Annotated in this window: 30 protein-coding genes and 1 pseudogene; 9 read left to right on the top strand and 22 right to left on the bottom strand. The window is 60.4% G+C overall.

Annotated features, from left to right (window positions below; translation table 11 throughout):
* Both tssI and ABI171_RS02195 read right to left on the bottom strand, forming a co-directional pair.
* On the bottom strand, nt 1–2,213 hold a 2,213-nt coding region (tssI, locus tag ABI171_RS02200), incomplete at its 3' end, for a type VI secretion system tip protein TssI/VgrG (RefSeq protein ID WP_348090984.1).
* 85 nt (nt 2,214–2,298) lie between these two features.
* Nucleotides 2,299–2,790 carry a type VI secretion system tube protein Hcp gene (locus tag ABI171_RS02195; protein WP_348090983.1) on the bottom strand — a complete coding sequence of 164 codons (492 nt, stop codon included), beginning with the start codon at nt 2,788–2,790 and terminating at the stop codon, nt 2,299–2,301.
* 678 nt (nt 2,791–3,468) lie between these two features.
* Between ABI171_RS02195 and ABI171_RS02190 the strand changes: the two are divergent.
* Nucleotides 3,469–3,669 (top strand): annotated as a pseudogene (locus tag ABI171_RS02190) (hypothetical protein); the annotation flags it as partial.
* A 248-nt stretch (nt 3,670–3,917) separates the two neighbouring features.
* Here the strand turns inward: ABI171_RS02190 and ABI171_RS02185 are convergent.
* The 4 genes from ABI171_RS02185 to ABI171_RS02170 form a co-directional block, all read right to left on the bottom strand.
* Entirely contained in the window at nt 3,918–4,697 is a 780-nt protein-coding gene (locus tag ABI171_RS02185) for an isocitrate lyase/phosphoenolpyruvate mutase family protein (RefSeq protein ID WP_348090982.1), read from the bottom strand.
* A 50-nt stretch (nt 4,698–4,747) separates the two neighbouring features.
* Nucleotides 4,748–4,903, bottom strand: coding sequence for a hypothetical protein (locus ABI171_RS02180; protein WP_348090981.1), 156 nt, complete (start codon nt 4,901–4,903; stop codon nt 4,748–4,750).
* A 94-nt stretch (nt 4,904–4,997) separates the two neighbouring features.
* Entirely contained in the window at nt 4,998–5,828 is an 831-nt protein-coding gene (locus ABI171_RS02175; RefSeq protein WP_348090980.1) for an AraC family transcriptional regulator, read from the bottom strand.
* Between the two features lie 130 nt (nt 5,829–5,958).
* Entirely contained in the window at nt 5,959–7,128 is a 1,170-nt protein-coding gene (locus tag ABI171_RS02170; RefSeq protein WP_348090979.1) for a cupin domain-containing protein, read from the bottom strand.
* Nucleotides 7,129–7,453: 325 nt separating this feature from the next.
* On the opposite strand from ABI171_RS02170, the gene ABI171_RS02165 reads away from it, so the two are divergent.
* Nucleotides 7,454–11,002 carry a pyruvate formate lyase family protein gene (locus ABI171_RS02165; RefSeq protein ID WP_348090978.1) on the top strand — a complete coding sequence of 1,183 codons (3,549 nt, stop codon included), beginning with the start codon at nt 7,454–7,456 and terminating at the stop codon, nt 11,000–11,002.
* A 175-nt stretch (nt 11,003–11,177) separates the two neighbouring features.
* On the top strand, nt 11,178–12,590 hold the full coding sequence (locus tag ABI171_RS02160) for an MFS transporter (RefSeq protein WP_348090977.1): 1,413 nt from the start codon (nt 11,178–11,180) through the stop codon (nt 12,588–12,590).
* A 32-nt stretch (nt 12,591–12,622) separates the two neighbouring features.
* Here ABI171_RS02160 and ABI171_RS02155 read toward each other — a convergent pair whose 3' ends face one another.
* The 6 genes from ABI171_RS02155 to ABI171_RS02130 form a co-directional block, all read right to left on the bottom strand.
* Nucleotides 12,623–14,065, bottom strand: a complete 1,443-nt coding sequence (locus ABI171_RS02155; protein ID WP_348090976.1) for an efflux transporter outer membrane subunit — start codon at nt 14,063–14,065, stop codon at nt 12,623–12,625.
* Nucleotides 14,062–15,327, bottom strand: a complete 1,266-nt coding sequence (locus ABI171_RS02150) for an efflux RND transporter periplasmic adaptor subunit (RefSeq protein ID WP_348090975.1) — start codon at nt 15,325–15,327, stop codon at nt 14,062–14,064. The genes ABI171_RS02155 and ABI171_RS02150 overlap by 4 nt, the downstream gene beginning before the upstream one ends.
* A gap of 1 nt (nt 15,328) precedes the next feature.
* Nucleotides 15,329–18,547 (bottom strand): efflux RND transporter permease subunit, encoded by a 3,219-nt coding sequence (locus ABI171_RS02145; RefSeq protein ID WP_348090974.1) that lies wholly within the window; start codon nt 18,545–18,547, stop codon nt 15,329–15,331.
* Between the two features lie 184 nt (nt 18,548–18,731).
* Nucleotides 18,732–19,535 (bottom strand): methylmalonyl-CoA decarboxylase, encoded by an 804-nt coding sequence (scpB, locus tag ABI171_RS02140; protein ID WP_348090973.1) that lies wholly within the window; start codon nt 19,533–19,535, stop codon nt 18,732–18,734.
* Complete coding sequence (locus ABI171_RS02135) at nt 19,532–20,761, bottom strand: CaiB/BaiF CoA-transferase family protein (RefSeq protein WP_348090972.1); 1,230 nt, start codon at nt 20,759–20,761, stop codon at nt 19,532–19,534. Before ABI171_RS02135 ends, scpB begins: the two co-directional genes overlap by 4 nt.
* 31 nt (nt 20,762–20,792) lie before the next feature.
* On the bottom strand, nt 20,793–22,127 hold the full coding sequence (locus ABI171_RS02130; protein WP_348090971.1) for an MFS transporter: 1,335 nt from the start codon (nt 22,125–22,127) through the stop codon (nt 20,793–20,795).
* Between the two features lie 157 nt (nt 22,128–22,284).
* Between ABI171_RS02130 and ABI171_RS02125 the strand changes: the two genes are divergently transcribed.
* Nucleotides 22,285–23,211 (top strand): LysR substrate-binding domain-containing protein, encoded by a 927-nt coding sequence (locus ABI171_RS02125; RefSeq protein ID WP_348090970.1) that lies wholly within the window; start codon nt 22,285–22,287, stop codon nt 23,209–23,211.
* A gap of 19 nt (nt 23,212–23,230) precedes the next feature.
* Here ABI171_RS02125 and ABI171_RS02120 read toward each other — a convergent pair whose 3' ends face one another.
* Nucleotides 23,231–23,743: a GAF domain-containing protein gene (locus ABI171_RS02120; RefSeq protein ID WP_348090969.1), complete on the bottom strand. Its 513-nt coding sequence runs from the start codon at nt 23,741–23,743 to the stop codon at nt 23,231–23,233.
* Nucleotides 23,744–24,394: 651 nt separating this feature from the next.
* On the opposite strand from ABI171_RS02120, the gene ABI171_RS02115 reads away from it, so the two are divergent.
* The 3 genes from ABI171_RS02115 to ABI171_RS02105 all read left to right on the top strand — a co-directional run bounded on the left by ABI171_RS02115 (nt 24,395) and on the right by ABI171_RS02105 (nt 33,445).
* Nucleotides 24,395–31,114: an autotransporter-associated beta strand repeat-containing protein gene (locus tag ABI171_RS02115; RefSeq protein ID WP_348090968.1), complete on the top strand. Its 6,720-nt coding sequence runs from the start codon at nt 24,395–24,397 to the stop codon at nt 31,112–31,114.
* 276 nt (nt 31,115–31,390) lie between these two features.
* Entirely contained in the window at nt 31,391–32,434 is a 1,044-nt protein-coding gene (gene pstS, locus ABI171_RS02110) for a phosphate ABC transporter substrate-binding protein PstS (protein WP_348090967.1), read from the top strand.
* 84 nt (nt 32,435–32,518) lie between these two features.
* Nucleotides 32,519–33,445 carry a glyoxalase gene (locus tag ABI171_RS02105; RefSeq protein WP_348090966.1) on the top strand — a complete coding sequence of 309 codons (927 nt, stop codon included), beginning with the start codon at nt 32,519–32,521 and terminating at the stop codon, nt 33,443–33,445.
* 24 nt (nt 33,446–33,469) lie between these two features.
* Here the strand turns inward: ABI171_RS02105 and ABI171_RS02100 are convergent, their stop codons facing one another.
* From ABI171_RS02100 to ABI171_RS02060, 9 genes are all read right to left on the bottom strand, one after another.
* The gene (locus tag ABI171_RS02100; protein ID WP_348090965.1) at nt 33,470–34,093 is read right to left on the bottom strand and encodes a LysE family translocator; all 624 of its coding nucleotides are present in this window, start codon (nt 34,091–34,093) and stop codon (nt 33,470–33,472) included.
* 36 nt (nt 34,094–34,129) lie between these two features.
* Entirely contained in the window at nt 34,130–35,362 is a 1,233-nt protein-coding gene (locus tag ABI171_RS02095; RefSeq protein ID WP_348090964.1) for a PLP-dependent aminotransferase family protein, read from the bottom strand.
* Nucleotides 35,363–35,382: 20 nt separating this feature from the next.
* Complete coding sequence (locus tag ABI171_RS02090) at nt 35,383–36,966, bottom strand: class I tRNA ligase family protein (RefSeq protein WP_348090963.1); 1,584 nt, start codon at nt 36,964–36,966, stop codon at nt 35,383–35,385.
* A 3-nt stretch (nt 36,967–36,969) separates the two neighbouring features.
* On the bottom strand, nt 36,970–37,344 hold the full coding sequence (locus tag ABI171_RS02085; protein WP_348090962.1) for a cupin domain-containing protein: 375 nt from the start codon (nt 37,342–37,344) through the stop codon (nt 36,970–36,972).
* Nucleotides 37,322–38,101 (bottom strand): phytanoyl-CoA dioxygenase family protein, encoded by a 780-nt coding sequence (locus ABI171_RS02080; protein ID WP_348090961.1) that lies wholly within the window; start codon nt 38,099–38,101, stop codon nt 37,322–37,324. Before ABI171_RS02080 ends, ABI171_RS02085 begins: the two co-directional genes overlap by 23 nt.
* A 35-nt stretch (nt 38,102–38,136) precedes the next feature.
* Nucleotides 38,137–39,351, bottom strand: a complete 1,215-nt coding sequence (locus ABI171_RS02075; RefSeq protein ID WP_348090960.1) for an MFS transporter — start codon at nt 39,349–39,351, stop codon at nt 38,137–38,139.
* Between the two features lie 79 nt (nt 39,352–39,430).
* Nucleotides 39,431–40,756: a SidA/IucD/PvdA family monooxygenase gene (locus ABI171_RS02070; protein WP_348090959.1), complete on the bottom strand. Its 1,326-nt coding sequence runs from the start codon at nt 40,754–40,756 to the stop codon at nt 39,431–39,433.
* A gap of 655 nt (nt 40,757–41,411) precedes the next feature.
* Nucleotides 41,412–42,752: a cation:proton antiporter gene (locus ABI171_RS02065; RefSeq protein WP_348090958.1), complete on the bottom strand. Its 1,341-nt coding sequence runs from the start codon at nt 42,750–42,752 to the stop codon at nt 41,412–41,414.
* A 181-nt stretch (nt 42,753–42,933) separates the two neighbouring features.
* Nucleotides 42,934–43,347, bottom strand: coding sequence for a PRC-barrel domain-containing protein (locus ABI171_RS02060; RefSeq protein ID WP_348090985.1), 414 nt, complete (start codon nt 43,345–43,347; stop codon nt 42,934–42,936).
* A 220-nt stretch (nt 43,348–43,567) separates the two neighbouring features.
* On the opposite strand from ABI171_RS02060, the gene ABI171_RS02055 reads away from it, so the two are divergent.
* Both ABI171_RS02055 and ABI171_RS02050 read left to right on the top strand, forming a co-directional pair.
* Nucleotides 43,568–44,764: a DUF2252 family protein gene (locus ABI171_RS02055; protein WP_348090957.1), complete on the top strand. Its 1,197-nt coding sequence runs from the start codon at nt 43,568–43,570 to the stop codon at nt 44,762–44,764.
* Nucleotides 44,765–44,852: 88 nt separating this feature from the next.
* A partial coding sequence (locus tag ABI171_RS02050; protein WP_348090956.1) for an IS5 family transposase occupies nt 44,853–45,468 on the top strand: 616 nt, incomplete at its 3' end.

The raw sequence follows: 45,468 nt of genomic DNA, 5'->3' as shown, positions 1-45,468 counted from the left end.
GCGGTGATTTCCATCAGATTGTTTTGCGCCTGCTGGATGACTTTGCCCTTGTTGGCAATCGTGCGAATGTCACCGTCGACACTGAATTGCTCGATATCTTTGCCCGCCGTGTGCAAGATGGACTGTGCCGCGTAATGCTGCTGGTTGCGGCCTGCGACGGTATCGATATTTTCACCGGCATAGATCGTCTGGTCCTTTGGCGTGGCGCTGGCGATACCGGCGGGTGAGCTGATTGCGATCACAGGCTGTCCGCCCGGCGCAGGTCCTTTTGCGTCGGTTTCATTGCCGGTGCCATGGCCCAGTGCGTCCACTGCCTCGCTCAGGCTCTGCTGTGGCTTGGGATCGCGCTTGCCGCCTTGATGAGCGCTGGCAGCGTCGCCTAGCCCCTTGGCGATGTCGAGCGCCTTCTCCAGGCAACTGATCAATTCATCGCGACTGAGCGTGCCGCCTACCGCCTTGGCGCGGCCATCGGTAGTAAGAAGCAGTCCCCTCCCGCCACGGACTGCGCCTGCCGCCCCGGTTTCTAAAGCGAACCCTTCACCTCGTGCATCCTTTCGGCCTGTGTTATCCTCGATGCGAGTGATATGTCCAAGACTTAGCATGGAATCCTGGTGATCGCTTCTGAGCTGGACTTGTATCTTGTCCGCGGTATCGTCGAAAACGAGATTATTACTTCTTCCGCTAGGCTTGTTACCGCCATCTGGAACTAGTTCACGCGTACGTGTACCGCTTAATGCCTGTTGCGTAGGAAGTTTCCAAGGCGGCATTTTGCGCTCGTTATACACGCCCCCGATGATAAGCGGGTGGTCCGGATTGCCATCAAGAAACATGACGACAACTTCCGAACCGACCCTGTGAATTGCATTCGTGCCCTTTTGCCCTCCGGCCCAAGGAACGGCTGAGCGCACAAATGCGAAGCTCTTTTCATCGTTATTTCCGATCCGGTCCCAGTGGAATTGCAGACGTACACGGCCGTACTGGTCGGTATGTACGCTATCCGGCCCAGATGGACCGACGACCGTAGCAGTCTGCGGCGCAAGGATGAGCGTTGGTGTCGATTGAAAGCTGCGGCCTGGTCGCCACGGAATCATTTTACGGATGCAGGTCAGGCGATTGCTGTAGTTGGCCTGTTCATCGGCCTGCTGCAAATAATTATTCGATGCGATGTGATGGACATCGATAATCAGATATTCGTTTTTGCTGGCCTCTTCACGACCGCCGAAAACACTGTCGTTGAAATGACCTGTAAATTGAAACGTGCGCCCTGGCACCACTCTGCTGTTATTACCAGCAGCTTCGCGCTCCTTCGCATGCGCTTCAATTTCTTCCATACGCATTTTCGACAAACTGTCAGCGCCCTGAGCATTCTTGAAGCTATATGCTCCTGTATACTCGTATTGCTCCAAACTAAGCACGCCGCCCTGTTTATTCAGAGTGGGGACGCCAGCGGTGACCGGAACCGGGTTCTTGAAGTTAAATCCACCTACGGTGCTGCTGCTAGCAACAATGTGCCGAATCGGGGACCACTCGAAAATCCCATCTTCCTCTTGGGCGCCTACGTGACGCTGGAAACGAATCTCGGCATCGCCGTTAATTGGTGCGGCTTGTGTAGAATCATCGGACAAGATAAGCTTATGCCCCTTGGCCGTATGTTCATACCAATAATACCAACCGGCGTCCTCCCACCTACGATGCAGATAATTATGGTCAGACTCATTGAACTGCACTGCATCCGTCATCGTGGGGTCTTGACCCCGCACATGAACATCCCAATCGGGCAGCGTTGAATAGTCGGAAAAAATCAGTTCGGACTGCTCGCGCAATGTCTTGCTGTGAAAAATATAGCAGTCTTTACGAAGCCGTAAATATTTGATCCACGGACCCAGTTCGGCCTGATAAAAAGTAATACCGGCGTCAGAACGCAGCAGGCGGAATGAATAGCAAATCCCATTGAAGTAGCGCAGATTGCGGTCCTTCTGGACCAGCGATACGCACAGCATCTTGCCTTGTACGTCCTTCAATTCGAGGTTTGGATTGTCGGACAGTATTTCAAGCGTAAATGTAAAATCCCGCGACAGCCCTTCCTTTGCATCCAGCTTATTGACAAGTAGCTGGCTTTGCGGACCATCCTGATGTGGAAATTCCAAGCGCAGCATTCGGGCATGTTGACGGCCCTGGGTCAGGCTCTGTAAAGTTTGGATCGCGTTTGCCATGCACTTGTCTTCCGGCGATTATTTTCATCACTGTGAAAAGAGCCGTCGCACTGCTATGCCACGGCTCTGATTATCAATCGAAAAATTACACGACCTTGTTGGTCGAGAGGTCCCAGCCGCCGGAGGTGTTGCCGCCGGAGCCGCCGCCGATTTTTTGCCGCGTGTATTTCCATTTGACTTTGGAGTATTTCAGGCTGACGGACTCGCTCAGAACATCACCTTCGGTAACGGATGGTGTGACATCGGAAATCAGCAGATTTGAAAGTTCGATTTCGAAGTATTTGATACGGTCGCCCTTGCCGTCAGCGCGCAGAAATTCGAACTTTGCGGTATCGATGGTTTTACCTGATGAGCAGTTTTGCAAAAGCAGGGGTGTAGCCAAGTCCGCGATCTTGGTAATGACGATATCCTTATGCTCGCAGCGCTCAGCGGTGTGGCCGCCGCCTGTCGATGCCGTAGCCGACTTGGGTTGCAGCACTTCCCACTGTACCGACTTGCACTCGATCCAATCTTTGTGCGCGCTGTCAGTAGACTCGCCCTTGATGCCATTAATTTGCAGATATACGTCGATAGCCATGGTGATATTCTCTATTGGTGAATGGTTGTGGCTGCATCTCCTTCTGGTCGCAAGCCGACAATTACACATAAATGTTCATATAATTTTTGAACATGCCAGTGTAGTGCAAAACAAATATCTTCCGTACCTGTTAATTTTGTCAGGCGGCGGTATCGTTTAAATCGATCTGCTTGTATTTCTGGAGAATGTAAAGCGGGAGAAAATTGAACAGACTATTCTGTTTATCATGCTGAGCATGACACAGAATCGAAGCATGGAAACCGCTATGTTGCCATTGTTAATAATGTTATCAAAAACAATATTGGCGCTTACCCGAGGCGATACTCACACCAAAATCTCAAATCTGTGTATTTTCTATAGCTGAGATTATCATCTTAACAACAACATAATTCCCATGCAAGGCTTACTGCTACCATTTAAGATAGGACTTACGCAAAGCGCATGCGTACGTCTGGATTTTTCAGTTGTTGGCAAAGGGCGTTCTCAAAAACCAAGTGCAACACCAGCTGCGCCGCGCCGCGATTACATCCGATGTAATTGGCAGACAGCACAGCCGCTTCTACTCTTTGGCTGTCGCTACCAATCCGGTGGCGCTCACCGTCAAGGAGCTACCATGTTTACCTATCCGTCCAAACGATCGAGTCCGCCCCGGCGCAATCGAAGCCCGTGCTCAGGCAACTGCAGCAGGCGTTCGGCCTGATCCCGAACATCGCGGCCGCTATGGCCGCTTACCTGCTGATGACCAACGACGCAGCGCCGCGCTTTTTCAACCACTTCATCGATATGGATTCGCGCGAAGGACCGCGCAACATGCTGCATCTGATCTTCGATCCGCAGGGCATGCGTCCGTTCGTGGCCGATTGGGACAACGTCTCCCGCCGACGACGCTACGGAAGCACGCCACCAGCAACTGTTCGCAGCGCATTCAAAGGAACGCTGAGCTACAAGGGCATCCAGAATCTGTTCAACCAGAAACTGTCATGGGATCCAAGCAGCCCGTATTACGACATCACGCAAGGCGATCCGTGCGGCCGCTTGGAGCGAACTACAAATTCCTGTGACCGGCCTTGCACGTTTGCCAGCCACGGACACGACAAAGACCGGCATTCCCGGTCCCTGCCTGACAATCAGGAAGACACAGCTTCCATGGCGTCCCGCGCCGCCTGCTCCAGCAGCTTCATCAGCTTGATATAAGGACCCGGCCCATGGCTCACCCGGGCTACGCCCGCCTTCGCCAATTGCGGCAAGGAGGGCGTTTGTGCGCCCACCATGACATTCAGCGGCAACGGCGATGCGGCCGCCAGCCGGGCAATCAAGCGCTCATCGGTCAAGCCGGGAACGAACAAACCATCTGCGCCCGCCTCTGCATACGCATGCGCCCGCTGCAGCGCTGCGGCTACCAGCGCGTCGTCATGCGGCGGCGCCGACGGCTGGAAGAAGATATCGGTCCTGGCGTTGATAAAGTAGGGGAAATCCATGCCGTCTGCGGCTTTCCTGGCGTGCCGGATCCGTTCGCTTTGTTCCTCCACGCTGCGCAGCATGCGGTTTTCCGGAAAGCTGTCCTCCAGGTTGCAGCCGATGGCGCCGGCCTTGATGGTGCGCTCGATCACTTCAGCAACCTCGGCGGCCGTCCTGCCATAGCCGCTCTCGATATCGATCGTCAGCGGCAGATCGACCGTGTGCGCGATGCGCTCCAGGTTGCCGATGACAAGCTCAAGCGGCACTTGTTCGCCATCTCCATAGCCGCTGGCATGCGCTACCGCCCAGCTGCCGGTAGCGATCGCCAGGGCCCCGCCGGCGGCGACCGCGGTTGCGCTGCCCGGATCCCAGATGTTGAACAGCACCAAAGGATTTCCGGGAACATGCAACTGCCGGAAGGCATCTGCTTTCTGTTTCAGGTTATTCATGATTCTCCTTATCGGTTGATAAAACTGGGGTTCATGACGCTAACGGCACATCAGCGGAGTTCGGCAGGATTCAGCGCGGCGTACGCTTCGCGCAACTTTTGCGCGCAGTCCTGGCAACAGACTTCGACGGTCTTGCCGCCGATCTTCATCTTGATTGCGTTTTCGTCAAGCTGGTAATCGCAGGCTGCGCATGTGTTTTCGGACATGATGTCGATCTCCTCAAGTACCCGACAATCGGGAATTACAGGAGACCACGCAGCGCCGGCCGCCGCTATCGAATTCTTTAGGGACATTGATGGCCTAGCGCCGTAGCGCCGCTTGCTTGAAAGCGGAAGGCGAACGGCCATAGGCCTGGCGGAAAGCGGCGCTGAAATGGCTGTGGCTGGAGAAGCCGAGATCGAGGCCGAGCGCGGACAGATCGTCGTACTGGCCGATGAGATCAAGCGCCCGCGCCAGGCGCAGCTGTGTTTGATAACGGTACAGCGGCATCCCCTCGACCTGTTGGAACACCTGGGTCAGGTACACCGGCGAACCGCCGGTTTCCGCAGCGATTTCGGCCAGTGTCCAGCGCCTTGCCGGATCGCTGGTCAGCACCAGCTTGGCCCGGTCCGCCAGCCGCTGCAGGCCGTGGCTTGCCTGCGTAGCATCGGCCATCTGCAAACCGAGCGCTCGACGTACCAGGGTCAGCATCAGGATTTCCGCTTCCAGCGGCTCGGCGATACCGTTGCGCAAGCTGTGCCGCAGCAGCGCCACCAGCACTTGGGCGCGCGGGTCGATGCGCTTGCGCTGCTGCTTGAACACCGCTGGCGCCTGGTTTTGCAACATCCCTGGCGGCGCCAGTTCCAACAGCATCGGCGTATCGACCGCAATCGAGAGACAAGCATCGCCACCGGCAACCGGATGGCTGACCTGGTATTCCTGGGAAGCGTTGAAGAACAGGACCTGGTTGCTGTCAGCGACCGTCTCGTCGCTGCCGACATGCCGCATGTAGACGCCACGATAGGGAAACACGATATGGGTACTGCCGGCGCATTCCAACACGCCCTTGTGGCGACAGTTGCCGCGGCAATGCACGTCGCGGACGGCAGCCGTCGGGGTGTTCAGGAGGATCTGGGACGAGATTTCCGGCATGGTCTGGCGTAGGCTAGGGCCTGTCGAGGTTACTCATTCAAGCAATTCTGCATGCATTTGTCCATTCTCGCTGGCAGAGCGGCGACACTTGCCATTTAAGCACATGGTGCTCGCCGTCCTGGGACCCGAATCACAGGCTGCCATTGCGCAAGATCAAACCCGTCTCGACAAACTCTCCCAGGATTTCCGCCACCCGCGCGGTCGGCACCGTGCCAATCGCCGCCGCCACCTGATGGCCGTGGAAAGATTTTTTCCGCGCGCCTATCCATTTCAACACTTGCCATGCATCCTGCGTGAGCAGGCTGCGCTTTTGCTTGCGGCCGGCCTTGACGACCAGCACATCGTCATTGCCGCCCACGCCGTCGTCGATGCGGAATTCGACCTGCGGATTACGTTCAAACGAAGCCGTCAGCGCGCCACCCCAGTCGGCCAGCAAGGCCGTGGCTGAAAGCTGTGCCACCGCTTCTCCCGCCGCATCGATCAGGTGTTGCAGGCGTTCCAGTTTTTGTTCATGGCCGGCGGTAGAACCAAGGCCGAAGGCCAGTTCGCGGCCGGCGTCGTGTTTCAGCATCAGGTCCTTGATTTCATCCATCAGCAAATCGGTCCACGACGGCGGGTTGATGGTGAACAGGAGCGAGAGAGACGGTTCGTGGTTGAGGGTGCAATGCCAGTAGCCGGGATGCAGATAGACCAGCGTACCGGGCCGGGCTTCAAAGCGCTTGCAGCCGGGCGGCATGCGCGTCGGAAACGGCTGCCGCGCATAGCGTTGCATGTGCTCGTTGACGGTGGTGCCGGACGACCAGCCCACATGCGGATTGACCAGGTGCTTGTTCTCGGCGACGCACCATTGCTTGCTGCCGATCAGCTGGATGTTGATGGTGACGTTGGGATCGAAGTGGAAACCGGAGCCGGTGCCTTGCGAAATGAAGGCTTCGAAATACACATCTTCCTCACGCAGGCCGAGATCGCGCTCAAGCTTGCGCGCAATCGGTTCCAGCGCCGGCACATGGTCTTCGACCTTGCTCAGGTAGAGCGTGTAGCCGCTTTCATAGAACGCCGGCAGTTGCTTGGCGGTGGCGTTGATCAGCGGATGTTTGGTGTCGCGCGGGGCCCAGGCATCGGCGTCGCCGCGCCAGGCTTCCAGCAAGGCGTCGATGCTGGCCAGCTCGGGGATGGCAGCGATTTCGGCGAAGCGCTGCGGCGAACCGTGGCCGATATACGGTTTTTTTTGCCAGTAGCGCGTCATGAAAGTATCCAGCGCCAGCGGATGTATCAGGTCGGCCATTCCCAGCTTTTTCATCGTCGCTCCCGTCGCAGCAAAACCATGGCCCGGAGCACAAAGACACGCCCGGTGTGTGATTACTGAATACGCTCGCTACCACCAAAAACCAGTCATGTTGCTTCTATATTCCAATATCCGCCATGTGTCGACTGTCAAATTTGACAGTCGTGTGCAGTTCGCCTCGGTCTGCTGCGCGCGCTGCGCAAATCCGCCAGTCCGGCGGATTTTTCCGATAGAATTAATTTCTACAAAGAAATATTACAGATATCCTGCCCTTCCGGTCCGCCACTGGCGGCAATTGCATTTCCACGGCCTTGCGCCACGTTCAGATAAGGATCCCAAGATGTTTATCGACGCTATCAAACACGCTCAATATGGTTTGCTGACCCGCGCCGTCTTCGGCCAGATCGCCACCATCACGCTGCACGACCACAGCCAGACTACCGGCGCGGCATTGCTCAGCCTGGTCCGCTCGCTAGCCATCGCCGCCAAGGAGTCGCCGGCAAACGCCGGACTGGTGGCGGCTTTCGATCCAGCTTTGTGGGGCCGCTGGCATGACCGCGAGATCCCGGTATCGCGCACGGTGCTGAACAGCTCGCCCAAGCTGCGCGATAACGGCGGCGATGTGCTGCTTTATCTGAAAACCGACAGCGCCGCCACTGCCGAGCAGCTGATGGAAAGCGTGCGCCCCGGACTGGAAGCGCTGGCGGCGCAGATCGAGATTCTGCCGCTCGGCAAAAGGCCGGACGGCAAGGTGATGGGAGGACGCTATCTCGACGGCATCACCAATCCGAACGATCCCGTCAGCCTGGCTGCCGACATCCTGGTCGACGGCGAATTTCGCGGCGCCTGCTACGGCTTCACCCAGAAATTCCTGTTCGAGTGGAGCACCATCGGCGACCTGCTGCCCGATGCGCAGGACGCCATGCTGGGCCGCAATCCTGCCGGCGTCATCTTGCCGCAGCACGACCACAACGCCCATATCCATCGGGTGCATGTCCTCGACAGCAATGGCGACAACCTGAAATTGCTGCGCCAGGCGTTGCCCTTCGGCGAGCACGCGGGCAGCGCCGCGCGCGAGAAAGGGCTGATGTTCGTCGCCTTCTGCAACGACCAGCCGCGCTTCGAAACCATCATCAAGCACATGATGGGCGAGATGCCGGACCGGCCCGCCGATCGCATGATGAGCGTGGTGCAAGGCGTCGCCGGCAGCTACTGGTATGTGCCAAGCGCGCTGGAACTGAATGTGCCGGCGGCCGGTATCGACGATGTCCAGGAAGATCCGCACTGGAAAGTGCGCAGCGAAAACGGTTATATGTTCTACAACGGCCAGGATTATCTGCACCAGATGAGCGAAGGCAAATATGCTGCCGGCGATCCGCCAAGCCCGCGCCTGCTGGCGCTGCTGGGGCGGGCGTTTTCGCACTGGAGCGATGGCTGGCTCAAGCGCCAACCTTTCCCGCGCCTGCCGCACCTGTCAGAGCTGGTGAGCCAAGGCGAAGCGCCGTCGCTCACCGCTTCGGTGGCGTTGCGCAAGGCGCTGGCCAATCATAAGACGCTGGCCGGCCTGCTTTCCAGTCCGGAATCGGATATCGCCCGCAAGAACGGCTTGCTGCGTATCTACCCGGAGGAACTGATCGTCGGCGTGATTCCCGATTTCACCCTGGGGCGGGGCAAGGAAGTGGTGCCCTACCTGAGCCAGGATGAAACCGTGGCGGCCTGGCTCAAGGGCCAGTTGAACGAATGGTCGGCCATGGGCCATGTGGTGCCGCATTACCAGAAGCTGGTGACGCTTGGCCTGGGCGGCCTGATCGCCGAGTTGCGGCAGCAGGCGCAAGCCACCGCGCTGCTGCAGGAAGACCGGCCCGGCGACAGCGTGTTGAAGAGCAGGCTGGAGTTTTATCTGTCGGCGATCTTGTCGCTGGAAGGCGTGCAAGACTATCTCGGCAACTGGGCGACGCTGGCGGACACCGCCGCCGGCGCTGCGCGCGATTGCGGCACCGCGGACAACGCCAACAACATGCGCGACGTCGCCGCCCGCCTGCGCCGCTTGCGCACCGAGCCGCCGCTCAGTTTCCAGGACGGCGTGCAGCTAGTGTTTTCTTTCCATTGCTGCCTGCACCTGGTCGGCGAACTGACGTCGCTGGGACGGCTTGACCAGATCCTGTGGCCCTTGCTGGAACATGACAATATCGGCCCGGAACGGGCGCAGGAAATCGTCGATTGCCTGTGGCTCAAGATCGGTGAAAACGCCTTCGTCAATCGCGGCCTGATCACCGACTATGTCAACTACGGCACCACCGCCGTCTGCGGCTACGGCGGCAATTTCCCGCAGGGCGGCGGCATCAACCAGTGGGTCCAGCAAATCACCGTCGGCGGCTATCTCGCCAATGACGATCCGACTCCGACCGGCGGCGTCAATCCGGTCACCATGCTGTGTTTGAAGGCGGCGCGGCGGATCCCGGTCAATGCGCCGACCCTGTCCCTGCGCGTGTACGATGGCATCCCCGACGCCATCATGGACGAAGCCGCCAAATGTCTGCTGGCCGGCGGCGCTCATCCGATCCTGTACCAGGATGACCGCCTGTGCCAGGCCTTGCACGCTTCCGGCAGCCAGGTAACGCTGGCGTGGTCGCGCAATTATGCGGCCGATGGCTGCTACGAACCGATGCTAGCCGGCGCCACCGGGTTCTCCTTCAACAATGTGACGCCGATGACGGCGCTGGAACAAACCCTGAACCAGGGCGCCTGTTACGGTGAGGCCGGTCCGGTCTATCTGCGCGGACTCAAGCAAACCTTCCGTTCACCGCCGGCGGCAGCGATCGCCAGCTTCCAACAGCTACAGGAGATCTTCCTGCAACAGCTGGAGTGGATCACGATCCAGAGCTACAACGTGATCCTGGGCGGCTTCGGCAACCTGGCCGATATTTGCCCCAGCCCGTTGCTGTCAGCGGTGATCGAAGGCTGCGCCGAATCCGGCCGCGACCTGACTGCCGGCGGCGCCCGCTTCAACATGATCGCGCCGCTGTGCGTCGGCGTCTCCAACACCATCGATTCGCTGTACGCGATCCAGAAACTGGTGTTCGATCCGGCCACCGCCGTCACCACCCTGCCGGAATTGGTCGATTGCCTGATCAACGACTGGGGCTTCACCATGATCGAGCCCTATCAAAGCCAGCTGCTGGGCCCGGCCGATGCTGAGGAACGCGGCCGCCGTTACCAGGAATTGCGCGAGACGGCGCTGGCGCTGCCCAAGTGGGGCAGCGGCGATGCCGAAGTCGACGCCTTGGGCAAATGGCTGATGGATAACACCGTGCGCATCTGCGTCGACGTCATCCGCAAGCCGCATCCGGCCTTGAAACCGGCGCTGGACGGCATCGCTGCCACCTATGGCAACGCCGAGTTCGTGATTACGCCAGGCATCGGCACCTTCGAAGGCTATGTCGGCGACGGCCTCGGCTGCGGCGCATCGGCCGACGGCCGCCGCAACGGCATGCCGATCGCCTCCGACCTGTCGCCCGTGCCGGCGCCGCAAGACCTGCCGCCGACGCCGGCCTTCCGCAATATCTACCAGGCGCTCAAAAGCTGGCGCGTCGATTCGATCGAATATGGCTTGTCGAATGCATCGCCGGTCGACATGAATATCGAGGAGGATTTTCCGCTGCAAGAGTTGCAGCGTTTCGTGAAAGCTTACGCGCGCGGTGAAACCGGCTCCAACCTGATCACCCTCACCTGCGCCGACCTCGCCACTTACCAGGCGGCGGTAAGCGATCCGGAACGCTACAACCTGGTAAGGGTGCGGATGGGCGGCTGGACCGAGTTCTACGCCACCATGTTCCCGATGCACCAGGAACAGCACCAGCGCCGGCAATATTTCACGCCGGGAGAGTAGTCACAACAGAAGAGCGCCCAGCGGCATAGTCTTGCCAGTCGGGCGCTCTTGCTGAAAGTCTCTGCGCATGGCGGCGACGGCTGTATTGAACGCTCAATTGCTTCGTCACGCGTCGAAGCATCTCCCATCGGGAAAAAAGTATATTGGTCTCCAGCCCGCTACCTGGAGACTCGCCGTGACCGACAACATCGATGCAGACATTTCCTCGCGGGGCCGCGCTCCGCTTTCTCGCAGAGTCTTGGCGGCCACCAGCATCAGCTACACCATCGTGCTGCTGGACGCCTCGATCGTCAATGTCGCCCTGGAACAGATCAGCGGCACGCTCCACAGCAACGTCGCCGGGCTGCAATGGATCGTCAACGCCTACACCCTGACTTTCGCCAGCTTTCTCCTGACCGGCGGCACGCTGGGCGATCGCCTCGGCGCCAGGAACATCTATCTTGCCGGCCTGGTGGTTTTCACCCTTGCTTCGGTGCTCTGCGGTGTTGCACCGGACCTGCTGACGCTGGCTCTGGCGCGCGCACTGCAAGGGATCGGCAGCGCCATGCTGGTGCCTTGCTCGCTGTCGCTGATCAACCAGGCCTTTCCCGATCCCGCCAGACGCGCTTCCGCCATCGGCGTCTGGATGGGCTGCGGCGGCATTGCCATGGCGTCGGGGCCGCTGCTTGGCGGCGTCCTGATTCACTGGTTCGGATGGCGCGGCATCTTCTTTGTCAATCTGCCGCTGGGCTTGATCGGCATCGGGTTGACCTGGTCGGTGGCGCGCGACAAAGCGATGCGCTCCCGGCACTTTGATTTTGCCGGCCAGATAGCGGCGATCATCGCGCTCGCGAGCCTGATCGCGGCGCTGATCGAGGGCGCCAGACTGGGCTGGAAATCATTGCCTGTGGTTGCAGGGATGGTCGCCAGCGGCGTAGCGTGGACGCTGTTCATCGTGGTCGAGATGCGCCGCACGGATCCCATGCTACCACTATCATTCTTCCGCAACCGCCTGTTCAGCGGCTCGGCGATTGCCTCCATGGCATCCGCATTTGTCTTTTACGGCGTGCTGTTCACCTTCAGCATTTATTATCAACGCCTGCTTGGTTATTCGCCGCTGCAGGCCGGCCTGGCGTTCCTGCCGATGACGGTCATGGTTACAGTCGGCGGCCTGCTTTCCAGCCGTCTAGTCCGCATTTTCGGCACGCGCAGGTCGATGTGCATGGCCTTCGGCCTGTATGCGGCCGGCTCCTGCGGCATGCTGCTCGCCACGCAGGAAGCGCCATACTGGGTCGCCATTCTGCCGATGCTGGCGATCGGCATGGCCTCCGGCTTCGTCTCGCCCGCAGCCACCGCGCCGGCCATGGGCACTATCGACAAGAGCCGCGCGGGAGTGGCCGCCGCCGTACTGAATTCGGCGAGACAAACCGGCGCGGCATTGGGTGTCGCCATCTTTGGCGCATTCATCGCGGCGTTGCAGCCGTTCGAGAGCGCGATGCATGTCGTTCTGGGGATCGTTGCAGCGACATCGTTTGCGGCTGCGTTGGTCTGGTGGCTATCCGCCAAGCAGGTAATGCATCCGGTTGCGCCAGACGCGCTACCGGAGTGATGTCGACCAACAGCGCATCTGCCGCTGGTTTCTCACCTGGCGGCTTGCGCGGCATGCGCCTGCCAGCCGCCGCCCAGCGCCTTGACCAGATAGACCGAGGTCAGCATCCGCTGGCCGTTGATCTGCACCACCTGGCGCTGGCTGGCCAGCAGCGTTTGCTGCGCCGTGATGACATCGAGATAAGTGTCGAGGCCACCGGAATAGCGGTCGTTGGCAAGATCGAGCACACGTTGCGAGCTGTGCACACTGGCTTCGGACTGTTTGCCGGCGCGCCCCAGCACCGCCAGGCCATCGATGCCATCTTCGACTTCCTGCATCGCCACCAGCACCGCTTGCCGGTAGCCGGCCACCGCGGCGGTGTAGGACGCTTCGGCAATTTTGACGCCGGCGCGGGTCTTGCCGGCATCGAACAAATTTTGGGTGAGCGAGGTGCCGAGCGACCACAGCAGGCTTGGCGCGCTCAGCAAATTGCCGATCTGGTTGCTGTCCCAGCCGCCATTCGGCTGTAGCAGAATGGTCGGGAAGTAGGCCACGCGAGCGATGCCGATGCCGGCATTGGCGGCTGCCATGGCGCGTTCGGCGGAAGCGACGTCCGGACGGCGCTGCAACAAATCGGAAGGCAGCCCGACCGGCAACGGCGACAAGTTCACCGTCATCAAGGTCAGCGCCGGTTCCAGCTTGAACTGCGGCGCCGGCGTGCCGGTCATGGTGGCCAGTGCATGCTCGTATTGCACACGCTGGTTTTGCAATAATTCAATCTGGGTCCTGTTGGTATCGAGCAGCGCTTGCTGCTGCGCCAGATCCAGGCCAGAGGCGACGCCCAGGTCGTGCCGGTCAGTGATGAATTCCAGGGCCTTCTCCTGCAAGGCGATGCCTTGGCGGACGACGTCGATTTCCGCATCGAGTTCACGCAGGTTGAAATAGTCGGCGGCCAGTTCCGACATCAGCACCAACCGGGCATTCTCAAAATCCGCGCCGGCTTGCTCGGAGGATGCGCGCGCCTGCTCTACTGTGCGGCGCACCCGGCCGAACAGGTCGGCTTCATAATTGACTGCAAAACCGAGCTGGAAATTGTTTTGTACGGTCGACTGGTTGGGTGTGCCGTAGGCGCTCAGCGGCCGGTTGGCAGAGATTTTTTGACGTGCGGCGCCGGTCTGCAGGTTCACTTGCGGGAACAGGCCGGCGGCACTGACCGTCACCTGTTGCCTGGCTTGTTCCAACCGCGCGGCGGCGATCCGCAAGGTCTGGTTTTGTTCCAGGGCCAGTTGCTCCAGCTGATTCAGCCTGGCATCCTGGAACGTCTCCCACCAGTTGCCTTTGAGCGCGCCATCGTCCGGCGCCGCAGCGTGAAACGGTTCTTCGGATTGCCAGGCCGCCGGCATCTCGAGCTCAGGCTTTTTATAATCCGGACCGCTGGCGCAGCCTGCCAGACAGGCGGCAGCGCTCAATATGACGAGGCGGCGCGCAGCTTTCATGACTTGGCCTTCAATGCCGCAGCTACGATTGCGGCTTTAGGCTGGACGATCGTCACTGCATCGTTGTCGGCCAGCGAATCCGGCGGGTTCAGCACCAGCTTGTCAGTCAGGCTGACGCCACTCAGGATTTCCAGTGAATTGCCAAGATCGTGACCGATAACAATCGGATGCAGCTTGATGCGCCCGTTGCCGTCGACCACGGCGATCCGCGTCCCTTCAGGGCGAAACAGGATGACGTTGGATGGCACGATCAGCACGTCGGAAGAACCGCCCAGCGGCAGCGCAACCTGCACATACGCGCCGGCCAGCAGCTTGTGCTCCTGGTTGGGCAGGTTGATTTCCATCTGCATGGTGCGGGTGGCGACATCGATCGCGCCGGCGGTGCGCACCACTTTGCCGCGGAAGGTCTGGCCCGGCATTTCGCTTTGCGTAATGTCGACCTGGTCGCCGATCTTGATGCGCTGCGCATACGTCTGCGGCACATACACATACACCCGCAGCTGGTCGACCTGGGCCAGGGTAAACAATGCCCTTCCGACGCCACCGTTGCCGGCGTCGATCAGGTCGCCGACATCGACGCTGCGGCGGGTCACCACGCCGGCAAACGGCGCGCTCACTTTCTTGAAGCCTTCCAGTTTCTGCAGCCGCCGCACATTGGCGTCTGCCGCAGCCAGATTGGCTTGCGCCTGGGTATAAGCACTGACGCGCTCGTTCAACTCCTGCTGCGTGACCGCGTCTTTCTTGCGCAGCGCTTCCCAGCGTTCGGCAGAAGTCTTGGCCAGATCGAGACTGGAAGCGGACTGTTCCCGGGCCGCCACTGCTTGCGACAATTGCTGGTCGACTTCAGGTGTATCGATATCGGCCAGCAATTCGCCTTTGGCGACAGTGGCGCCGATGTCCTTATACCAGTGCAAGACATAACCGCTGCTGCGCGCATACAGGGTGGATTCGATCATGCCTTGCAGGGTGCCTGGCAAGGTCACCGGCTGGCCGCCTGTAGCAGCCTTGGCATTGGTTACGGTCACATACAGAAGCGCATGTTCACTGGTCGCCGCAGCCAGGGCGCGGGCATGGACGATGCGCAGGGCTACCGTCACGATCGCCCCTAGCAACAGCAATAGGAGAATGACGGCGGCGATCAGCCTGGCGCGTTTGCGGATGGCAGCGCGCGGTGAAGGATGTGCTCCCGCCGCAACGCCCTGCCCGGCGTACGGTGGCTCGGCGCCATGGATGCCGAGAGCGGCGTGGCGTTTTTCAGACATTTCAGGAATCTCCCTCTGCGGCAGGCAATGGCGGATGTCGCGGGTTGCCGGCGCGCGCTGGCTTGCGGTGCGCCAGATGACGATGAATGCCGGCAAATACAATCGGCACGAAAAACAAAGTGGAAACCGTCGCAAACAGCAAGCCGCCGATCACCGCGCGGCCCAGCGGCGCATTTTGTTCGGCGCCTTCGCCGAAGCCGATCGCCATCGGGATCATGCCGATGATCATCGCCAGCGCCGTCATCAGCACCGGCCGGATGCGGGTGGCGCCGGCTTCCAGCGCGGCCGACAAGGGCGGTACGCCATCGTCCAGCCGTTTGCGGGCGAACGACACCATAAGGATACTGTTGGCGGTAGCGACTCCCATGGTCATGATGGCCCCGGTCAAGGCCGGCACGCTAAGCGTGGTGCCGGTCAGGAACAGCATCCAGGCAATCCCCGCCAGCGCCGCCGGCAATGCGGTGATGATAATGAATGGATCGACCCAGGATTGGAAGTTGATCACGATCAGCAGGTACACCAGCACGATCGCCATCAACAAGCCGATGCCGAGGCCGATGAATGAGGATTTCATGGTATCCACCTGGCCGCGGATCACGACATGGGTGCCGCGCGGCAGCTCGGCCCGCAGCTGGTCCACCAGCTTGTCGACGTCGCCTGAAACGCCGCCCAGATCGCGCCCTTCGGCGCTGACATACAGATCGACCACCGGCGTCACGTTGTAATGCGAGACATCGGCCAGTTGCCGCGCCGGCGCTACCTGCACCAGGTTGCTCAGCAGCTGGGTCGGCATGGCGCCGGCGCCGGCAGCAGCTGACGCCGCATTGGCGCCGACCGGCGTGCGCAGCAAGGCGTCCAGGCTGTCGACCTGGTATTGCGGCGTCTGTATCGCGATGTTGTAGACCACACCATTGGCAGGATTGAGCCAGAACGCCGGCGCGGTCTGGAAGCTGCCGGCCAGCGACACCAGCACATTCTGGGCAACGTCGATCGGGTTCAGCCCGAGCTGCTTGATCTGCAGCCGCTGCATGTCCAGCGCCAGCGTCGGCTGGTCCAGCTTTTGCAGGATATGCACATCGACCGCGCCGGGAACCAGCTTGACCTGCTTCATCAGTTTGCTGGCAAAAGCGTAGTTGACCGGCAGGTTGGCGCCGCTGATCTGGACGTCGAGCGCCGCCGGCAAGCCGAAATTCAAGATCTGGGTGACGATATCGGCGGGCTGGAAAAAGAATTCCATGCCAGGGAAACGCTTCGGCAGCTCGCGCCGCAAACGGTCCACATAGATTGCGCTCGGACGATGATCTTCACTCAGGGAAATCTGGATTTCGCCGTCCATGGTGCCGATGGTGCCGGCATTGCTATACGATAAATTGATACCGCTGTAGGGCAGCCCGAGGTTGTCCAGGATAGGGCCAAGCTCGCTGGCGGGAATGAGCTCGCGGATCACCTTTTCCACTTCGTCGGCAAGGCGCGCCGTTTCCTCGATGCGGGTGCCGGTGGGGGCCCGCATGTGCAGGCGGATCTGGCCGGAATCGACGCTCGGAAAGAAATCGCGCCCGGTGAAAAAAACCAGGCAGCAGGACAGCACGCAAAAACCCAGGAACAACGCGCTGAACATTTTACGGCGCGTCAGCAAGCTGGCCAGGATGACGATATAGCCGCCGCGGAAACGTTCGAAACCGGCATCGAAGCGGCGATAGATTTTTTGCAAAAGGTTAGGTTTGGCGGATGGGTCCGTGTGTGCGTTGTCCATCATCAGCATCACCATGGTCGGCACCAGCGTACGCGACAAGACATAGGATGCCAGCATGGCGAACACTACCGCTTCGGCCAGCGGCACGAACAGATAGCGCGCCACTCCGGTGAGGAAAAACATCGGTACGAACACGATGCAGATGCACAGCGTGGAGACAAACGCCGGCACCGCAATCTCGCCGGCGCCTTCAAGGATGGCTTTATGCAGATCCGAGCCCTGATGCAAATGGCGCTCGATATTCTCGATGGTGACCGTGGCGTCGTCGACCAGGATGCCGACCGCCAGCGCCAGTCCGCCCAGGGTCATGATGTTGATCGTTTCCCCCAGCGCATACAGCGCCAGCACCGACGCCAGGATCGAAAGCGGGATCGAGACGGCGATGATGCAGGTGCTGCGCCAGTTACCCAGGAACAGGAGAATCATTGCCGCGGTCAGGCAGGCCGCGATCACCGCCTCGCGGATCACGCCGCTGATGGCGGCCTTGACGAACAGCGACTGGTCGAACAAGGGCGTGATTTTCAAGTCTTCCGGCAGCGACTGCAGCGCTACCGGCAGGATCGCGCGCAACGTGCTGACAATATCCAGGGTCGATGAGCCGCCGTTTTTCAACACGGAAATCAGCACGCCGCGCTCACCGTTCTGGCGCACGATATTGGTTTGCGGCGAAAAACCGTCGCGCACCCGCGCCACTTCGGACAGATAGGTGGTGGCGCCATTCTTCGCCAGCACCGGGATATTGTTCAGGCCGGCGATCGTATCCGGCGAGCCGTTCATGCTGATATTGAATTCCGTGGTGTCGATCTTGGCGGTGCCCGATGGCAGGATCAGGTTTTGCGCATTGACGGCATTCACCACATCGGTCGGCGTCAGGCCTTTTGACAGCAGCGCCTTGGTATCCAGGTCGACCGAGATCACGCGCGACTTGCCGCCGTAGGGATAAGGAATAGCCGCGCCCGGCACCGTGATCAACTGCGGCCTCAGGAAATTGAGGGCGGTATCGCCCAGCGCCTGCTCGGTCATGGTCGGGCTCGACAACGCCAGCTGGATCACCGGGATGCTGGAGGCGGAGTATTTGATGATCAGCGGCGGAGTAATGCCAGGCGGCAACTGTCGCAATTGCGCCTGCTCGACCGCCACCACTTGCGCGATCGCAGTCTGGATGTTGGCGGTCGGCTGGAAGAAAATCTTGATGATGGAAATGCCGGCCAGCGAGTGCGACTCGATGTGCTCGATATCGTTGACGGTGGTGGTCAGGCCGCGCTCGTTGCTGGCAGCGATGCGCTGCCCCATGTCCTGCGCCGACAGGCCGTTATAGTTCCAGATGATGCTGATGACCGGGATGTTGATGTCCGGCAGGATGTCGGTCGCCATCTTGAACAGCACCACCGGCGTCGCCAATAGAACCAGCAACGCCATCACGATGAACGTATAGGGCCGCCGCAACGCAATTTGAACAATCCACATATCCGACAGATCCCACACAGATTAACGGCGTGGAGAGATGGTAGCGGAATTTTCATTGGCGGGCGTGGCCCCCCATGTATCAGAATTGTTTCAAGATTGCGACCTCATGTATTTGCACGTATTTACCTGTCATTGATTCAATACCATTCTTTCAACAAGGTCGATGCAAGGCTTGCAAGACCGCTCAAATTCCCCGGAACAACGGTTGCCGACGCTCGCTGAAAGCAGCCAGCCCTTCGCTGAAATCCTCGCTGGCGCAGGCTTGCCGGCGCAGTTCCGCAATCTGTTCCATGGCCTGCACCGGCAGCGGCTGCATGTCTTCCAGTATCCGCAACTGTTCCTTCACCGCCCGCACCGCCAACGGCGCCTTGGCGGCGATGCCGCGCGCCAGTTCGAGCGCGGTGGCTTCCAGCGTGCTGCTCTCGACCAGCCGATTGATGACGCCGAATTGCGCCGCGCGCTCGGCGCTCAGCGGCAAGGCGCAAAAGAACATCTCTTTCAAGACATGGATCGGCAGGTTGTGGAAGAAGCGCAGCAGCCCGCTGGTGGTATAGGGCAAGCCGATATTGGCAGGCGTCATGGCGAAACGCGCGCTGCGGTCGGCGACCACCAGGTCACAGCTCATCGCCAGGTCAACCGCGCCGCCCCATACCGATCCCGAGACCATCGCAATCACCACCCCGGGATAGGCACGCAGTGCACGCAACACCCGTTCCAACGGTTTGCCGTAGGCGATCGGATCGCGGTCGCGCGCCAGCTCGCCCAGATCGTGGCCGGCGCTCCATACTTCCTGGCCGATGCCGCTGCCAAGCAGCAGCACCGGCACGCGCTGTTCGGCGAGCTGCGCCAGCCGTTCTTCCAGCGCCTCCAGCAAATCGGCGCTGAGCGCATGGCGGCGTGCCGGGTTGCTAAAGATGATCTGGCCGATGCGCTCTTCAACAATGCGACTTGTAACTGTGACCGAATAGTCGTTCGTCATATTATTCATGCCGCCTCCGCCATTGGCGCTGCACCTTGATACGCCGCCTTGGACGCCAGCAGGGCGTCGATGGCGGCCTGGCCGAAACCCGCTTCCCGCAACACTTCTGCCGTATGCTCTCCGAGTGCGGGCGGTACGCGGCGGGTAACACGAACAGGAGCCGCCGCAACAGCGCCGTAACTGGACACCGGCGTCACTACCTGCCGTAGCGCGCCGAGCGTCGGATGCTCGGTGGTTTCCACCAGCCGGCAATGCAGCACCTGCGGATCGGCGAACACTTCGTCGACGGTATTGATCGGTCCGGCCGGCAGGCCGGCCTCGATGAACAGCTCGCTCCACTCGCGTTTGCTGCGGGTCTTCAGGCGCGCTTCCAATAATGTCTTCAATGCATCGCGATGCGCCACACGCGTCTCGTTGCTGGCGAAGCGCGGATCGTCCGGCAACCCCGGCAGTTCAAGCAGCTGACACAGGCGCAACCACATGTCGGCGGTGATCGGCGCCAGGTTAAGCGGACCGTCGGCAGTCTCGAATACGCCGTATGGCGCAATGACTGAATGGGCGTTGCCGGTACGCTGCGGAATCTCGCCCAGGCTCAGATAGCGCTGGCCGTGCACGCTCAGCAGACCGACCAGGCTGGCCAGCAGCGAACTGCCGACATGCTGGCCGCTGCCGGTGCGCTCGCGTTCCAGCAGCGCCGCCAGGATTGCGCTGGTCAGCCACATGCCCGAACTCATGTCGCCGATGGCGGTGCCGGTGCGGGTCGGATCGCCGTCGGCAAAGCCGGTCAGGCTCATCACCCCCGAATAGCCCTGGGCGATCTGGTCGAAGCCGGGCCAGCCGCTCAGCGGACCGTCGGCGCCAAACGCATTGATGCTGCCCATTACCAGTCGCGGGTTGCGTGCGCTCAGCACATCGTAGCCGAGGCCCATGGCAGCCATCGTGCCAGGCTTGAAATTCTCGATGACGACATCGGCGCCATCGATCAGCGTAAGCAAGGTCGCCAGGCCCTGCGGATTGCGCAAATCGAGGCAGATGCCGCGCTTGTTGCGGTTGCAGGACAGATAGTAGGTGCTGATGCCGCGGTCGAATGGCCCCCAGCTGCGGCTCATGTCGCCGCACGGCCCCGACTCCACCTTGATGACGTCGGCTCCCATGTCGGCCAGCGCCATGGAACAGAACGGCCCCGACAGCGCTCGACTGAGGTCGATGATCTTGATTCCTTGTAATGCTTGCATCTGTTGCTCCAATCGTAGTAATTGTTGACGCCTATTCCGGCAACTTCTGGTGACGTGTTTCCACCGCAAAAGGCAGGATCAGCAAGCCAGCCACGAACGCCGCCGCGGTCCAGGCCACCGGCAGGCCGAGCGAGCTTTGCCACTGGATTGCCGCCGCCAGCAGGAAGTTGACGCCGGCGCCGAGGAAGCGGCCGATGGAAGCATTGAAGGCGAACGCGGTGGCCCGGATCCGGGTCGGGTACAGTTCCGGCAGCCAGAGCGAGAAAATCGCGAAATTGCCGCCGAAGAAACCCAGGAACAGCAGCGACACCATGAACAGCTTGAGACCGTCCGCCAGATAGAACACCCAGCCGAAGGCAAATACGATGGAGACTGCCATGCCGGTGAAATAGATGCCGAGCGCGGTCCTGCGTCCCAGCCGTTCTGCCAGCCATGGCGCCGCCAGGCAGCCGAGAATCGTCGCGAACGAGAGGATCGCCGCGCCGATGGAAGCCAGATGCACGGCGCCGATATGATCGACGCCGGCGCGCGTCGCCAGGGTGACCACCGCGCTGGCTTCATAGACCGAACCGGCCCACAAGCCGACCACCGCAACCCCGACCAGCGACGCGCTGGTGATGGTGCGGCGGCGGAACGCCGGCGAAAACAATTCACAGAACGAGCTGCGCGCGCCGCTGCTGACGGCGGCCACTGCCTTGTGCCCGGCCTTGCTCCATTGCCCCGGCTCTTTCACCCGCAGCACGGTGAAGACGGCCAGCAGCGCCGGCGCCAGGCCGCACAAGAACATCGCACGCCAGCCGTAGGTGGCGCCGACCGTATAGTTGAGCCAGGCGGCGATGAAAAAGCCGACGTAATAACCGGTTTGCAGATAACCCGCGCCCATCTTGCGCCGGTCTTCGGGCCAGCTTTCCGCCACATAGGTACCGGCCAGCGCCCACTCGCCGCCAACGCCGATGCCGGCGATAAGACGAAATACCGCCAGCTCCCAGACATTGTGGGAAAACGCGGCGGCGCCGGTAAACACGGAATAGATCAGGATGCTGGCGGCCAGGGTCTTGACCCGGCCGAAGCGGTCGGCCAGCGGCCCCCAGATGAACGACAAACCCCAGCCGATCAGGAATAGCGCAAACAGGATCGAGCCGTACATGCCCAGATTGCCGGGGGTGGCGGCGATGCCCGAGGCCGGCAGCAACTCGGTCAGCGCCGGAATCAGCACCAGCGCGTAGATCACCGAATCGACGCCGTCCAGCACCCAGCCTGAATACACCGCCCAGAAGCCGCCGATTTGCTCACGGCTCAGGGGCGTGCGGCGCGGTTTGATGCCGGCGGTGACCTCCGCCTCCTGTAGCGCAATTACCTTGTCCATACTTGTCTCCTTGTCGGCCTGTATTGGCCGCGGTTTTGTGTTTTGTGAGCCAAGTATAGAAAAACGATCAATAATTTAAAAATATGTTATTCCGCTAGCTTCATAGGATTAACGTATAGGATGGCAACACAAGATCAACCGTCAAAAGGAGCCGGAAATGGACTTGCGGCAGTTACGGTATTTCGTGAAAGTGGTTGAGTGCGGCAATGTCACGCATGCCAGCGAGGCGTTGCATATTGCCCAGCCGGCGGTCAGCCAGCAGATGCGCAACCTGGAACGCGACCTCGGCATGCAGTTACTGGAACGCAGTGTGCACGGGGTAGCGCCGACCGCAGCCGGCCTGACGTTGTATCGCCATGCGCAAGAACTGCTGCGGCAAGCCGACGGCACGCGTGAATTGCTGCGCCAGGATGCTGAATTCCCGCAGGGGAAAGTCTCGGTCGGCATGCCGTCCAGCACCTCGCGGGTGCTGGCGATTCCGCTGGCGCGCATGGTGCGCGAGCGCTATCCCGGCATCGTGCTGGAACTGATCGAAGCGCCCAGCGCCGACCTCAGCGGCCTGATCGGCGGCGGCCGGGTCGAACTGGCGGTGGTGGCCGACGCGGTGGAGACGCGCGGCGTCGCCGCGCAGCGCCTGATCAGCGAAGCCCTGCATTTGATCGCCTGGCCGGATTTTCCGCTGCCGGCCGCACCGGTAAAACTGGCCGACCTGGCGCGCATGCCGCTGATCCTGCCGAGCGCGCCGAACTCGATCCGCAGCCGCGTTGACTGGGCCCTGAGCGAAGCCGGCTTGTCTTGCGAGGTGCGCTTCGAAGCCAGCTCGACGGCGCTGCTGTTCGCGGCGGTCATCGCCCGGCTCGGCGTCACCGTACTGCCGTGGTCCGCCGCGCATGTCGAGCTGGATGAACACAAGCTCAAGCTGGCCAAGGTCGACCATCGGCTGTTTTCACGCGAGCTGTCGCTCTGCTGGCATGACACCGAATTGCTGAGCAACGCGGTGCAAAAGGTCAAGGCGATTATTGTGGAATTATTCGAGGTGCTGGGCCGACGCCCTGAATGGGCGGCGGCAAAGAATAAAGCCTGAAAGCAGCAACGGCAGGCGCCTATTCAAAATCCGTCGCAGCGACAAACACAGCTAGCAGCGATTCAAGCCCTTGCAGGTCTTCAGGACGGAAGCGGTTCAAAGTCGGACTATCGATATCGAACACGCCATACAGCTTGCCGTCCTTGATCACCGGGATGACGATTTCAGCGTTCGACGCCGAGTCGCAGGCGATATGCCCGGGGAAGGCATGCACGTCCGGCACCAGCACCGATTGACGGCTGACGGCGGCGGCGCCACAGACGCCGCGGCCGAACTGGATGCGGGCGCAGGCGACCTTGCCCTGGAACGGGCCGACCAGCAATTCCTGTTGATCGCCATGGTTGCTTGCCGCTCCACGCGGCTTCACCCAATAGAAACCGACCCAGTTGAGATCCGCCACGGTCTGGTAAACGAAGGCGGAAAACTGCGCCGCATTGGAAGTCTGGTCGCGCTCGTTGTCGAGAACGCTGACGGCCTGGCGCGCCAGGAGAGCGTAATCGACATCGATCTCTGCAGTGGTAGAAGTAAACATGGTTATCCCTTGAAAATGTGCCGCAAGTTTACACGCAAACGACTATTTTCTTTTGCCGCGCGTAAGCGTAAAGAAAACATGGCCGACCCAATTTATCTTGGCCAGCGGCGGTGTTTTTTTGACAGCGCGGTTGAAATTATCATGGAAACAATTTCGACAATATCAAGCTGGTAAAAGTGACAGCTTTATTTTATTGCCGGTTGGCTATACTTAGCCGGTACTTAATTTGTTATTAATTTTTCCTGCACTGGATATTTTCAATAAAATTTTCGCTCGCGTTTTCTCGGACATATCGACTCTGTCTTGAGCGCGGACCAGATTGGGGAGTAAACCGAGTCATGGCAAGACAGACTTACCCCGCTACAGAAAAAAACGCGTCGAGACACGCATCCGTGGCCATGTCGACGGCGCCGATGTGCAATCTGACTGAAGGCTATGTTGCAGCAGCCATGCGATGGGGATAGAAGCGCTTGAAAGCGCTGCCGACATGGCGGACCGAGTTGAGCGCCAACTCCAAGACCGCTTGCATCGCGCGCACCGGGCCCACGAACAATCCGGGATCCGTTAGTCCTGATCATTCATCCCAGCTACATGCGCCATGAACTCACTCTGGCGCGGAGACCGCTTTTTCTTTTTTTTTCGGAGAATCCCATGAGCAAAACCTATCGTCTGATTTGGAGCAAATCGCAAGGCGGGCTGGTGGTGGTGTCGGAACTTGCCAAGTCTAGCGGCAAAGGACGCGCCGGCCAGCTGGTATCGACCGGCGCCGACGTTGATTCCCCGCTTTCGACGGGCCGGCAATCCATCAGCTATGGCAACGTCGCGCCGCAACGGCGCCCACTGCCGGCTCTGCTGGCGCTGGCGACCGGCGGCTTGCTGGCCTTGAACGGCTCGGCCGCCTGGGCCACTTGTACACCGGCCAATCCGGCAGACGGTGCAACGGTCACCTGCTCCGGCGCCGCACCGCTGCTGGCGCCCTCTTACAGCAGCGCTGCCAACAACCTGACGGTGAACGTGAATAGCGGCGCCAGCGCGGGGGTGTTGTTGGGGCTACTTGGCACCGCGATGAACTTGACCGGCAATAACGTCACCCTCAACAACGCCGGCACGATCGATCCGTCGCTGCTCGGCATCGGCAGCCTGCTGTCGACCGGCACCGTGATCGGCAACGCCGCAGCCAGCACAGTTAGCGTTAACAACAGCGGCACCATGAAAGGCACCAGCGGCATACTCGGGGTTAACCTGCCGAACCTGAACGGGGTGGCATTGGCGGTGCAGAACGGCACCGGCGGCATCAGCAACATTTCCAACAGCGGCACGCTCGGCACCACGCCCTTGCTGGGGGTCTCGTTGTTGGCTTCGGACGCTCCGGTGGTTGCCGCGTACGGCGGCGGCCAGGTCAATTTCGTCAACACCAGCACCGCAACCATCGACGGCCGGGTAGCGTTCCAGGCTTCGGGTACTCCCGGCGCCGGCAATACCTTCATCAATGCCGGCACCATCAACGGCAGCGTATCGATGGGCGCCGCCAGCAGCAATACCTTTACCGCGGTGACCGGTTCATCGGTCAATACCGCCGGCAGCCTCGGCCTCAACCTGCTCAATGTGCTCGGCCTGAATCTCGGCTTTGCAGCGACCGGAACGGTGGACGGCGGCGCTGGTGGCAACAATACCCTGCTTCTGCAAAATTCGGCCACCGGGACCGGCAGCGGCACTACCGGCGCAGGCACGATTACCAGTGGCACCTATATCAACTTCCAGCATCTGGGCATGAACAGCGGTACCTGGACCCTGAGCGGCGCGCAAACATTCCAGGATGCGGCCTTGAATGGCGGCGTGGCGGTCTTCGATAACTCAGCCTCGTTCGGAACCGGCGCCATCACTGCCAACGGCGGCGCCATCCAGGCCAGCGCCGGCGGACTCAACGTCGGCAACGCCGTCAGCCTGCTAGGCGGCGGGCTGACGGTGCAAGGAGCCAACAACCTGACCATATCGGGCCTGATCAGCGGCAGCGGCGGGCTCACCAAGAACGACGCCGGCGTAATGACTCTGAGCGGCGCCAATACCTACAGCGGCAACACCAACCTTAACGCCGGCGGACTGATCCTGGGGAACACAACGGCACTCGGCAGCGGCCCACTGGCGGTGGGCGGCTCGGCGACGCTCGATACCAATACCGGACTCACTCTCGGCAACAGCATCACGCTCGCAAGCGGCGCCAACCTGACTCTGGCGGGTAGCAATAACCTGGGCCTGGGCGGTGTGATTTCCGGCGCCGGCGGCCTGATCAAGAATGGCGCGACCACCACCACGCTGACCGCAGCGAATACCTATACCGGCGGCACCACGATCAATGCCGGCACGCTGGCCTTGGGCGCCGGCGGCAGCCTGGCGGCAACCGGTGCGGTGAATATCGCGGGGGCCGGAGCAGGCTTCGATATCTCGGCAGGCGGCAACCAGACCATCGGCTCGCTGGCCGGGGTGGCCGGCAGCACGGTAGCGCTGGGTGCGAATACATTGACCTTCGGCGATGCCACCAACCAGACCTTTGGCGGCGTCATCGGCGGCACGGGCGACCTGGTCAAGCAAGGCGCCGGCACCGAAACGTTAACTGGCGCCAATACCTTTACCGGCGGCGCGACAATCAACGCCGGCACCTTGGCCATAGGCGCCGGCGGCAGCCTGGCGCCGACAGTGGCGGTCAACGTCAATGGCGCCGGAGCCGGTTTTGACATCTCCGCCGGCGGCAATCAAATCATCGGTTCACTCGCCGGCGTTGCGGGCAGTACCGTCGCGCTGGGTGCAAATACCCTGACCTTCGGTAATGCGGGCAATCAAACCTTTGGTGGCGCCATCGGCGGCACGGGCGGACTGGTCAAGCAAGGCGCCGGCACTGAAACGCTAACTGGCGCCAATACCTTTACCGGCGTCGCGACAATCAACGCCGGTACGCTGGCCATAGGCGCCGGCGGCAGCCTGGCGCCGAGCGTGGCGGTCAATGTCGCCGCTGCAGGCGCCGGCCTGGACATCTCGGCCGGCGGCAATCAAACCATCGGTTCCCTGGCAGGCGTGGCGGGCAGCACAATTGCGCTAGGCGCCAACAACCTGATCTTCGGCGATGCCACCAACCAGACTTTCGGCGGCGTCATCGGCGGTACGGGCGGGCTGCTCAAGCAAGGCGCCGGCACGGAAACCCTGACCGCCGCCAATACCTTTACCGGAAGCGCAACGATCGATGCCGGCAAGCTGGTCTTGGGCGCCGGCGGCAGCCTGGCGCCAAGCGTCGCCGTCAATCTCGCCGGCGCAGGGGCAGGCTTCGACTTGTCTGCCGCCGGCAACCAAACCGTCGGCTCGCTGGCCGGCGTTGCCGGCAGCACGGTGGCATTGGGCGCCAACACCCTGACCTTCGGTAATGCGGGCAACCAAACCTTTGGCGGCGTCATCGGCGGTACTGGCGGACTAGTCAAGCAAGGCACCGGTACTGAAACTTTAACCGGCACGAATACTTTTACCGGCGGCGCCACGATCAATGCCGGCACCTTGGCACTGGGTGCCGGCGGCAGCCTGGTTCCGAGCGTCGCGGTCAATGTCGCGGGCGTCGGCGCCGGCTTTGACATTTCCGCCGGCGGCAATCAAACCATCGGCTCCCTGGCCGGCGTAGCCGGCAGCACAGTAGCGCTGGGCGCAAATATTCTGACCTTGGGCGACGCCACCAATCAAACCTTTGGCGGCGCTATCGGCGGCACGGGTGGCTTGGTCAAGCAAGGCAGCGGTACGGAAACCTTGACCGGCGCCAATACCTTCACCGGCGGCGCAACGATCAATGCCGGCACGCTGGCCTTGGGCGCCGGCGGCAGCCTGGCGGCAACCGGCGCGGTGAATATTGCGGGGGCCGGAGCAGGCTTCGATATCTCGGCAGGCGGCAACCAGACCATCGGCTCGCTGGCCGGGGTGGCGGGCAGCACCGTGGCATTGGGCGCCAATACCCTGACCTTCGGTAATGCCGGCAACCAAACCTTTGGCGGCGTCATCGGCGGCACGGGTGGACTGGTCAAGCAGGGGACTGGCACGGAAACCCTGACAGCGGCCAATACCTTCACCGGCGGCGCAACGATCAATGCCGGCACCTTGGCCATAGGCGCCGGCGGCAGCCTGGCGCCGACAGTGGCGGTCAACGTCGATGGCGCCGGAGCCGGTCTTGATATTTCTGCCGGCGGCAATCAGACCATCGGCTCTCTGGCCGGAGTAGCCGGCAGCACCGTGGCGCTGGGAGCAAATACCCTGACCTTCGGCGATGCCACCAATCAAACCTTTGGCGGCGTCATCGGTGGTACGGGCGGACTGGTCAAACAAGGCGCCGGTACCGAAACTTTAACCGGCGCCAATACCTTTACCGGCGGCGCCACGATCAACGCCGGAACCCTGGCCATAGGCGCCGGCGGCAGCCTGGCGCCGACAGTGGCGGTCAATGTCGCCGCTGCAGGCGCCGGCCTGGACATCTCGGCCGGCGGCAATCAAACCATCGGTTCTCTGGCAGGCGTGGCGGGCAGCACGGTCGCACTGGGCGCCAACACATTGACTTTCGGCGACGCCACCAATCAAACCTTTGGCGGCGTGATCGGCGGCACCGGCGGATTGGTCAAACAAGGTTCCGGGGCTGAAACCCTCACCGGCGCCAATACCTTTACCGGCAGCGCCACAATCAATGCCGGCGAACTGATCCTGGGCGCGGGCGGCAGCTTGGCGCCGACTGTCGCCGTCAATATCGCCGGCGCAGGCGCGGGGCTGGATATCTCCGGCGGCGGCAACCAGACCATCGGTTCACTCGCCGGCGTGGCAGGCAGCACCGTCGCGTTAGGCGCTAACACGTTGACCTTCGGCGATGCGACCAACCAGACTTTTGGTGGCGTCATCGGCGGCAGCGGCGGCCTGGTCAAGCAAGGTTCCGGCACTGAAACCCTGACCGGAGCCAGCACCTTCAGCGGCGGCACCGCCCTCAATGGCGGCGGGCTGGTGCTGGGCAATAGCGCCGCCATCGGTAGTGGCGCCTTGACCGTCGGTGCCGCGGCAACGCTGGACAACAGCACGCCTTTGACATTGAACAATGCCATCGTGCTGAATGCCGGCCTGACGGTAGCCGGCAGCAATGACCTGACCTTGAGCAACGTCGTCTCCGGCAGCGGCAGCCTGACCAAGGATGGCGCCGCCAACCTGACGCTGGGCAACGCCAACACCTATAGCGGCGGCACGATCCTCAACGGCGGCGCCATCATCGTCGGCAACAACGCGGCGCTCGGCACCGGCGCCCTGACGCTGAACGGCGGCGTCCTTGACCTGAACGGCTTCCAGGTGACGACTGGCGGCCTCAATGGCAATGGCAACGGCAACGTGAATCTGGGCAGCGGCGGCCTGACGGTGAACGGCGGCGGCGCTTACGGCGGCGTGATGTCGGGTAGCGGTTCGCTGACCAAGGGCGGCAGCGATACCTTGACCCTGACCGGCACCAACAACTATAGCGGCGGCACCACCATCAATAGCGGCACCCTGCAGATCGGCAATGGCGGTACGAGCGGCAGCTTGGCCGGCAACGTCGTCGACAACGGCACGCTGACCTTCAACCGTTCCGACAACACCACCTTCTCCGGTGTGATCAGCGGCAGCGGCGGCGTCACCAAGCTTGGCGCCGGCGTGCTGGACCTGAGCGGCGTCAGCACCTTCAGCGGACCAACCGCAGTGAACGGCGGCACGCTGGCGGTCAGCGGCTCGATCGCCAATTCGACGGTCACGGTGAACACCGGCGGCACGCTCCAAGGGCCTGGCGCCATCGGCGGCCTGGTGGTCAACAACGGCGGCACCGCCGCCATCGCCGGCGTTGGCCAACCGATCGGCAGCCTGACGGTGGCCGGCAACGCCACCTTCAATCCGGGATCGACTTACCGGGTGCAAGCGACGGCGCAGCAAGCCGACGTGATCAACGTCGCCGGCGCCGCAACCTTGAACGGCGGCACGGTGCAGGTGCTGGCTGCAACCGGCGACTACAAACCGAGCAACAACTACACCATCCTGAACGCCAAAGGAGGCGTCACCGGCGCGTTCTCGGGAGTCACCACCAACCTGGTGTTCCTGACCCCGAGCCTGAGCTACGATGCCAGCAACGTCACCCTGACGCTGCTGCGCAACCAGGTCCGCTTCCAGCAGGCGGCAAACACTTCGAACGAGTTCAATGTGGCAGGCGCGGTCACCACACTGGGCGGCGGCAACACCATCTACGACACCGTTACCTCGCTCGATATCGGATCGGCACGGGCGGCCTTCGACAGCCTCTCGGGCGAGATCTACGCCAGCGCCAACAGCGTCCTGATCGAAGACAGCCGCTACCTGCGCGATGCGGTGACGGCGCGCGCGCGCCAGGCGTCGGCGCCACGCTCCGGCGTGCTGTCGGCACTGGCGACAGGTGGCGCGGCAAGCTGCGTGACGGATAGCGCAACCCAGACCAACAGCCAGCTGAACACCGACAACGCCTGCAATGACGACCGGCGCAACGCCCAGGTGGTATGGGGCCAGCTGTATGGCGCCAAGAGCAAGCTCGGCGGTGAGAACGGCAGCGCCGATGTGGACCGCAGCGGCAGCGGCTTCATCATCGGCGCTGATACGCCGTTGAATGATCAATGGCGGATCGGCGTTGCCGGCGGCATCGGCCACTCATCGTTCGACACCAGCCGCGCCAACGGATCGGCCTCGGTCGACAGCTATCATCTGGCGCTGTACGGCGGCGCCCGGTTCGGCGCAGTCGGTGTGCGGCTGGGAACCGCTTATACCTGGAACAAGCTGGACGTCGACCGCAGTATCGTCTTCCCGAGTTTTGCCGACAGCACCAAGTCCAGCTATGACGCTCACACCACCCAGGTCTTCGGCGAAGTGGGCTACGGTATCGCCGCCGGCCAGGTGGCGCTGGAACCGTTCGCCGGCCTGGCTTATGTCAATTTGCGCAGCAATGGCATCAGCGAAAACGGCGGTCCTGCCGCGCTGAACAGCGGCAGCCAAAGCCAGAACGTGACGTTCTCCACTCTCGGCCTGAGAGTCGGCAGCCGTCTTGGCGCCGCCAATTCGACCGTGACGGTGCATGGCACGGTCGGCTGGCGGCACGCATTCGGCGACGTCACGCCTGTCACCCAATTGGCTTTCAAGAGCAACGGGGCGGCGGCATTCGACGTCAGCGGGGTGCCGGTGGCGCGCGACGGCTTGCTGCTGGAAACCGGCATCGACGTCAATGTCAGCAAGAGCGTCACGCTGGGTCTGGGCTACTCCGGCCAGTTTGGCGACAAAGTCAGGGACAACGCCATCAAGGCCAATGTGTTGTGGAAATTTTAAGTAATCGTGGATAACGCCGGCCGCTCAATCAAGCTGCCGCTTGGGTTGACGCCGCAAGATCCGGGCGCGTTTATTTAACCCGTCACATAGCGCAAACCATGCGGGGTATGGTTCCATACCCCGCTCTTCCTTTCCCGCCCAGGCCGCCCCATACAATTCCTTGATACAGTTTCGTGCGCATTTCTGCGAAAATGCCGCACTGCATAATGATGAATATTGTAGAAAAATAAATAATTCATTGCAGCTCTCGAAGACTTCTCACGCGTAAGGTTGTAAATGTTGAAATACCTGGTTGTACTCTCCTGCGCGCTCGGCCTGAGCGCATCCCATGCCACTGACATCACCGGTGCCGGATCGACGGCAGCGGCGCCGCTGTATCTGAAATGGGACGCCGCTTATAACAAGAAGACCGGCAACAAGCTGGCCTACGAATTGATCGGCTCCTCCGCCGGCATCAAGAAAATCAAGGAAGGCACGACCGATTTCGGCGCCAGCGATGCGCCGATGTCTGCCGCCGACCTGAAGAAATTCAACCTGCTGGATTTTCCTACGGTGATTTCCGGCGTCGTGCCGATCATCAATCTGCCCGGAATCAAGGAGGGCGAAATGCGCCTGACCGCGGAGATCATGGTCGGCATCTATCTGGGCAAGATAGACAAATGGAACGACGTGGCGATCGCCAAAGAGAATCCGAAGCTGACGTTGCCGAATCTGCGCATCGTACCGCTGGCGCGCGCCGACGGGTCCGGCACCACTTATACCCTGACCGACTATTTCAGCAACGTCAACCCGGAATGGAAACAGCAGTACGGCCGTAATTTCAGCATTGCCTGGCAAGCCGATGTCAAAACCATCAAGGGCACCGCCGACCTGGTCAGCGCCTTGAAAAAAACATCGGGCGCCATCGGCTACGCCGAGTACGCCTACGTCATCGAAAACAACCTGAACTATACCCAGCTGAAAAACCATGACGGCCAGTTCGTCAGGCCGAACGCCAACTCCTTCAACAGCGCGCTGGCCAACAGCAACTGGAAGACTACCGGCAACTTTGAAGAGATGTTGACGGACAAGCCGGGTTCCGGCAGCTGGCCGGTTACCGGCGCCACTTATGTCTATCTACCGCGCGTGACCAGCCGGCCGGAACAAAGCAAGGCCGTGATCCAGTTCTTTACCTGGGCCTTCTTGGAAGGCGACGATATTGCCAACAGCCTGGACTACGTGCGCCTGCCTGACAATGTGCAGGCGCGCGTAGTGCACGAAATGTCCGGCGTTGTCGATGCCAAGGGCAAGCAACTGACGATTCCGATTTTCCTGAAATAAGCGAGTCTGAACTGGTCGGCGCTCTTACTCTATTTGCGGCTAGAATTCATGATCGATTTCAGTTTTCCAGCCAGGAGCTTAGCCATGTGGATTTCGTCGGTTCTGCGGCGCGCCGCCTTTGCCGCGGTCAGCGCCGTCATCGTTTGCGGCTTCAGTCCGGCAGCGGCGGCCAAGAGCGCGGTGCGGGTCGGCCCCCAACCCCAGGATTTTTCGGTGGGGCCGCAGTACGACACCACCCACGTGTATGTCGCCAGCGATGATATCGATGCATTCGTCAACAGCTTCGTCGCCACCTTCGACGGCAAAGCCTCGCCACGGGCTGTCTTTACCGTTACGCCCACACCCAGCAAGACCGCATCGCAATATGTCCAGACGCCGGTGGGCATGCTTTCCGTGTTCGCCTTCCAGACGCCGATTCCGTATGGCTTCGGCGATGAACGCACCGGTTACCTGGTGAGCGATATCGGCGCAGCGGTGCAAGCCGCGATAGCAACCGGCGCCGACGTCGTGGTGGACACCTTCGACGATCCGATCGGCAAGGATGCGGTGATCCGCTGGGCCGGCGGCGTCAAGATGCAGCTGTACTGGCACACCAAGGCGCCATCCTACGCGCCGCTGCAATCTGTACCGGAAAACCGGGTGTATCTGTCGCCGCTGGCGGCAGACCAGTTCGTGCGGCAGTTCACCACCTTCTCGCGCGGAAGCGTGGTGTCTGACGAGCGCCAGGCGGATGGCGGCGAGATCGGCCGTCCGGCCGACAAGATACGCCGCATCCGGATTGTTTCCGGCTTCGGCAAGATGACGGTGTTCGTCAGCGACGGCAAACTACCCTACCCGTTCGGCCGCGAGACTACCGGCTATGCCGTCGGCGACCTCGGCGCGACGCTGGAGAAGGCCAAGGCGAACGGCGTCACGCTGCTCTCGCCACCCTACAAAACCACTACCGGTCGCAGCGCCATGGTGCAGTTTCCCGGCGGGTATGTGGCGGAAATTCACGACGCCGCGAAATAACGCAAGCGACCTCGCCGCGTATCTTTACGACGAACGGTGCGCGGCGATAGCGATCCCGAGGCCGGTCAGGATGACACCGCCGGCGCGGTTGATGCGGCGCATGACAGTAGCGCGGCTGATCACGTGACGCAGACGGATCGCGCAAAGCGCGTACAGGCTGTCATTGAGCATGCCGATCACGACCATGGTCGGTATCAGGATCAGCATTTGCGGCACGTAGGGCGCATGCTTGTCGATAAACATCGGCAGGAAGAGGACGAAGAAGCCGATCCCTTTCGGGTTGAGGCAGGTAACCAGGAAGGCATGGGAAAATGCCTTGAACGGCCCGACCCGTGCGGCCGACTGCTGGTCGCCCAAGCCAGTGGCGTCGCGCCGCCACATACGTATGCCAAGATAGATGAAGTAGACCGCGCCGAATAGCTTGAGCACGGTGAACACCACGGTCGATGTCGTCAGCAGCACGCCCAGGCCGGCCATCGCCAGCGCCATGGCGGTTGCGCCGCCCAGCGCCGAACCCAATACCATGGCCGCCGCAATGCGCGGGCCGAAGCTTACCGCATGGGTAGCGATCAGCAGGATCGTCGGCCCCGGAATCGCGATGACCAGCGCAGAAGCGGCGACGAAAGAAAGCCAGAGCGAAAGCGACATGGGGGCACTCCTGAGTTTGACGGGTAGTAGCGCCGATTATAAGATAAATCGGCTGGCGCCTCTGGTCGTCTCCCGCCGTGTCTTGTATTCCGCCAAGGAATCCCGTTCCTCATCATGCAGGCGGCCGAGAGACTGCCGCAGCCTGCGGCTTGCCTTGCATGCCGCCTCTATGCGCGCGATTCCCTCTTCGATCCTGGCCGCCGGCATGTAGCTGAAGCATAAACGGACAAACTGGCTGGAGCGCGGGCCGTACAGCAACCCGGGCGCCAGCTGCACACCCTGCGGATGGCGCAAGCCTTCAAGGAATTCCACAGGATCGAGATGCGCTGCCAGCTTCACCCAGAATGAAAATCCGCCTTGCGGAATCGCATAGGCCGGTTCGCAAAATGTGCAATCCTGCAGCAACGCATGCATGCGGTCGCGTTTCTGCCGGTAGTGCCCACGCAAGAATTGTATGTGTCCGTCCAGCCCGCCGGCATCCAGTAAAGCGAGCGCGATATTACTGACCACGGCGCTTACGCCGCCGTCGCATTTGAGCAAGGCCAGCCGCGCAATCATGGCCGGCTCGGCGCAGATCCAGCCTACCCGCAAGCCCGGCCAGGCGATCTTTGAAAAACTGCGCACGCTGATGGCGGCATCCGACGGAAACAGCACAGGCTGCAATCCATCTTCGTAGGGCAGCTCCGAATACACCAGGTCTTGCACAATCGGCACACCATGCCGGGCAAGCAGGTTCTGGACTTCGACGGCGCGGCGTTTGCTGATGCATTGCCCGCTCGGGTTATGAAACGCTGGCGTGGTGTAATACAGTTTGGCGCTCGGATAACGCGTCAACGCATCGGCCAGCTCCGATAACAATACGCCTTCGCTATCCATGCCAAGCTGGATCACTTTGGCGCCTGCGATGGTGAAAATCCGCAGCGCGCCGAGATAGGAAGGATCTTCGGTCAAGACCACGTCGCCCGGATCGAGCAAGGCGTCGGCAATCAGCTGCAGCGCTTGCGACGCGCCGCTGGTGATCATCACCTGGCCGGGCGTCACACCCGACCTGTCGGCGAGCCGCTGGCGCAGTTCCGGCAAGCCTTGCGAATCGGTGTATTGCAGGATGTCGGCAAGACTGACGCCGGCGCGTAGCGACATTGCATCGACGGCAGGCAGATGCGGAAAGGTGTCGGGATCGGGCAAGCCATAGCCGAAATTGATGGCTTGCTTGGTCGATGAATAATCGAAAGCGCTGTAACGGGCGCTTATCTGGCTGCGAAGCGACATGCGGCACTCTCTGTAAAGTTTTAATCGGCTAACGCCGGCGCCCGGAAGCGCAGGTTATAGGCGGCGACGAATTTTTCCGATACAGGCCTGCCGAACAGAGGAAAATCCACTTTTCCAGGCGGCGACTTATCGGAAAACGTACTCTCCGCCGTGCGCAAGACCGGCTGCCATTGTGTGCCGAAGAAGCAAGCGCCATAACTGTTCGCCAGTACCGGTACAAACGGCTGAAGCATGCTCAGGAACAGGGAAATTTCCTGTGCGTCCAGCTCGGATGCCTCCGCGTCGGAAAAGCGCGCATGGGCGAAAAAACTGTTGATTGCTTCCAGTGCGTTCCAGAACTCTGCGGCGGCCATCGCAGCCTTGTAACGTTCGACGGCGTCGGCAAGGACCGGCAGCAAAGGGTTCACGGCAAACCGCTGGCCGCTGCCGACATGCTTGCGCAAGGAGGTTTCGTATTCGCGCACACGCAGCGCGGCCTGGATCAAGCCGTCTACCTGGAAATCATTGTCGTCCGTGCCGAACGGCTTGGCGATGCCGGCGAGGTAATAGCGCAATACGCTCTGGTCCAGGTCGAGCGCGACTTCATCTGCCCACAGCGCGTGGTTCCTGCTGGTCGAGAATTTTTCGCCTTCCAGTTTGGAAAAATCCTGGATCGCCTGATTGTGCGGAATCGGATAACCGCGCGCCAGCAAGCTTGCGGTAACGCCGATGGTGTAATAGAAACGATTGTCCTGTCCCATGAAGAACACGATCCTGGAATCCGGGCTGCGCATGGTCGCAGCATAGTCCGCCTGGTTGCGCTCGCAAATGCGGCGGATGCCAGTGTCAAAGCACCACAGTCCTTCGAACCAGGTCATCAAGGTTTGCCCGGCCACCTCCGGATGGTCAAGCGCCACGCCACGTTCGAAATTGCGCGACATGGCCAAGGTACGCAACTCTTGCTTCAGCCAGCGGATTTCCTTGTATTTGATCGCGCGCGGCCATTCGCTCGCTTCAATCTTGCTGATAAGCTCTGCCGCCAGTAAATCAAGCCTGAGATGCGCTTGCCGGATCGGCCGCAATGACAACGGCTTGCGGCAAGGCGCATGCTGGGGTTGCTTCAAGGTTGCATGCTGGATCGCATGGCCACAGCCTTCGCACAAATTGCTGTCGGTTGAATTACCGCATTCCGGACAAAAACCGTGCGCCAGGGAATCGGCGGCAAACTCCTGGCAGGACTCGCAGTACAGCTGCCGGCCTTCTTTTATCTCCACCATGCCTGCCGCCAGCAACTCGTTAAACACGGACAGGCTGTGCTGTTTGTGATCCTGGCTGGAGGTCTTGACGAACTCGTCGACTTCGATCCCCATCGCCGCCAGGCAATGCAGTATCTGGCTGGAATACATCGCCGACACTTCGTCCACCGGCGTGCCGAGCTGCCCGGCTTTGACCAGTGTATAGCTGCCGTGTTCATCGGCACCGGTCACGTAATAGGCGGCATTGCCATTCATCCGTTGGTACCTGACGAAGATATCCGCCAGCAGATAGACACCGCCAATGTGTCCCAGATGCAGCTTGCCGTTCGGGCAAGGCGGCGCCGGACAAACGAAATAGGTTTTACGCATGGATCAGTCCCACCACATGGATAAGAATTTCAAAGGTGCGTGCGCATCATCGTTGCTGAGCGAATGCAACTGATGCGGTTTCATGTAGAACAGCGTGGTGCCACTCACCGCAGTACGTCGGCCGTCGACCTCGAAGGTGCCGGCGCCGGATATCAGCACCCACATTTCATGCTCGTGGTGGCTGTGCAGGGTGACGGCGTCATGCGGCGGCACTTCAACCACGGAGGCGCCGAATCCCGGGACGGATTCCGATGGGATATGTTCCATCAGGCGGCACACCATCACCCCGTATTCATGCCGCATCAAGGACCGGTCGAGCTCCTTGACCATCATGAAAGGAAGGCTGGCCTGGCTGTCAATCACGGTAGAAGATTCCATTCGAAGGCCTCAGGTCGTTGATGTCGTAGTCTTTTTCTTCCGGCGGGTTGTAGGCGCGCTTCATGGCGTTGTATTCGATGCGGGTCGGGCCGGCTGTCGATTCGCGCTGGAATACCAGGTAAAGCGTGCGCCGTGAACGGTCGCTTTTGTTGGGTTCGGAGTAATGCGGCGCATAGTCGTCGAAGATGAAAATATCGCCCGCCTTGCAATGCACCGGTTCCCAGTTGAAGGTCTTGGCGATTTCAGGATCGATCACGCCGCCGGCGTCCATCTTGAACACGTCTTTCTTGTGATTGCCGGCGCTGAAGAACAGGCCGCCGTTTTCCGGCTCGGAATCGTCGATGGCGATCGACACCACCGCATGCACCATCCGGTCCGGCAGCTTGTGCGGGATATGATAGATGTCCTGGTGCGGACGATAGCCGCCGCTGTCGGGGTACTTGAAGATCAGCAGTTCTTTCAGCATCTTGGTTTTTTCGTCCAGCAGCTGCTCGATGCAGGCTTTGATCCTCTGGTCCGCCAGCACCAGCTCGCGCAGGTGCTCGTGGTATTCCAGGAAATTTTCCACCTTCGAAACGATCTTGCGATTGTCCTTGGTCTTTTCAAACCACATCATCCATTTGTCGGCGCTGACCTCCCATTTGGCAATTTCATCAACTTTGTCGGAAATGGCGTCGCGCGTCTTGCCATCGAAAAATCCTTCAAGCTTGATGAAGCCGTCGGCATGCCATTTTTCCACCGTCTCGCTATTCAACATGGGTAATCCTCCAGTAAGAATTCAACATCAAACAGTCAATGTGGCGTCACCGGCCGCGCCAGTGCACGCGGATACATCACGCCCAACAAGACAACATTCAGCACCATCAGCAAGCCCATCGCGTACAGCATGGCGTCGACGCCATGCTGCGACACCAGCATTTCGGCGAAGTAGGGAAAGCCCAGCAAGCCGACGAAATAGGCGATCGTAAATACCTGGGAAGTGACGGCCACCGGCAGCCCCATGCGCTCGGCAAGGTTGACCGCCATCGCATTCAGCGTTGCATAGCTGAGCCCGTAGCCGAGCGCGAATGCCGCGGTCGATCCCACATACAGCCCGTAACTGCCGGCGTTGACGAGATACAGGGCGAGCGACGCCAGCGTCAGCAGGATCAGGCCCAGCGCCAGCCTGGCGACCGGTATCTTGTCGACAAAGGCGGCGATGGAAAAGCGCAGCAGCACCGCCACTACGGTGAACGTGACAAAGAAAGTTTCAGGCCTGAGTCCGCGCGAGCTTGCATAGGCGGACTGGTAGGTCGACAGCCCGGTGAAGACGCAGGCGGCAAACACGATCATGACGATCGGAATACCGGTCCGCGTGCGCATGATGGCCAGCGCGCCGGTCGGGGTCAGCACTACGCTCTTCACAGGCATATGCGGATCGTTGCGCATGCGACGCCGGGTTAGGTCGAGACAGAGGGTGGCGATGACGCAGCAGACCGCGATACCGGCATACACCGCACTGAACGATCCGCTCAAGTGTGCCACCAGATGGCCGATCGGCGCCGCCAGGCCGAGACCGGCCATCTGCGAACCGGACAGCAAAGTCAGGTATTTGATACGTGCGGCGGGACGCAGATAATGAATCAGCTGCAAAGGCGCCAGGATGAAATACACCGACCAGCTGGCTCCCAGCAACATGCCGCCCAGGTAAGCCAACGCTGTCGCCAGCGGCGCGGCAGTCAGGCACAACATGGCCAGCGCCATCGTGAAGGCTGCCAGCGAGGCGGTCTGCAGCACACCGTAGCGCTGGGCAAACCAGCCTGCTGTGCTGGCGCACACAATGGTCGCCGCCATGCCGGCCGACATCACGCTGCCGGCGGTAATGCCCGCCAGCTTCATCGCCAGCAGATAGTCCGGCAATAAGAAACTGGAGCCATAGGCAGCCGCCAGCACCACGCTGGCGATAAGAAACGGCGCCAACACGGCGACTCGCAATGTCTCTGGCAATTGTTCACTGACTTGATTCATAAATGCGTTTTCATTTCAACAAAGATAGTTGTCAACCATACTCGCAGCATCGGATCGGACTGGCACGGCTTGGCCTAGCTCAAGCCAGTCTCATGCTGGCGCAATCGACTTCCACCGGACGAAGATTGCCGGCTTTCGGGGTCTCCCGGAACGAATCCAGCTGGTTGAGCAGCTGGCTGTCGGGGATTTCCGGATAGAAGTGCCGTCCCAGCACGCTATTGACGATGCGGCTGTTGCGATAGGCCACCAGCGACAGGTTGACGCTCTGCAAACCATGCTGGACGCGGCTGCGGTTCTGCAGATAAACCTTGCCCTTCATCGTCTGGTTGAACTCGACCGAATAATCGTCGCGCATCACCGGCAGCCCGTCTTCCATCCGCGCATGCCTGATAATCTTTTCGATGAAGGGCGAACGGCGTGGACGGAAGCCGGTGGCGAGGATGACGCGGTCGACCGTCATCTCGCGCTCGACGTCGGTCGCTTGAGACTTCACCAGTACTTTCCAGCGCTGCTTGGAGGGCATGATATTGGTCATGCACACATTCGACACCACGCGGATATGGTCGCTGCGGCCTTCGACGTGGCAGCGCTCGTACATCAATTCATAAATGCGGTTGCTCAAGGCCGCCGATATGCCGTCGCTGGTCAGCTTTTCATCGGCGACGATCGCGCGCCGGCGGCCCAGCGGCAAGGATTGGAAATACTGGCTATACGATGGCAGGTAGGACTCGTTGACAAAGGAACTCTCATCCATCGCGAACAGATTTCCCCTGGAAGTGATCCAGGTGATTTGTCCGATATCCGGCAGGCCCAGCAGATGCTCGACGATCTCGGCGCCGCTCTGGCCGCCGCCGACCACCATCACACGTTCGCCGTAGCCGATCTCAGGCTGATCGAGAAAATGCGCGGCATGGCACACCGCGCTGCCCAGCCAATGACGGGCGCAGTCCGGTATCTGCGGCTCGACCCCGATGCCCAGCACGATCGAACGCGCAATATAGCGTTGCGCCGGGGTGGAAATATAAAAGCCCTCATCGCATGGCGCGACATCGGTCACTTCTTCGCCGAAACGCACGCTGGCCAGCTGCCGTGCAACCCAGCTGTAATAGTCGGCAAATTCCCGTCGCGACGTGTTGGCGCCGTGCTTGTTGATGAAACTGTACAGGCGCCGATGGACGGACAGATAATTCAAGAAGGAATAGGGGCTGGTCGGATCGGCCAGCGTCACGCAATCCTTGAGCGGCGATACTTGCAAACTGCCGTTCGGCAGCATCAGGCCGGGATGCCATGAAAAGCACGCATTTTTTTCGAGGAACAGCGACTTCATCCCGGTCGGTTCGGCCAGGGCGGCGAGACTCAGGTTGAAGGGGCCGACGCCGATGCCAACAAGATCAAAGGTCTGCATTTTTGCCTTTAAAATTAACGGACTGCATCCCGGTGGCGGCCCTGAGGCAGGCGGCAATTCCGCCGGCGGCTTGCCAGCCCGGCGAAAGAATTCCAAGAGGCGGAGCTACTAATTTACCGGTCTTTCCAAACGTAACGAAAAGCCAACTCGGTTAAAACATTCGACTTGTTTGAGCATTACGGCGTGCAATCACGCTGCTCGAATATGCTTATTCGTGAACCGGACTTTGCCGTGAAACGGGTCCGGAAATTTTTCAGCATTGCGCATCATGCCTAAATTATTTTTCTTCCACACCTGTCGTTAGTGATAGGTTTTCCGGGATTTTCCTGCATCCTGAAATTTCTTCGCATAGTGCTTGAAAGACCAGCAACAACGGGTCTCTCAACGAGATTGTCATATGACAATTCCGGGCAATTATTTGCATCTGCGAGGGGAAAATCCGCTCCAGCCAGATTCAGAAACGCTACAATAATTCCAAATAGACTGGTCTGTATACTACAAAATCGTAACAGATCGTTCTGAACTATCGAATCGCCATGAAATCGATTTTCTATGACTGCCGGCCGAACAGACTGGATTGCATTGCTGATGGCATGCGCGGCGATAGACGCCGGTGGAAAAACAGGGAGAATTTATGCTGTGCACGAGGCGGCATCTACTTTTTCCTGCGGTGATACATCTCCATCAGCGGCGTCGACGAGATGCCGTGCACCATCACCGATAGCGCTAACACGGTCAATACCACGGTGGTCAGGCGATGCGTGAGCGAACCACCCGTCGCTTCCCATTTGAATTGCAAAGCGAACAGCAGGTAGTACAGCGTACCGACGCCGCGAATGCCGAACCAGGCCATCAGCCGCCGTTGCAGCGGCGAGACGCCGGCGCCGATCAGCGACATGGCTACCGACAGCGGCCGCACCAGCAGGAACAGAACGGCCGCTACCGCCACGCCCTCCCACGACAAGCCGTTAGATGAAATCAGTATGCCGAGCAGTATCACCATCAGGAATTCCGCGAAATTCTCAATCTGCTGGTTAAAGCCGAGCACCGTGGCTGCCATATAGGCTGGCGCCTTTTCCTCGCTGGCGGCGACCGCTTCGACATCACCCGCCATTTTCGTCAGATGCGGCGAGGACATCGCATGCAGTGTTTCTTCATCGACTCTTGCCTGCCCCTTGCGGTCGGCCTCGGCATTTGCCTCGTCGCTGATCTTGTCGCGCTGCGTCGCTTCAATCCGGCGCATGCCGACGCCTGCGGCAAACACGGCGAGAAAGCCGATGCCATGCAAGCTCTCGGCCAAGCCGTAAGACAAGGCGATCAAGCCGATCGCCAGGAATTCTTCCATGCCGATCGCCAGCCGGTAGCGCTTGCGCAGCTGCACCACCAGCTGGCCGACGCTCCAGCCAAGCCCCCAGCCGCACAGCGGCGCGATCGCCACTCCCCACAACAGGCGCAGCAAACCTTCCAGGCCCAGATATTCGTGCGCCTGGTCGACGCCAAGCATGGCCAGGCCCAGCATGACAAAGGGAAAGGCGGTACCGTCATTGAGGCCGCCTTCGCCGGTCAGGCCGAAGCGGATCTGGTCGCGGTCGCCGATGTTCTTGATTTGCACGTCGGAGGCCAGCACCGGATCGGTGGGCGCCAGTATCGCCGCCAGCAGCACAGCCGCGCCAAGCGGCAGTTTGAGCAGATAGAAGCCGCCGGCGGTCAGCAAGGCGATGGTCAGCAGCATCGCCAGCACGCCCAGCCGCAGTGGCAGAAACCAAAGGTTGTCGCGCAAGCCCACCCGCAGCCTGAGGCCGACGCTGAACAGCGACACCAGCACCGCGATGCGCGCTGCATCGGTCAGTATCCCGGCCTGATGAATGATGGAAAGATGGATCAGGCTGAACACAGCCGGGCCGAGCACAAAACCGACCGGCAGATAGAACATGGCGGGGCTGACGGGGAAGCGGTCCAGCACCGAAGCGGCCAAGGCCATCGATATCAGCAGCACACCCGTGATCAGGTACCAAATCAGTCCGTTATCGATGAGATTACCTCCAGCCGTGTGTTATCAAGAGCCATGGGAATCCGGCGCAGCGTCGCTTCTGGCTCCATCTAACAAAAAAGCCCTTGCATAGGCAAAGGCAAATCAACCGCAGGAATTCGCGTTGACAGGGATAAGTCGAACAAATTTACAGGCGGGTATCTTCCAGGTCCGCATGCGTCCCGTAGTAGGCATGAATTTCCCGCGTCCATGCCTGGTCTGCCATGTCCGGCCAGTGGTCTTTGTCGAATCCCGGCGCATTCTTCAGCCGGTCCTTGTCGACGTTGAGGATAAAACGCTTGTTGGCCGGGTCCAGCGTCAGCGCGATCCAAGGCACGGCGAACAATTTTTCTCCCATGCCAAGAAAGCCGCCAAAAGACAAGACCGCATAAGAAACCTTACCCGCGTGCATGTCCAGCATGATCTCTTTGATTTCACCCAGGCTTTCCTCGTGGCGGTTGTAGACGTCATTGCCCACCAAGGTATCGGCGCCCATCAGGTTTGGACCGGGGCCGCCGTTTTTCTTATACATGCCATAGGCATCGCGTTCTTCGTAGTTCAGGCTCATGGTCATCTCCAACAATGATCGTTGCTCATTGACTTAGAATGGACACGCGCCCTTCCTGTGTCTGTGCGCCAGTACACATTCGAAATGCGGCCGGCAAAAAAATCAATCAGCTAAGAGACAGTATCCGAGGCTGGGATTGAATTGCAAGTTTGCCATCGATTTTTGTAAAAGGCTGCTCATTATTGATTGTCGTCGGTTTCCTTGAAAGAGTTCAGTGAAACTACCCCATCCCGACCAGCGTAATGCGATCTTGAACGAACGCCGCAATCTCAAGATGGCGCGTTCACCGCACGCCTACATGCGCGGTAATACCGTGAAATTCTATGAATGGCTGCACAGCGCCAAGGGGCAAGCGACGCCGCATGGACCGCCAATATGGATCTGCGGCGATTGCCATAGCGGAAACCTGGGGCCGTTGGCGGATGCAGAGGGCAAGATAATTCTTGAAATACGCGACTTCGACCAAACGCTTATCGGCAATCCTGCGCATGACCTGGTGCGGCTAGCGTTGTCGCTGGCAACCGCTGCTCGCGGTTCCAGCCTGCCGGGCGTGGTTACCGCGCGCATGCTGGAAAACATCATGTACGGTTACCGCCAGGCGTTTAGCCCCGACCCGGAACAGAAGCGGCCGCGACGGCCGACGCCGGTGCGTTGGACCATGCGTCAGGCCGCCAAACGCACCTGGAAGCAGCTAGCGGTGGAACGTATCGCCAACACGCGGCCGGTCATCCCCCTGGGCAAGAGCTTCTGGCCCTTGGCGGCCGAGGAACATGATGGCGTCCACGCATTATTCGCCACGCCCGAAGTGCTGGATCTGGTCAGGGATCTGAAATCACGCAGCAATGACGCCCGCGTCGAGGTGCTGGATGCGGCCTATTGGGTCAAAGGCTGCAGTTCGCTGGGGCTGTTGCGTTACGCTGTGTTGCTGGAAATCGGCAACAAGAAAAACAGCGAACTATGCCTGGTTGACATCAAGCAGGCGGTCGGCGCCGCCGGACCGCGTTACAACCATGTCAGCATGCCGCGCGATAACGCCCACCGGGTAGTGGCCGGCGCCCGTCATCTGTCGCCGGCGCTGGGCGACCGCATGGTGGCGCAGCGCTTTCTGGATCAAGGAGTATTCCTGCGTGAACTGCTGCCGCAGGATTTGAAACTGGAGATCGATCAACTCAACCTGGCCGACGCCACCAAGGTCGCACGCTACCTGGCGAATGTCGTCGGCCATGCGCATGCACGGCAGATGGATGACGCGGTAAAAGCCAAATGGCAGGCCGATCTGACGCCGGACCGCAACACCGCGCTGGCGGCGCCGGACTGGCTGTGGGACAGTACATTGCAGCTGATCGCGGCGCATGAGATCGGCTATCTTGAGCATTGCCGGAAATACGCCCTGTCGCATAAAGCGTCCTAGGGTCTGTTGACGTTTGGCGCTAAGCCCTTGAAAAAGGAAGGCAAACTCGCATTGTTAAGGTTCTCACACCGATCCAAGCGAGTTTGCCATGCCCCGATTGCTGCTCAATGATGAGTTCTGGTCGAAGCTGCAAAATATTTTGCTTCAAGAACGCATTTATAACAAGCGTGATTTACGCCTGATGGTGGAAGGCATGCTGTATCGCATGAGAGTTGGTTGTCCATGGCGAGATTTACCGGCGCAATTTGGTTGCTGGAACTCGGTCTATAAAAAATTCAATGCCTGGTCGGCCAGTGGGAAATGGCGCAACATATTTAAAGCGCTTGTCGTCGAGCCTGATGTGGAGTGGGTATTTATCGACGGCAGCTATGTCAAAGCCCACCAGCACAGTGCGGGAGCGGCAAGTGAAGATGGCGAAGGTATTGGGAAAAGCCGGGCTGGCAACACCAGCAAGATTCATTTGGCAGTCGACAGCTATGGATTACCAATCGATTTTGATATCACAGGTGGTCATATCAATGACTGCACAGCAGCACCAGAGTTGATCGCAAAATTGCCTCAAGCAGGAGCGATCGTCGCTGACAAAGGCGATGACAGCGAGCGGATCAGGGAACAGATTGTAGTAATAGGAAGCCAAGTCGTCATCCCCAGAAAGCGTAATTCGATCAAGGGAAACGACGATCTCGACAGAGGCTTGTATCGAT

It is taken from the genome of Collimonas sp. (genome assembly GCF_039923675.1).
In the GTDB taxonomy this organism is placed as follows: domain Bacteria; phylum Pseudomonadota; class Gammaproteobacteria; order Burkholderiales; family Burkholderiaceae_D; genus Collimonas.
The sequence above is the reverse complement of the archived record's forward strand: the minus strand, read 5'-3'. Positions and strand labels throughout refer to the sequence as shown.

What these genes read in the sequence shown, in the direction of transcription:
- ABI171_RS02090 (WP_348090963.1), bottom strand. Translation starts at nt 36,966, where the DNA reads ATGCGTAAAACCTATTTCGTTTGTCCGGCGCCGCCTTGCCCGAACGGC.
- ABI171_RS02145 (WP_348090974.1), bottom strand. Translation starts at nt 18,547, where the DNA reads ATGTGGATTGTTCAAATTGCGTTGCGGCGGCCCTATACGTTCATCGTG.
- ABI171_RS02100 (WP_348090965.1), bottom strand. Translation starts at nt 34,093, where the DNA reads ATGTCGCTTTCGCTCTGGCTTTCTTTCGTCGCCGCTTCTGCGCTGGTC.
- ABI171_RS02135 (WP_348090972.1), bottom strand. Translation starts at nt 20,761, where the DNA reads ATGCAAGCATTACAAGGAATCAAGATCATCGACCTCAGTCGAGCGCTG.
- pstS (WP_348090967.1), top strand. Translation starts at nt 31,391, where the DNA reads ATGTTGAAATACCTGGTTGTACTCTCCTGCGCGCTCGGCCTGAGCGCA.
- ABI171_RS02195 (WP_348090983.1), bottom strand. Translation starts at nt 2,790, where the DNA reads ATGGCTATCGACGTATATCTGCAAATTAATGGCATCAAGGGCGAGTCT.
- ABI171_RS02130 (WP_348090971.1), bottom strand. Translation starts at nt 22,127, where the DNA reads ATGGACAAGGTAATTGCGCTACAGGAGGCGGAGGTCACCGCCGGCATC.
- ABI171_RS02075 (WP_348090960.1), bottom strand. Translation starts at nt 39,351, where the DNA reads ATGAATCAAGTCAGTGAACAATTGCCAGAGACATTGCGAGTCGCCGTG.
- ABI171_RS02165 (WP_348090978.1), top strand. Translation starts at nt 7,454, where the DNA reads ATGTTTATCGACGCTATCAAACACGCTCAATATGGTTTGCTGACCCGC.
- ABI171_RS02155 (WP_348090976.1), bottom strand. Translation starts at nt 14,065, where the DNA reads ATGAAAGCTGCGCGCCGCCTCGTCATATTGAGCGCTGCCGCCTGTCTG.
- ABI171_RS02185 (WP_348090982.1), bottom strand. Translation starts at nt 4,697, where the DNA reads ATGAATAACCTGAAACAGAAAGCAGATGCCTTCCGGCAGTTGCATGTT.
- ABI171_RS02120 (WP_348090969.1), bottom strand. Translation starts at nt 23,743, where the DNA reads ATGTTTACTTCTACCACTGCAGAGATCGATGTCGATTACGCTCTCCTG.
- ABI171_RS02095 (WP_348090964.1), bottom strand. Translation starts at nt 35,362, where the DNA reads ATGTCGCTTCGCAGCCAGATAAGCGCCCGTTACAGCGCTTTCGATTAT.
- ABI171_RS02125 (WP_348090970.1), top strand. Translation starts at nt 22,285, where the DNA reads ATGGACTTGCGGCAGTTACGGTATTTCGTGAAAGTGGTTGAGTGCGGC.
- ABI171_RS02180 (WP_348090981.1), bottom strand. Translation starts at nt 4,903, where the DNA reads ATGTCCGAAAACACATGCGCAGCCTGCGATTACCAGCTTGACGAAAAC.
- ABI171_RS02080 (WP_348090961.1), bottom strand. Translation starts at nt 38,101, where the DNA reads ATGTTGAATAGCGAGACGGTGGAAAAATGGCATGCCGACGGCTTCATC.
- scpB (WP_348090973.1), bottom strand. Translation starts at nt 19,535, where the DNA reads ATGAATAATATGACGAACGACTATTCGGTCACAGTTACAAGTCGCATT.
- ABI171_RS02150 (WP_348090975.1), bottom strand. Translation starts at nt 15,327, where the DNA reads ATGTCTGAAAAACGCCACGCCGCTCTCGGCATCCATGGCGCCGAGCCA.
- ABI171_RS02115 (WP_348090968.1), top strand. Translation starts at nt 24,395, where the DNA reads ATGAGCAAAACCTATCGTCTGATTTGGAGCAAATCGCAAGGCGGGCTG.
- ABI171_RS02070 (WP_348090959.1), bottom strand. Translation starts at nt 40,756, where the DNA reads ATGCAGACCTTTGATCTTGTTGGCATCGGCGTCGGCCCCTTCAACCTG.
- ABI171_RS02170 (WP_348090979.1), bottom strand. Translation starts at nt 7,128, where the DNA reads ATGAAAAAGCTGGGAATGGCCGACCTGATACATCCGCTGGCGCTGGAT.
- ABI171_RS02105 (WP_348090966.1), top strand. Translation starts at nt 32,519, where the DNA reads ATGTGGATTTCGTCGGTTCTGCGGCGCGCCGCCTTTGCCGCGGTCAGC.
- ABI171_RS02175 (WP_348090980.1), bottom strand. Translation starts at nt 5,828, where the DNA reads ATGCCGGAAATCTCGTCCCAGATCCTCCTGAACACCCCGACGGCTGCC.
- ABI171_RS02085 (WP_348090962.1), bottom strand. Translation starts at nt 37,344, where the DNA reads ATGGAATCTTCTACCGTGATTGACAGCCAGGCCAGCCTTCCTTTCATG.